Source organism: Microcystis sp. LE19-8.1F, assembly GCF_027531715.1.
GTDB lineage: Bacteria > Cyanobacteriota > Cyanobacteriia > Cyanobacteriales > Microcystaceae > Microcystis > Microcystis wesenbergii_A.
This window is the reverse complement of sequence record NZ_JAPZSO010000027.1, coordinates 1-40,706: the sequence shown is the minus strand read 5'-3', so window position 1 is coordinate 40,706 and position 40,706 is coordinate 1. Positions and strand designations below refer to the sequence as shown.

The following is a 40,706-nucleotide window of genomic DNA, read 5'->3' as shown; positions in this document are numbered from 1 at the left end:
ATCAGAAAATTAGAGGTAAAAACTGTCCCCGATCATGATATACTATGCGGCGGGTTTCCCTGTCAAGCCTTTAGTATCGCCGGCAGAAAACACGGTTTTGAAGATGCACGCGGAACCTTATTTTTTGAAGTTGCCCGGATCTTACACGAAAAGAAACCGAAAGCTTTTATCTTAGAAAATGTCCAGGGTTTAGTTCACCACGATCGAGGGAAAACTTTAAAAACTATTTTAGATATACTAGAAAAGGATTTCCATTATTTTGTCCCTAGTCCCCAGATTTTAAATGCCAGATATTTTGGGGTTCCTCAAAACCGTCCCCGAATTTTTATCGTCGGTTTTCGAGAGGATTTAAATATTTACCATTTTTCCTATCCCCAACCAACCCATCAAGAAACTTGTCTCAAAGATATCCTAGAAGAAAAGGAAGTCAGCGTTAAATATTATCTCTCTAATCAGTATTTAGAAACCTTGTTTAAACACAGGGCCAGAAACGAAAATAAAGGTAATGGGTTCGGTTATGAGATTATTTCTCCCGATGGTATCGCTAATGCTATTGTAGTGGGAGGTATGGGAAAAGAAAGAAATTTAGTTATCGATCAAAGACTGACTAATTTTACTTCGGTTACTCGCATTAAGGGAGAGGTAAATAAATTATTCGTCCGCAGAATGACCCCCAGAGAATGGGCAAGATTACAGGGATTTCCCGATAGTTTTCGGATTGTTGTTAGCGATGTCCAAGCTTATAAACAGTTCGGTAATTCTGTGGCTATTCCCGTGGTAAAAGCAGTGGCAAAAGAGGTGATTAAAGCTTTAGATTTATCGAAGGAATCAAATGTAAATGTTAAATTTACAGACTGGCAAGGAAAACAATTAGAGTTATTCACATAATTGAAAAAACACCATGAATTATCGCAGCTATAATAAGAGAGAATGGACTGAAGTTTATGTATTATTTTACTTGTTGGGGCAAAAAAACTTTATAAAGGTGATGCGGGTTTTCAAAAACTTTCAGATTTCTTTTATATAAGCAGAATTTTTCACTATGAGAACCTAGAAAAAGTAGAATTTCAATTAGAAAAAAATCTCTCTGAAATCGTCATTAAAAGAAGTAATTGCATCGATCAAAGAATTTCTGTTCAGGATTTCATTGATAAAGCAAATGACATATTTAAAGCTATTATAAATAGTCAAGGAAGGAGTTTTTCTATTCCAGCCATCGAAGATTTCCTCAAAAGTATCAATTGTCAAACTATTAAACAAGATTCAATAAATGTTAAAGATATATAAATTGGAATTATTGATACAAAAAGAGATCAGCATGACAATTTCAGTTTCTCAATCAAATCTAAATTAGGTCAACCACCAACAATTTTTAATGCTGGTAGAAGAACGGTTTTCATTTATAGGATTGAAAGCAATAATAATCTTGATATTCTAAAGTTGAAAGAGTTGAAATCAGCAACAAAAATTTTAATAACAATTAGAGGCCAGTGTCAAATAGTATTTGACGAGTTAAAAACCAGAGAGTTTACTAACACTTTTTATAGAAATCTCATCCTGATAGATGATAGTATGCCAATTATTGTGGCGAACTTACTGCTAAATGCTTATAGTGGTGAAAATAATAAAAGTATAATAAAATTGCACGAAAAAATGACAATGGATAATCCCTGTGGCTATGAACTGCAAAATGTCGGAGAAATTTATGAGAGAAAGATAAAAAACTTTTTAACTGATATAACCTTAGGATTAAAAGCTTCGGAAGATTGGAAAAAAGATAATACACCTAATGGATTTTTAGTGGTCACAAAAAATGGTGAAGTTCTTTCCTATTATTTGTTAGATAGGAAAACTTTTGAAGATTGTCTTTTTACTCAAACTAAGCTGGATGTACCTAGTAGAACAAGACATGATTATGGAACTATATATCAGGAAGAAGGAAATTATTATATTAAGTTATGCCTTCAGGTAAGATTCAGATAGCAATCACGTTTCAGAGTTAAGCAATGTTTTTTCTAGCAGCAAAATAGGATTCTGACTAGATGCGGTTTCTCCTTAGAGGTAACAATAAAAGAGCAGCAGAGGTCACGGTTTCGCCGGTTGTGCTTGTTAAAGGTATCTTTCTTATACTACACTTGTAACACCAATAGGTTTAGTATTCGGGAGAGAAAAATTATGCGGACAATCACACGCACCACCACCACCGATATGGAAGTCACCAGCATTCGTCTGGAAAGAGTCCTCAAGGACAAGCTGAAAGAGATTTCCGGCAATCAAGGTTATCAAGCACTCATTCGCGATGTCTTATGGAATTTCGTTCAGCAAAAATCAGGAGATTATCGACCTCAGTTTTGTGCTGGTGATATAAGGGCAGTATTTAACGCTACAGCTAGAAAAAATGAGATTTGCGCTCTTACAGGTAATTTAATCCCCGCTAATGAAACAATGTTGTTAGGTTTGACTATCCATGGCGATTTAGTCCCGTTGAGTATGGATAGTTATGCCAATTTAAAATAAGTTTGACTGGGGTGGGGCAGAATCCAGTATAGTTAGTCCTCACCCAAGGGAGATGGGAAGTGGGAATTATAAATTATAAATTATGAATTATAAATTGAGAGGTGGGGAGTTTTTTGCTGTAAACAGTGGACTGATCACTCGACCGAATCTAAGACCTAATTGGTTAAGCTAAAAGCTTTGATGTGCTTAGTTTCTAACCTTCTTTTTAGGTAGGAGAATTGTCAGATTCTGTCTTTTGCCTCTTGCCTGTTGCCTCTTGCCTTCAGAAGCTGATAACTGATGACTGATGACTGATAAATGATGACTGAACCGATTTTACGAGTGGTTTTAATCAATCCGCAAATTCCGCCAAATACGGGGAATATTGCCCGTACTTGCGCCGCAACGAGGACAGAATTGCATTTAGTTGGTCCCTTGGGTTTTGAAATTAGCGATCGCTATCTGAAGCGCGCCGGCTTAGATTATTGGCCTTATGTAAAACTCATGTACCACTTGACAATTGATAATTTCTGTGCATATCAACAAAAGAGCGGGGGACGGACGATCGGGTTTACTGTGCGCGGCAGCAGCAGTTATGTGGAATACAGCTATCAAAGCGGAGATTGGCTACTTTTTGGCAGTGAAACCGACGGTATTCCGGCAGATTTATTAAATAAGTGCGATGACACGGTTTATATTCCCATGGCAGAACCGGGGGTGAGAAGTTTAAATCTTTCCGTTAGTGTGGCGATCGGATTATTTGAGGCCAGACGACAATTGGGATTTATTCGTTAGCGGGAAATTTTGCCATATAAACAGGGCAAATAAACTGAATTAACCAAAAAAACTGGTAAATTACTTTTATTTAGCTCATTTTTACCTAAAAATAACTTTTTTGCCAGTATCAGAAAAAAATAGCGATCACCGTCAATTTTGTCCGTAATAACAGCAAGAAATTATGTGGATTATCCTAGAGCAAATTAATTGTTGCTCCTTGTTAATTACATAATTTATTGAAAATAAAAAGGCAAGATGAGGCTCATGAATGTCTTCGACCTTTCTTCCAATACTTTTCGCAATTTACAGCTTTTTGATCGGCAAAAATCCACCTCTGGCTTAACTCAAGTAGAGATGTTAGTTACCATAATTTTATTAGGAATTCTCTTAACCATTGCCCTTTCTGTTTATCAGCGTTTAATGGCTTGGATTCGCTTAAATATCGCCACCTTTGAAATATCACAACAGTGGAAAAATACCCGTTATCAAGCCATGGGAGAAGGTTCTTATCCCCTATCTTTGTGCATGGCAGAAAGTGAAACCGAACAGATTAAAGTGGCAAAAGTGCAGGGGGACGAGTGTGAAAATGTCACCGATTGGACTCCCATCACTCGCGGCGTTAGCATCGATACTAATAATTCTACCCTACGCCGAGTTAGTGGACCGGCGGGTAATCAAGGTACAATTTATCGCGCTAGTTGGGCCGATACAAGGGGGGGTTTAGGCGGTTCTTGGGGACAGTTAGGCAGAATTACTTTAGTTGCTCCCGGTACACCCGACAAACGCTGTTTATTTTTATTCCGTGTTGATGGTAGTTGGGATATTCGCCAAGATAATAGATGTGTGCGTTAAAGCTGATTTAAAACTAGGGAATCAGGCGATCGATTTGTTGAGCTAAATCAAAATCTAAGTTACTTAAACCTCCCAGGTCATGGGTAGTTAGGGAAAGGGTGACGCGATTGTAATTGATGGTAATATCAGGATGATGGCCTAGGGATTCAGCCGGAGTAACTAAACGATTAACAAAAGCGATCGCTTCGATAAAATTGTTAAATTTAAAAGTTTTTTCAATCCGTTGATCTCGTAACTGCCAGCCCGGGATAGTCTGTAATTGTTGGGAGATTTCTCGATCGGATAAACGAGTAGCGGGTAAAGAGAGGACTAATTCCCCAGTTAACCCAATCATGAAAGCGATCGCTATTGCTAAGAATTGGTTCAACATTGAAGACTCTCCCGTACTTTTGGTGAGCGGAAAAAGTGATCGCTCGGGAGGGCATCGGCCCAAAATCTAACATTAAGAAACACTTTACACCATAATTTCGAGAGAGCCACGCTCAAAAATCAAGAATCCCGACAGATAGCCTTTCTGGGGGGAAACTTAGACGGTTTTCAGTCCGTCTGGGAGTACACTAGAAAATACTCACTTATTCGATCGAGCCGTTCATGATTATTTCCGTCGTAGCACTGAAGGGAGGGGTCGGGAAAACCACCACATCGATTCATCTGGCCGCCTATTTTCAAGAAAAAGCGCCCACCTTATTGATCGATGCGGATAAAAATCGTTCGGCTCTCCATTGGTCCCGGGAAGATACCCTTCCTTTTATGGTAGCGTCCCAAGCTGGAGCGACGGGACTGGTGAAACAATACACTCATATTATCGTCGATACCCAGGCCCGGCCAGAGCCAGACGAGTTAAAAGATTTAGCTCAGGGCAGCGATTTATTAATCCTACCCACCACTCCCAATCATCTCGATATCGATGTCGCGATTAAAGCGGTAGAATTGCTGTCCACGATGACCGATAATTATCGAGTTCTTTTAACCCAAGTGGATTCACGGACAAAAACAGGACGAGAAGCGCGGAAAGCTCTAGAAGAAGCAAAATTACCCGTATTTAAGCGAGAAATTCCCCGTTTAGTTGCTTTTGAACGAGCGGCCGAAAAAGGAGTCATCGTCAAAGATTATCCCGACTCCCGGGCCAATTTCGGTTGGCTTTGTTACCAAGCGGTCGGTAAAGAAATTTTGTCCCTAATGACATAAATTGTTAAAAAAGTTAATATTAATATTTGTGTCATTTTTCCCCAAAAAGATACTTAATCTGCATGGGGACTTTTTGTAATCTTCCGTTAAGCGTTCACTCCTAAATCCGTAAAGTCTGAGACAATCAAAAAAGTCTGACTGTAGGAGAACCCTCTATGAAATTGGCCTATTGGATGTATGCGGGTCCCGCTCATATTGGCACTTTAAGGATCGCCAGTTCCTTTAAAAATGTTCATGCTATCATGCACGCTCCTCTGGGAGACGATTATTTTAACGTCATGCGCTCGATGTTGGAAAGGGAGCGTAATTTTACCCCCGTCACTGCTAGTATTGTCGATCGTAATGTTTTAGCCCGGGGTTCCCAAGAAAAAGTCGTCGATAATATTGTTCGCAAAGATCGCGAAGAAAGTCCCGATTTAATCGTTTTAACCCCCACCTGTACCTCCAGTATTCTCCAAGAGGATTTACAAAACTTTGTCGAAAGAGCGCGACAGGATGCCCAAGGAGATGTGCTGCTGGCCGATGTCAACCACTATCGCTATAATGAACTACAAGCGGCCGATAAAACCCTCTATCAAATTATCAAGTATTATCTCGATAAGGCCCAGAGAAAAGGGGAAATTATCTCCCAGAAAACTCCTAAACCTTCGGTTAATATTATTGGTATTACCACCCTCGGTTTCCATAACCAACATGATCGCACAGAATTAAAGCGGTTAATGGCAGATTTGGACATTGAAGTTAATGAAATTCTCCCCGAAGCAGCCTCGGTGGACAACTTAAAAAATCTGCCCCGCGCTTGGTTTAATCTGGTTCCCTATCGAGAAGTGGGATTAATGACAGCCAAATATCTCGAAAACGAATTCGCTATGCCCTACGTTGATATTACCCCCATGGGAGTGGTGGAAACAGCGCGCTGTATTCGCAAAATCCAAGAGGTAATTAATCCCCAAGGTGCAGCAGTAGATTACGAAGATTTTATCAATGAACAAACTCTGCATATCTCCCAAGCTGCTTGGTTTTCTCGTTCCATTGACTGTCAGAATTTAACCGGGAAAAAAGCGGTGGTTTTTGGTGATAATACCCACGCAGCCGCTATGACAAAAATTCTCGCCAGAGAGATGGGAATCCATGTGGTTTTAGCGGGGACTTATTGCAAGTATGATGCGGATTGGTTCCGGGAACAAGTGAGTGAATATTGCGATGAAGTGTTAATTAGTGATGATAATGGGGCGATAGGAGATGCTATTGCCCGGTTGGAACCGGCGGCGATATTTGGTACTCAAATGGAACGTCATGTGGGCAAACGTTTAGATATTCCCTGTGGAGTAATTGCCGCACCTATTCATATCCAAAATTTCCCCCTCGGTTATAAACCTTTCTTAGGTTACGAAGGCACTAATCAGATCGCCGATTTGGTCTATAATTCCTTTACTTTGGGTATGGAAGATCACCTATTGGAGATATTCGGTGGTCATGATACCAAAGAGGTAATTACTAAAGGTATCTCGGCAGATTCTGACCTAAATTGGAATAAGGAAGCGACGGCAGAATTACAGAAAATACCCGGTTTTGTGCGGGGTAAAGTCAAACGAAATACCGAAAAATTTGCCCGGGAGCGAGGTATTGGTGAAATAACTTTAGAGGTAATGTATGCGGCTAAAGAATCCGTAGGAGCTTAATTATTTCTTGGGGCTGAAAGTTAACAGCATTCAGCCCTATTTTTTTTAGTTATTTGCTTAATCCCTGAAGTATTCTTTCCTCTACTCCTTTCCCCTGAATTAACACTCCAAATCCTCCTAAACCGGTGGGATTGATTAATTGATGTAAGGCATCTCGACGCTGAAATATAGTTAATATATCGATTTTTCCTTGAGAAAGTTCATTTAATCTATCCCCTAATCCCAAAGCCATTAAAAATAATCCTTGCTGAGTAAAACCGAGATTTTTTAAGCCTAATTTCTCCCCTTGACGTTGTAAAGCAGTAAAATCCACATGAGTAGTAATATCTTGTTCCCCCACCCACAAATAAGGATGATCATGACGCTGATGTTGTCGATAACATTGTAGGGTTCCTTGACTTCTTTGGGGATGATAATATTTTTCAGCAGTGTAACCGTAATCTATGGTTAAGATATAACCTCGATCGAGTTTCCGATTAACCGTTTCTAACCAGTCTAAAGCTAATAAGTTTACCTCGGTTTGATAACCCTCCGGATAAAGTGGGGAAGGAATATGTATCCCCACTAAATCAAAATAATCTTTGATTCTGTCAGTAGATAAATCTGCGATAATCTCCTGAAAAGGTTCCCCCAATCCTAGATAAATTTCTCGCAATTCCCCTGACTCGATCACAACTCGATGGACAGGAAAAGCATCGATTAACTCATTACTAAACACACAACCCACAAGGGAATTATCGGCTAAATCCTGCCAACTTTGCCAAGATACCGGGGAATATCCCGCTAAAGTTGCCCGTTGTCTTTCCCTGAGTTTCTGAGATTGTTCGACAATTATATAACTGAGATTTTGATAAAAATCAGCATAGCTATCACTTAAATAATCAAGGATATCTTTCGCTAAAATTCCCGAACCTGCTCCCACTTCCACTAAAGTAAATCCAGGCGAATTGCCTAAAAATTCCGCCATCTCGACAAATTGCTCTGCCAACAATTGGCCAAAATCTGCCCCTAGGGACGAGGAAGTAAAAAAATCTCCTTTTGAGCCAATTTCTACTTTTCCAGAGGTGTAATAGCCATAATCGGGGTGATAGAGAGCTAAATCCATCCAGCGCTCGAAGCTAATTCGACCTGCTACTGATTGTTTAATTTCCTCTAGGATGATTGCTTCTAAATTCATCTTGATCAGGGAAGTGGGTAAGATTTTTCAGTGATCAGTAAACAGTAATCGGTAAACAGGTATAAAGATAAAGATAATGATAACTAACTAATTAACTTAAAACTTACATCTGATAACTGATAACTGATAACTGATAACTGATCACTGATAACTGATTTACTCTCCCGCATGATAGGAACTGCGGACTAGGGGTCCGGATCTAACCTGAGAAAAACCCATTTTTTGGGCAATTTCTCCTAACTCGCTAAATTCTGAGGGAGTCCAATATTTCTGTACGAGCAAATGTTCCAGAGAAGGACGCATATATTGACCAATAGTAACTCGATCGCAGTTGATTGCGCGTAAATCTGCCAAAGTCTCGATAATTTCCTCTTTTGTCTCACCGTGACCGACCATTAGGCCAGATTTCGTCGGAATTGAGCGATCGATTTCCTTAACATAACGCAAAACCGCCAAAGAGCGATCGTATTTAGCCCCGCGTCTAACCGGTCCTTGCAAACGGCGCACCGTCTCGATATTGTGATTGTAACAGGCAGGTTTTGCCCCTACCACCGTCGCCACCCGTTCCTGTTGACTTCCCTTACCTCCAGCAAAATCCGGGGTTAACACTTCAATTAAAGTGTGGGGATTGAGTTCGCGAATGGCTGTCATCGTCCGCACAAACCAACCGGCCCCGCCGTCTTCGATATCATCTCTGGCTACAGAAGTCAAGACAACGTAACTTAAATTTAACAATTGCACCGCTTCCGCTACTTTTTGCGGTTCCTCCACATCGAGAGGCATGGGTGCATGACCCTTATCCACTTGACAAAAACCACAGGACCGGGTACAGGTGGGACCCATCAACAAAAAAGTCGCCGTACCTTGGGCATAACATTCGCCGCGATTGGGACAGCGACCCTCCTCGCAGATAGTATGAATGTTCCTTTGTTTGATAATGCGCTGAACCGTGGAAATTTCGCTAGATTTGCCGAGTGAACGCCGTAACCAAGGGGGTAAAGAGGTTATTTCCTCGCGCCACTGTGGGGGTATATTGGACATGAGAAGTTAACTAATGTTGGGGGTTGGGGATTGCAGTTATCAGTAATCAGTGGGGAGAGGGGAGAAGGGAGAGGGACGACGACTCCCCAAAACGAAAACTTTTGATCTCACCCTTAAGATAACTGTCATAAGCTGAGAAAGCGACTCAAGATCATTGTTAATCAAAAAGGAAACTTGGGCAATGGGACGACGGCAACGGGGAAAAATTTTCAATCTGGTCATTCAAGGATTGGCGGGTTGCCTCTTGGTTAGTATTTTTGTTCTTAATTCTCCGCCATCCCTAGGCCAAAATTTTCTGGTTCCATTTGTATCTCCCACGGGAACAAGGATTTTTGTAGCCGGGGATATAGAATATGCTTCCGTGAATCTAGATGGATTTGCCTTATTTCAGATTGCCTCCCAAGATTTTACCGCTTCTGAGTCCCGGGAACTCTCCCCGGTAGAAAGACGGGCTAGGAGCATTGAAAGAGGTTTAAATAATATTATCAATCGGGGTTTCGATCCGACAACCCTGCAAGTAAGTACGGCGACTCTCAATAATTTAACCGTGATTGTGGCCAAGGATAACCAGAAGTTACCGCAACAGGTAATTCTGACAGTGACAGAAGTTGATGCCCTGATCGATTCTTCTTCGGTTGGCGATTTAGCGGACAGATGGGTTAAAATCATCCAAACAGCTTTGATCCAAGCTTGGCAAGAACGTCAGCCCGCCCCTCGTCGGCAACAGGTAATGACTGCCACTATAATTATTTTGGGGCTAATTTTCTTAAGCTGGGTATCAATTTGGTGGCAGAAACGTTTAAGAAATCGCTTCAATCTCCTCAAAAAACAGGCTAAAAGTCAATCCGATCGAAATTTACCTATAAATTCCCCCCCCAGAAAAGATCGCTCCCAAGAACCGATTTTAGCCTCTCTAGAAGATTCCTCTAAATTCCGTCAACAGGCCGATATTCAGCGACAACTAACGCTAAATATTCTCTGGAAAAGACTGGCTCTTATTGGACTGATACTGCTTTGGTTTGCCGGAATAGCGGCGATTTTGTATGTATTTCCCGAAACTAGGCTAGAAGGACGCGGAATAATCCGTATTCCTTTACAGATTTTTATCATCTGGTTGCTGCTGACATCAGTGAGCAATATGGTTAATCTCTACGTTAATTCCAGACTACGGGAGTGGGTAGAGGAAGGAGCGGTTTTTTCGGAAAATTTGGAAAGGAGGATTCTGCGCGCTCCAACTTTATTAGAAGTTTGGCGAGAAATTATCACATTTATCGCTATTTTTCTAGGAATTTTGATTTTTTTAGCTTGGATGGGTCTTTCTTTCGCCTTTTTACTCACGGGAGCCGGTTTAGTGGGAGCATTGCTCACCTTTGCCTTTCAGGATCTTTTAAAAGATTGGATGAACGGTTTTCTGATTGTCTTTGAAGATCAGTACACTGTCGGTGATATAATCCAGTTTCAGGAGTTTATCGGTTTGGTGGAAAATATGAGTTTGCGAGCGACTCAATTGCGGGCCGACGATGGACGTTTAATCACTATTGCCCATAACCAAATTATTATCGCACACAACCTCAGTAAAGATTGGGCGCGGGTCGATTTTACCATCGAAGTCGCCTATCAGACCGAGCCAGATGTGGCGATCGCTTTAATGGCAGCCATCGCTGAAAATATGGCTGTGGATCCACAATGGCAAGAAGATATCATCAATCCCGTGGAGGTTGCTGGTGTTAGTCGGGTTTCTCACACGGGGATGGAAATTATGCTCAGAATTGTCGTCAAAAGATTACGACAATGGGATATAGAAAGAGAGTATCGTCGTCGTCTAAAAATTGCTTTTGAGGAGAAGGGAATTCACATCGGTATCCCCCAACAAAGTGTCCTCGTAGCAAAAGATAGAGAACAATTCAAGGGACAGTTTTAAAGGGGAGTGATACTAAATCCTGTTTAAAAGGTATAGGAGAGTGGGGTGTAGGGTGTAGGGTGTGGGGAGAAGGGAGAAACAATTCATAACTTGAGAGTTAATCACACTATTAAAAACGGATTTGTTATCAGTTATCAGTTATCAGTTATCACTCCGCATCCTGTAGGGGCGAAGCATTCGGATAGAAAATCTACGGTTTCACCGATAGGTTATTGCCCGAATGCTTCGCCCGTACTTTTTGCCGCAAACCCTAAGTAGAAAATTGCCGTCTTTTCACTGATTACTGATTACTGATCACTGATTACTGTTTGGTAGGTTTAAACTAGGTTAGGATAGCTAACCTAACCTAGAAAATTTTTAGGAAGCTAAGGCTACCTCGACTATTTGTTGTAGTTCCCCATTTTGATAGAGTTCGATCATAATGTCGGATCCGCCAATAAATTCACCGTTGATATAGACTTGGGGAATAGTCGGCCAATTGGAATACTCCTTAACTCCTTGTCTTAACTCCTGATCTTGCAGAATATCGACAGTTTCGTAGGAAACCCCCAGAATATTGAGAATTTGTATGACGTTATTCGAGAAACCACACTGAGGCATTAATTTATTGCCCTTCATGAACACAAGAACTTTGTTATTCTGGACTAATTGATCGATTCTGGCCTTAGTTTCGGGTGTCATAGGTCTAGTAGCTAGAATTTGAGCAAGAATAGCCAATCCTGAGACGTGGCATATCCTATCAGTTTAGCACAAGCCGTTGAGATAGCTTTAAAAAGGCAGGTCTTCGTCCTCCTCCAAACTGTCTAAAATTTCGTTAACATCAGGTCTCCCGCGCACGATAGTCATATTTTCCACAGACTTATTAACTTTAGTTTCTGCGGCCGAATTTTCCGGCAGTGAATAACCCATATTGACCACTTCACCATCAAAAGATTTCGCTAACTTTTGAGCGGCCGCCAAAATTTCGCTAACATCTACATCTTGATCTAATGTCTCTAAAGATGAATCAAAATTTAAGATTTTTTGTGGCAGTTCTGTGCTAGGAGTTTTTGGGTTTCTGGCTTCGGTGATCTTTGCTTCTTTTTTCTCGATAATTGCTTCTTTGACCGGGGGAATATCCACCACAGTCATAACTTTATTTTCGGGAGTTATTGGTGGGTTTGGTGCGGTTTCCGGTGATGCTTGCATCTTGGCCGCTGGGGATTGGGAAACTTCCGCAGCCATGGCAGCAGTGGCGGAACCTACCTGTAAATGAACTTTAATCCGGCGCTGAAAAACTGCCTCGAAAGCTGACTCAATATTAGTCAATCGTAGCCGGGCCATTTTTAATAATTGTTCCGAAGATATGCTTAAATAAGCGCTCGATTCTTCCATATTAAAAAGACTGCCGTGCTGACGCAAGAGAGTGCGAGTAGTGGGGGGTTCCATTACTTCTAAAACCTGCTGCCAAATTTGTTCATGATTGTCATCACTGGTAACAGTTTTAACCTCAGTTTTCGGCACTGCGACGTTAGTTGTCGGGGTGATAACCGCCGGTTTGATCGGTTCATTAACCGGCGCCGGCGCTGTGATCACTTCCGGGGGCCTCTCGACGCTGGTTTGGGGACGGGAAGGCGCTACCGTGGCAACTAGAGGAATCACCTGTGCTTGCGGTAACAGTCCTAATAGAGTGACTTCTAACCAGAGACGGGGTTGAGTGGTGTTTTTTAGTTGCGTTTCGCTGTCTTTAAGCAGTTGTTGACCGCGGAGAATTTCCTCTAAAGACCAAGTACGCGCTTCCGTACATAATTCCTGCCAAGTGAGAGCAGTGACAGCGACCATTTCTGGACGATTAGGGGCGGTTTTGGCTAAAAGTAGGTTTAAATAGAATCCCGCTAGATTTTGCAAGACGATTAAAGGTTCCTTACCGCGATTCATCAGATGGCGACATTGTTCGATAACTTGATCGGGAATATTGCCATGAATGACTTTAAGTAGGGTTAAGAGGTCTCTTTCGGGGACTGCACCGACCAAATCCCAGACTCGCTCGGCCGTAATCGTTCCTGCGAGTAAACTTAATTGATCGAGGAGACTTTCGGCATCGCGTAAACCACCGTTAGCGATCTGAGCCACAAGGGTTAATGCTTCTAGGTTAATATCGATCGCTTCTATTTGGGCGATTTTTTGCAGGTGTGCCACCATCGCATCGAGAGCAATACGGCGATAATCAAAGCGTTGACAACGGGAGATGATGGTAGGCAAGACACGCTGAGGATCGGTGGTAGCAAGCACAAAAATCACTCGATCCGGCGGTTCTTCCAGAGTTTTCAGCAAAGCATTAAAGGCCGCCGTACTGAGCATATGGCATTCATCGATGACATAGACTTTATAACGACATTGGACGGGGGCAAATTGCGATCGCTCGATAATTTCCCGAATGTTATCCACACCGGTATTACTAGCGGCATCAATTTCGATCACGTCTAAAGCGGAACCATTGGCGATCGCTTGACAGACGGAACACTTACCGCAGGGAATCGGTGTCGGATGGTCACTAGACAGACAGTTAAGGGATTTGGCTAAAATTCGCGCCGAGGAGGTTTTCCCCGTGCCTCTGGGTCCAGTAAATAGGTATGCAGGAGCGATTCGCTCACTGATTAAGGCATTACTCAGGGTCGTGGCGATCGCTGATTGTCCCACCAAATCGGCAAAGGTTTGGGGACGATACTTATGATGTAGAGGTTCGTAGGTCATGACTGGCTGAAAACTTTTTCCGCACCCTAGAGACTACTATTATCCTATCCCGATTCTTTTTCAACACGAGAACAAGTGTATGCTTTTTAAGCTGTTAAGTATTGAAATTGCTTGTTGAGATCAGGCAAGAGGCAAAAGGCAACAGGCAACAGGCAACAGGCAACAGGCAACAGGCAACAGTATAAAACCCTACACCCTACACCCCACACCCTGCACCCATCAGCAAATTTTATCTAGCCAGTTTTAATGCGCGATTTGCATCACAAGAATGGCAATTTAGCTAAGGCTTCTAATAAATTGTATTAATAACTACAATTTGGCCGAGAAAATCTGCCGACTATCTTAGTATGCCTAAAGACAGCGCCACTAATCAGACCAACCGCTTATGACTGAATCTACAAAAACCCAATGTCCTTACTGTGGAGTAGGTTGTGGTTTGACAGTCACCCCCCCCGCGTCGGCCGGACAAGCATGGAAAGTCTTCGGGGACAAGTCCCACCCCTCCAGTCAAGGTATGGTCTGTGTTAAAGGGGCCACCGTAGCGGAATCAATCGATAAAAATCGCCTCAAAACCCCGATGATCCGCGATTCTCTCCAAGAGCAATTCCGTCTTTGTACTTGGGAAGAAGCCCTCGATCGCATCGTTAACCGCATCCAAACTCTAATCGCTCAGGGGGAAAAGGAAAGTATCTGTTTATACGGTTCGGGACAATTTCACACCGAAGATTACTACATCGCCCAAAAACTGGTCAAAGGCTGTCTGGGAGTCAATAACTTTGATGCTAATTCCCGTCTCTGTATGTCTTCGGCCGTGGCCGCTTATCTGGACAGTTTCGGATCCGACGGTCCCCCCTGCTGTTACGATGACCTAGAATTAACCGATTGTGCCTTTTTGGTGGGGACAAATACGGCCGAATGTCACCCCATCATCTTTAACCGTCTGCACAAGTATCTCAAACGCAACCAACAAGCGAAATTAATCGTCGTTGATCCCCGCAGCACCAAAACTGCCGAGGCCGCTAATCTCCACCTAGCCATTAACCCCGGGACCGATATTGACCTATTTAACGGGATTGCTCACCTGTTACTGAATTGGGGGGCGATCGATACCTATTTTATCGATAAATGCACCAGGGATTTCCGCAAATACGCCGAAATTATCCGCCATTATCCCCCGGAAATCGTCGCGCATAAATGCGGTATCCCCATCGACGATTTAGAACAGGCTGCCCGCTATTGGGCCGAATCGAAAAGAGTGCTTTCCCTCTGGTCGATGGGTATCAATCAATCTAGGGAAGGCACGGCCAAAGCCCGCACTTTAATCAATTTACACCTAATGACGGCTAATATCGGTAGGCCGGGGGCCGGTCCTTTTTCCCTAACGGGACAACCCAACGCCATGGGGGGACGGGAAGCCGGCGGCCTCTGCCATCTTCTCCCCGGTTATCGTTCTGTCAAAAATCCCCAACACCGGGCCGAAGTGGAACAAGCTTGGGGTTTACCTGCCGGCCGGATTTCTCCGGTCCCCGGTCGCGATGCTTGGAGTATGATTACTGGTTTGGAGACGGGAGAGGTGAAATTGCTTTGGATTGCCGCTACTAATCCGGCTGTTAGTATGCCTGATCTAAAACGCACCCAGGCGGCCCTGTTAAAATCACCTTTTACTGTTTATCAGGATGCCTACTATCCCACGGAAACCAGCGCCTACGCCCATTTATTACTGCCGGCGGCCCAATGGGGTGAAAAAACGGGAACAATGACCAATTCTGAGCGCGTGGTGACGTTAAATAAGGCTTTTCGCCCTCCCGTCGGTCAAGCTAGGGCCGACTGGCAAATTTTTGCCGAAGTTGGTCGCCGTTTGGGGTTTCAGGCACAATTTAATTTTCAGGATTCGGCCGAGGTACATTCTGAGTTTATTGGCTTGACATATAAACGTCCTTGTGATATGACGGCGATTAATTATGAGCGCCTGGCCGAGACTCCCCTCCAGTGGCCCGATTCCATCGATGAAATTTCCGCCCCTAAAACCGCTAATTCTGGGGAATTACTGGGTAATTTAGTTAAAGATGACCATAAAAGCCAAAAAACAGCCGCAAAACGCCTTTATACCGATGGTAAATTTAATACTGCCGATGGTCGTGCTGTTTTCGCCGCCTACCACAGTAAAGGTCTAGCGGAACCCCCCGACGATGATTATCCCCTAGTGTTGACCGTGGGGCGTTTGTACGGTCACTGGCACACCCAAACTCGCACCGGCCGCATCGAGAAAATTGTCAAAATGCACCCCGCACCTTTTCTGGAAATTCATCCCCAAGATGCGGCAAAATTGGGCATAGAAGCTGGGGAATGGGTGGAGGTGCGTTCTCGTCGCGGTTTTGCCCGTTTTCCCGCTTTAATTACCAAAGCAATTGCTCCTAATTGTGTCTTTGTGCCGATGCACTGGGGGGCTTTATGGGCAGAAAATGCTGAGGCTAATAGTCTCACCCATCCGGCCGCTTGTCCGATTTCCCTGCAACCAGAATTAAAAGCTTGTGCTGTCAAATTAATCCCGATCAAGTCTTTAGTTAATGCCGAATTATCTCCCGGTCAATTTCTGGCAATTCCCCGATAAAATTTGACTTTTTTTCTATCTATAAGTGGCCTTTGGGGGTTCTACTCCCCGAAAGCTGGGATTGAGTGATAAAATTGGCAGTAACACCCAATTTTAGCCGATATTTTCCCTTGAAAAATACCAACTTAGTAGATTTACGCCAGTGAGATGCACCCTATTTAATTCTCAGGAAAAAGCCTGTATAATGATAGCTATAGTTCGATTCTTACCGCAGGATTATACCTATGGCTAAGTCCAAAAAACACAATCTGCAATGGATCAAAGAAACCCTCGATTTAAATCCAGATCATAACTGGAAATCTAGTCCGGGTAACAGTATTTTTGTAGCTGGTCGCGGTGCAGTTCGCTTTGAAGTTCCTCAAGATTGGCATTTTGAACCCGATGATAATTCCTTTCGTTTTTTAGATAGAAAACCCCCCGATGATGATTGTCGTTTAGAGGTTTCCTATAATTTACTTCCCCCCGGAGATTGGAAAGAATTACCCCTAAAAGGAATGGTCAAAAAATTAGCTCGTGAAGATAGCCGTAATCCTCACGAAATCGGCGAAGTTATCCAAGAAAAACGCCAAACTGCGCGCATTGTTTGGGTGCAAATTCAATTCATCGACCCTCAAGAAAATCGGCCAGCTTATTCGCGTATTGCCGTGGGTATTGGTTCCGGTGTTCAATGTTTAATTACTATGGATTATTGGGTCGATGATGCGGAAAAATTCACCCCCGTCTGGGATACGGTTATCTCCTCGCTGGTGTTAGGTTTATACATTCGCGATCCCCGCAGCGGTTTAGCTTTCCCCGACTAAAGGTAATAGCAATTTTGCAGGAAAATTTCCTTGACAAAAAACCTTAATTGTGATAATGGAAAAATCGATCGCTCGACTCTGGTGGGGATAGCTGCCCGTCCCCGCATTGACGGGATGTGCAGGAAAGCAAGAGGCACTCAGACTTAAACGCAAGCTATGACCTTGAGGAATAGTGATAAAAGTGGCCTGTAGGGCAATATTTAGGGGCGATTCGGGATTATTTACCCGTTTATAACCCTGAGTGATATTAAAAACTCGACCATCGGGGGTAACTTGAGAAACCACCGCGCAGATATCGAAACTAACCGCATCTGCTTGACAATAACAATCCAGACGGGGACTACCCAAAATCGTTAAATCCTTCTCTAGGGGGAGAGAAGTGTAGGTAATCACATCACTGCGACAGTCTAGCATGGTGCGGTCGAATATTCCCCCCGGTAGGGCGCTATGACCTCCTAAAGATGGGACCGGTCGCCAAGGATCGTGAACGATGGTATCCTCGATCGCAGGTTCTAACAAAATCGCGCTTAATTTCCCCTCATCCTCGCGCAGATTGGCTAAACCTTGACTAGCAAGATAATAAATTTGCTGATTTGCTGTGGGAAACTTCTCCAGATATCGCCATTGATTAGACCCCATTTGAAATAGATACACGGGAGGATTTTTTAATAACTCCGTTTCCTGACCTTTTAAGAAATAATCAAACCATTGCAGCTGCATTTTATCCACAGGACTAATTGCCTGTTGACCATAATCTATCTCTCCTACTTTTCTCCCCCAGGGTAGATGAGTCCAAGCACCAATAATTAGCCGTTGGGGATAGATAGAACGCGCTTGCATTTCTTGGTATAAACTCAAAGTTCCCCGGAGATGAGGGTCGAACCACCCCCCGATATGTAACATCGGTAAATCGATATTTTTTAAAAGGTGTTGCGGTGATAAATTTTGCCAATAGTCATCGGGAAGATAACGAGTAATCCAATCGTGATAAAAAGAATCGGCGGCTAAATCTTGCAGAATCTGAGGAGAGGCAGCAATAGGATCAAAAAGGGGTAAATTTCGAGAAGCTACCCAGAGTTTTTGATAGGCAGTTTCCTCCCCTTTTAATCTAGCTGTTTCCGCTGCTAATTGTATTGCCCAAGCGAGATTATATTGTAAATTAAAGGCTTCATTTTCATAGCCCCAATCTCGATATAAATCGTGAGCAATCATCGCTGGGCAAATAGTTTTTAAAGCACCATGACCATTGACAGCCGTGTATAATTGGGTCATTCCCTGATAGGAAAAACCATACATTCCCACCACACCCGTATTATTAGGAATAGTTAAAACCCATTCAATGGTTTCTAATCCGTCGCTAATTTCATGGGCAAATAAATTAAAATTTCCCGTCGAGTTTCCCCGTCCCCGGACATCCTGAATTACCACAATATAACCCTGACGTGCATACCAGCTAGGATGGGCATAAACCACCGTAGAAGCGATCGCTTTTCCGTAGGGTTGTCGCATTAGTAAAATGGGAAAAGATTCCCGACTATCGGGACGATAAATATCGGCAGCTAAACTAATTCCATCTCTGGTGATTAAACTAGCCGTTTCTTTTTTTATGGGATAGGGATTAAGCATTATTGTCTCTTTTAGATAAAAAATAGGGCTAGGTCACTCAATTTAAGATTACTTTCAGTCTAGTATATAGCGTTTGTTGCAATCATGAGCTACATTCACATCCTCACCGCAGATAAGGATGGGGATTATTCAGTTCAATAAAATTAACCGTAACTGCCGAGAGTGAACTCTTATCGGATGTCTTTCGCTGTTAGATGAGTAATAAAACCATAGCCAACATCAATTAGGATCTAGCCCATCAAAGTATGGACTCTGAATATTTTTATAACCACTACAATCAGGAAATATTGTCAGAGGATGCTAGTGATTCCTATTTCGATTTCTCAACGTTTGTTTCTTGCACTTTTTTTGCCCCAAAAGTCCCCAAAACCTTTTCTAGAAAGGCTGACACTGATATTCAGCCAACCCTATTTATATCAAATCCGGTTATTAAAAACTGATTATTTATTCTCCCTACCCCCCCTTGCCCCCCGACCCCCCCGATGTCGGGGGGTCGGGGGGGGTTGCCTTTTGCCTGTCCTGATATGTAGCCCATACTCAACGGATTTGGTATGAGTACGCCGTTAAGTCATTCGTCGTTTTACTTACCGAAGGCTGCATCTAATTTTTGTCAATCTACTAAGTTGGGATTTTTAAGAGGAAACTCTCGGCTAAAATTGGGCATTACTTGCGATTTTATCACTCAATCCATGCTTTTGGCGGGTTCTACCCCCCCAAACCCCAGCGCGCATTAGATTAACTGTCAGATGCTTACACGCGATTGTGCAGATTTTTTGTACCAATTTAAGAGTCACTGATAATTGCTGATTGTCGGTATTTCTGCAAATGGGGGATGCAGCCCTTACAATAGAAAACTCCCTGGATTATTTTTGCGGGAGGCAATCGGTGATTCTCAATTTTTCCTTAAGGATTGTAGCGGCAAAAGGCAGACTATTCTGTAAGTTTTCACTCTACAAAACCTATCGGGTGGTCAGTAGCGCCCCCGTCGATGTCCTCTGGCAAAAATTAATCAATGTGGCCGATGTCTCTTGGCATCCTTTGATTGCCAAGGCTGATGTTCCCTTGGGTTTAATCGCTAAACCGGGGTTAATCTATCAAGCTGTCACCCGTCTGACTCCCATTCCTATCCGGGTTTTCGTGGAAAATGTCCGTCCCGGGGAACTCCTCAGCCTCAGAGTTCTCGCTATCCCCGGCATGGAACAGAAAATGACCTACCAAGTGGAATCAACCCTCTGTGGTACTTATATTTCCTATTCTGTCACCCTGCGGGGTTGGCTGTCCCCCTTTATCTGGTGGTTAAGTCGTCCCTATTTAGCCAAAGTCGCCGCCCAACTAGCCCACGCCGCCGAAGAATTAACGGCCTAAAAAAAATTCCCCCCAATTGTGCTAATAAATAATCTGCCAAAGGTCAAGATCTAAGTCACAATGATATATGGATAGACTTAAACAAAATTTTATTCAGCTGCATTGGTACATATAGTCTACTGATATCATCCCGACGAGTTGAGCGCAACAACCTCAATCCGCCGGGATGAACTATCTCTAGAGACTTGACTGATGAAGTAAGCTCTACAGGAGGGAATTATGGGGGAATTAAACACAGCCGAACTTCTAGTTAAATGTCTAGAGAATGAAGGGGTCGAGTATATTTTTGGGCTACCCGGGGAAGAAAACCTCGATGTTTTGGAAGCCCTAAAAAACTCCTCGATCAAATTTATCACCACCCGTCACGAACAGGGCGCGGCTTTTATGGCCGATGTCTATGGACGCTTGACGGGAAAAGCGGGGGTTTGTCTCTCCACTTTAGGACCGGGGGCGACTAACCTGATGACAGGGGTAGCCGATGCTAACCTCGATGGGGCGCCCTTGGTGGCCATCACCGGCCAGGTGGGAACCGATCGGATGCACATTGAATCTCATCAATACCTGGATCTGGTGGCCATGTTCGCCCCGGTGACGAAATGGAATAAACAGATCGTCCGGCCGGGTATCACCCCAGAAGTGGTACGGAGAGCCTTTAAAACCGCCCAAAGTGAGAAACCGGGGGCAGTTCATATCGATCTTCCCGAAAATATCGCCGCTATGGCTGCCGATGGTCATCCCTTGCCCCTCGATAGTCAGGAAAAAGTTTACGCTTCCTATCGGACTTTGAATATGGCGGCGGCGGTGATTTCTAAAGCCAAAAATCCCTTGATTTTGGCGGGAAATGGGGCAATTCGCGCTAATGCTAGTGAGGCTTTAACGGAATTCGCCACGGCCTTGAATATCCCTGTGGCTAACACTTTTATGGGTAAGGGGGTGATTCCCTATACCCATCCTCTGGCTCTTTGGGCGGTAGGATTACAGCAACGGGATTTGATTAGTTGTGCCTTCGATCGCAGTGATTTAATTATCGCTGTCGGTTACGATTTAATCGAGTATTCCCCGAAAAAATGGAATCCAGACGGGAAATTACCGATTATTCACATCGGCATGACTCCGGCGGAAATTGACAGCAGTTATGCCCCGGTAGTGGAAGTGGTGGGTGATATCACCGATTCTCTCATCGATATCCTCAAACGGGCCGATCGCCAGAATAAACCAACTCCTGTCACCGCAGCATTAAAGACGGAAATTCGGGCCGATTACGAAACCTATGCCAATGATACGGGTTTTCCGATCAAGCCACAAAAATTGATCTACGATCTGCGTCAGGTAATGGGACCGGAAGATATCGCTATTTGTGACGTGGGCGCTCATAAAATGTGGATGGCCCGCCATTATCACTCCGATTGTCCTAATACTTGCATTATTTCTAACGGTTTCGCCGCTATGGGTATTGCTATCCCTGGTGCGATCGCCGCTAAGTTAGTTCATCCCGATAAGCGCATTGTGGCGGTGACGGGGGACGGCGGTTTTATGATGAATTGTCAGGAATTGGAGACAGCTTTGCGGGTGGGAACTCCCTTCGTCACTCTCATCTTTAATGATGGCGGTTACGGTTTAATCGAATGGAAGCAGTTAAACTATTTTGGGACATCTTCTTTTATTAAGTTTGGTAATCCCGATTTTGTTAAATTTGCTGAAAGTATGGGATTAAAAGGCTATCGGGTGGAATCTGCCCAGGATTTGATCCCGATCCTAGAGGAGGCTTTCCGGCAAGATGTCCCTACGGTGATCGATGTTCCCGTCGATTACGGTGAAAATCTGCGTCTTTCCCAAAAATCGGGCGATTTAAGCTGTCAGATTTGGGAATAGAAGTTGATAGCGTTGACAATCCCCAAAAAATCCCCTAACTGAGATTTAGTTAGGGGGAAGTAATTGGTTTGGCTTTGGTAACGTTAGAAAACCCGATCTAGAATAACCATTCTAGAACCGCCTCATCTTTAGTGTTGGTATTGCGAGAGGGGGTTTCCCGGGTGAATTTCATGTGGATAGAACGATTTTGTTCACCATCGGCGGCCACGGCCATAATCGGATAATCGATTAAACCATCTTGGAAGGACATCTGATAGCGGAAAGTGCCATCGGGATTGAGTTTAATCGGACGACCACCGATAGTTACGGTGGCATCGGGTTCGGTAGCACCATAGACGATTAATTCTGCATCGGCTACTAACCAGAATTTGCGCGGACGTTGTAGGGTTTCCGAAGCACCCATACCGATACCAGAAGCAGTCATCCCGATACCGGAAGCGGTTAGTCCCGATACCGTGGGAACTGCCCACATACCAACCCCAGAGGGGAATACATAAGAACTGATCACTTCCGACATCGGTACGGAACCAGCGACGTGCTGCATGGAACCAAACAAGGAACCGGCCACCCGTAGGGCCTCGATGTCGCCGACACTCTCGAAAATTTGGTCGTAGATGGGGCTAGTTCCCGTGCTTCCGGCACTGCTGCCGTAGCGTTTGCTGGGGGGAACGAGTTCGTAAACAGTTTTGCCCACCAGTTCTTCTTCCCAGTTAACGGTGACAAAAATATCTTCAATCCAGTCGGAAGGATAGACGGGAGGAATCCGCACTAAAGGAGAACGGGCCAAAACTAACCAACGACCATCAGCACAACGATAACCGATATCGATAACATAATCTCGATCGCTGACCGGAATCGGTAAATACCATTCCCGGGCCAATTCATCACAGAGATATTCTTGGACGCCATGCGCGCCTTGGCTATTGATATCGATATCGGTGACATCATAAAGACGCAGGGCTAACTGTTGTCCCCCTTGACGACGTAGATCTTCTTTTGATTCGTTGGGGATATCCCAGTAAGCATAAGCCCACTGAGGATCGCGAGGTAGGAGGGTAATGCGATTTTCACCGTAGCCACCGGGCAGATCTCCTAAACCATCATCCACCGAACCTAGGATATCTTCGATCGGGTTAGCTTGACCTAATTCAAATTTTGCTGCTTCCACTGGTTTTTCCTCTTTAATAATAGATTTAAAATTGCCGCTGACTCCCATAGCTTGGGTAATTGCCTCGATTAATTGCATTTTCCGCATCCGGCTGTAACGAGAGACGCTGTATTGACTGGCAACTCGTCGCAGCTGCCGCAAGGTCATCTCATCTAAGGGTGGGTATTCTGGAACCATGAGTTGACACTCTCCGATTAGTTACGACGGCAAATGTTTTTGAGCATTTGCAAAAGTAGTGATCTGGTTAACCCTTCTAACTACTCATCGATTGCTGTGTGAACGAGAGATCCACTCGATGGGGATCAAGGGGATCGCTTGTTATAAATACCTATTAAACAGTAAGATTCCGATTTTGGCCAAGTACATTGTCATGATTTCTTGATAAAACCGCCAAACCCTTGATCCCAAAAAGATTGTAATATCAGGAAGTTTTGATACGCTGTGCTGCATTGAAACTGCATCAGGAAATTTTAGTACAAATGCTCGCCGCTCCCCACTGTTTACTTAACACTCTCCACTCGACCGAATCTAAAACCTAATTGGTTAAGCTAAAAGCTTTGATGTACTTAGTTTCTAACCTTCTTTTTAGGTAGGAGAATTGCTAGATTCTTTCTTTTGCCTGTTGCCCCTTGCCTGTTGCCTGTTGCCTTTTGCCTTCAGAAGCTGATCACCGATCACTGATTTGTACTCCGATCCCGATCGCCTGTAATCTGATATTGAGACTTTTAGTTAAGGAGACTGAACCGCTTGGCTACCCGTGTGATTATTGTTCGTCATGGACAAAGCAGTTATAACGCACAGCAGAAAATACAAGGTCGCAGTGATGGCTCGGTTTTGACGGAAAAAGGGCATCTGGACGCGGAAAAAGTGGGAAATGCCCTCAGTCAAATCGATATCGCCGCTTTTTACTGTAGTCCTCTCCAAAGAGCTAAATCTACTGCTGAGGTGATTCAGTCTCGTTTAAATAACTCTCCCGTCATTCAACCCACTTCGCAGTTACTAGAAATCGATCTGCCTATCTGGGAAAATATGGTCAAAGAGGAGGTAAAAGCTCAATACCCGCAAGAATATCGGGATTGGCACCAAAAACCTCACGAATTTAAGATGATACTGCCCGATGGTCAAGAACATTATCCCGTTCTCTCTCTCTATCAACAAGCCCAAGATTTTTGGCGAGAAATTATTCCCCAACACCAGGGACAAACTATCCTCATTGTTGCCCATAACGGCATTAATCGCTGTTTAATCCTCAGTGCCATCGGTATTCCGGTTTCCTTATACCATTCCCTACAACAATCTAACTGTTGCGTTAATGTTCTCAATTTTACGCGTAATTTTGGTGATCCTGTCCAGGTGGAATCCCTCAATCAAACGGCACACTTAGGGATAGCTTTACCCCCACCGCGTCCTCCTTTCCAAGGTTCTAGGCTGCTGCTGGTGCGTCACGGAGAAACCCAATGGAATCGGGATAAACGTTTTCAAGGGGTGCGCGATATTCCTCTCAATGATAATGGCAAAGCTCAAGCTGAGAAAGCCGCCGAATTTCTGCGAGAAACGGCGATCGATCACGCTGTCACCAGTCCTTTATCCCGTCCCAAGGAAACTGCCCAAATTATCCTGCAATATCACCCCAATGTCACCTTAGACACCCAAGTGGATCTGACAGAAATCTGTCACGGACTTTGGGAAGGTAAATTAGAGGAGGAAATTGAAGCGAGTTTCCCCGGGATGTTAGAAGACTGGAAAAATGCCCCAGAAACCGTGCAAATGCCGGAAGGGGAGAATTTACAGGAAGTTTGGGATCGAGCGATCGCTTGTTGGCAGCAAATCGTTAAAACCTATAGTAATAGTGATAGTCCTAAGACAATTATGGTAGTAGCTCACGATGCCATTAATAAGGTGATTCTTTGTTATTTATTGGGTTTAAAACCCGCTAATTTCTGGAATATTAAACAGGGAAATGGCGCGGTTAGTGTTATCGATTATCCCAAAGGAGTTGAATCTCAACCGGTCCTGCAAGCAATTAATATTACCTCTCATCTAGGAGCGGGCATACTCGATCGCACGGCAGCCGGTGCTTTATAACAGTTATCAGTTATCAGTTATCAGTTATCAGTGGGTAAGTTATCAGTTATCAGATTTGAGTTTTAAGTGAGCAGTATGTGGTAAGTGTGCAGTATTAAATAGCAGTTTCTTGCCATCTTTTCACTGATTACTGATCAGTAATCAGTGATCACTGATTACTCATTATCAGCTGGTTAGCTGCCCTTGGCTTTCTTAATTAACAACAGACTGCCCCCAAGTATGGCGAAAGCAACAACCGCATTGGGTTCAGGAACTTTGGTGGCAAAGGAAGCATTGTCAATACTAAAACTATCGACAGCTGTTGTATTATTGGCAAAGATAACAGAACTAAATTCTGCTGTCCCGATAATACCGAGAAACCCATTCTCTCCACCAATTGTAGGATTGATAGAAATAGTTTGGTCTCCTGTGCCATCGAAATTGCCAGTAAGAGTTAACTCATCAATGCGGGAAAAGTCAGCACCAAAAGCCAACACGGTAGCAGGAAACTGCCAGGTTATGGTATCAGAAGCACCCGTAAGTGTACCGGAAGCATTATCGTAAACACCAGAATTGACGATGCTGACACTGTTGTTATTAAACGGAGGATTAGGCAGTGTGGGAGGAGCGGAATTAGTGGAAACAATCCCTGAATCTAGGGTAATTGACTGTGCCGAAGAAATGGGATTGCTAAAGGTATCAGTGGTAATCTTGTACGAGGGGTTAGTGGCGAGTGCCGCTTCCCAGGCAGTCCGATTTGTATAAATGGTATAAGCACTAACAGAAGACACGCTACTTAACAGTAGAGTTACTGTCCCTGTGGCGAAAGCTAAAGAATTAAGGGCATTGAGCTTCACTAGGTTATTTCCTCTCATTAAAGGTGAATAAAAACCAGAGTATCAGAGCAGGTACGAAAAATCCTCTCATCTTTGTACAGAATAATTACAACCCACTTTCCGCACTTCTTAACATTCAATTGATAATTTTTACTAACATATTGCTGACAACCCATTGCCAGTAAGGATTATAGCTAGAATGATGGATTTTCATCAAGGTGAAGAATTGTAATTTGTTTTCTCAGAAAAAATCAATTATTGAAAATGTTCTCAATAGTAGTTTCTACAATGAAGCTTTTTCGTCAAAACATCTTGGGGAATGTAAAAAGATATAAAGGTATATGAAGATGTGCGGAATGTCGGATTTAATTCCACCCACCCACTTAACTAGAAGCTAATAATTGATTCTCAATCTGTCTAACTACCGTTAGTGCCGAATAGCTGACTCCGGCAGTGCCTTCTCCCGGATGGGTGGAATCTCCCACTAACCAAAGATGGGGGATCGGAGTGCGCGTCGCTACTCCAAAAGGGCCAAAAGTGGACAGTCTTTGACCAATACCGCCGACAATGCCCTGATTTCGCCCCGTAAACCGCTCAAAAGTGCGAGGTGTAGCTGATTCGATATGAACGATGTGATCAGGACTAAGATGGAAATAATTACCGAGACGCTCGATCGCCTCTTGGGTGTATGCTGCTTTTAATTGCTGATAATTATCTTCTCCTTTTCGCCACCAAAGACTGGTATCGGTGAAGGAAGAAGCAATAATCGTCGCTTTTCCCGCTGGGGCGCGGCCATCCCCTTCTTTACTCACGGAAACAAACAAAGAGTTATTTTCGCCGATTATGCCATCGTCATCGTAGAGGAATTGCAAATGGGGAGGACAATCGGGGGGAATAGCAGCGCGATCAACTCCTAAGTAAACCACAAAAGCGCCGGATGCGGGGGGAAGTTTTTCAATTCTCCGGTGATAAAGACTGGGAATGGCTTCGCGATCGATTAATTGTGGTAAATTTTGGATCGGGATATTAGCCACAATCTCATCGGCCATTTCTGGATATATTTGACCATTTTTTTGATTTCTGACGATAATTCCCGTGGCTTTTCCCTTTTCTGTCAGTATTTTTTCTACTGTGTGGCGCATTTGCAATTTACCGCCGTATTTTTCCAAAGCTGTTACTAGGCGATCGCTTAATACTTGCATACTACCCTGAAGGTGGGATAAACCTTGGGGAGACTGAGAAACTGCTAAAGCGGTGGCGGCATAAAGTAAAGCAGTTTCATCGGCATTAACTTGGGAATAAAGCTTTAACTGGAGATCAAGAAAGGTTTTTAGGCGTTTATCCCTCTCTAAGCCGTATAATCGCAGAGCATCGCCCACAGTCATCAAAGTAAAAGGGAAGGTAATGGCAGTATCTAAACGCAAAGCGGCGATTAATTGCCCTAAATCCCACCAGTTGCGCGGGGGTAAAACTGGATCGCGACTTTGAAAACGCCAACTTGCTTGAAAGAGTTTTTGTAATAATTGCCAAAAAGGTTCGCTGCCCGGAAATTGTTTTTGTCTTTCCTCTTGCCACTTTTGCCGATCGCGCCAGACATTAATCGGAGTGGTTTCCCCCGGCAGAAAAACGGCACAGGCGGGATCGCAGGGGACAGAATCGGGTAAATCTATCCCTAATTCGGCAAAAATGCGCTGATGAATGCCCCCTACTTCTAATCCTGCCACTTGAGTTGCCCCCACATCAAAAGTAAAACCCCGACGGGAAAAAGTCGAGGCACAACCTCCAGGTACAAGCGCCTGATCATATACTGTGACTTGATAACCTCGACGCGCCAATAATGCCGCCGCCGTTAGTCCGCCAATCCCTGCACCAATAACGGTAATTTGCGTCATTTTCTTAATAATTAGGGTTTGCTGAAAAAGTTTGTTGGTGGGGTTAGGAGTCAGGAGTCAGGAGTCAGGAGATAGGAGTCAGGAGATAGGAGTCAGGAGTCAGGAGTCAGGAGTTAGGAGTCAGGAGTCAGGATTCAGGAGATTATTTTTATTTATTCTTCCCACACCCTACACCCCACACCCCACACCCTACACCCTACACCCCACACCCTACACCCTACACCCCACACCCTACACCCATCTGCCAGGGACTCTTAACAGTTTACTTGCGCCCCTAGGGTATCTAAAGCTAAAATTTTCACCTCAGAGTTAATCCCCACTTCCTCCCAAGCATTTGTCATCTCTGTGGCTGTTTTTTGGGCATTGTCGGGGTTAGTTAACGCCAATAGGGTCGGACCTGCGCCACTAATTACCATCCCGTAAGCACCCCCATTAATGGCGGCTTTTTTCACCTTTTCGTAACCCGGTATTAAAGATTGGCGATAGGGTTGATGCAGTTTATCCTCTAGGGCAATTCTCAGCCAATCGCCGTTACCCGTCTCTAATCCCCGCAATAATAAACCCAAGCGGGAAATATTGAAAATTGCCTCCTGACGGCTAATTTTTTCCGGTAAAACCGCCCTAGCTTTTTCCGTAGCCAGTTCAAAATCGGGAATCCCTAGGACGGGAATGAGATTTTTTTGCCAAAATACTTGACAAATAGCCCAATTTGTGCTATCTCCTGCCGATAGCTGACAGTTGCCCCGCAAAGCCGGCACCACATTATCCGGATGGCCCTCCAATGCGATCGCTAATGCTTCGATTTCCCCCATAGATAAAGGATTTCCGGCGCATTGATTAGCAGCCACTAACCCACCGATAATAGCAGTGGCAGAACTACCTAAACCTCTAGCCAGGGGAACCCCTAAACCGATCTCGATGGCGATAGGGGGCGGATTCTGTCCTATTTTTTGATAAACTTGCAAAAAAGAAGTATAGATTAAATTATCAGCACCTTGGCTAACTTTAGCTGATTCAGTTCCCTTGACACTAATGCTGACAGGGTTAGCTGTCGTTGCCGGCAGCAGGGTAAAAGTAAACTGATTATATAGGGTTAAGGCCGCTCCGAGACAATCGAAGCCGGGCCCAATATTAGCAGTGGTAGCGGGAACTGTTACCGTAAAAGTTGACATGGTTAAGCTTTTGCCTGAAGATAGCGGCGATTTACCTCCTCCCAGTTAACCACATTCCACCACTGTTTTAAATACTCAGCCCGTTGATTACGATATTTTAAGTAATAGGCGTGTTCCCAGACATCATTGCCCATAATTGGCTGTAATCCCTTCATTAGGGGGCTATCTTGGTTAGCAGTGCTGATAATTTCCAGTTCTCCTGACTTATTTAAAACCAACCATGTCCAACCACTACCAAAAAGTTTAGTACCTGCTTGGTTGAAAGCGTTTTTAAATTCCTCGAAACTGCCAAATTTAGCGATTATTGCCGCTCCTATTTCTCCTGTTGCTTCGCCACCGCCATCGGGGGACATAATCTGCCAAAACATTGTATGATTAAGATCGCCGCCGCCATTATTGCGGACAGTGGTGCGAATATCGGCGGGTAAAGAGTCAAGATTTTTAATTAATTCTACTACTGTTTTTTTCTGCAATTCTGGATATTTTGCCACTGCCGTGTTGAGATTATTAACGTAGGCAGCATGGTGTTTATCGTGATGAAATTGCATCGTTTCCTTATCAATATAAGGTTCTAGGGCATCATAGCTATAGGGTAGGGGAATAAGACTATAGGGACCGGTAGCGGCAAAAGCGGCAGAGTTAAAACCAGCAAGAGTGGCTGTGCCAAGGGTAGCACCTAAAAGATAAAGAAATTGACGGCGATCGAGAGACATATTCTCAGAGCAGATGTTCCGATTATCAATTATCCTATCGATCGGTGCCTTGGCAGACAAAAGTTTTTAAGTACCTAGGCAAAATTAATTACACATATCTAACCCCGCTCTTGCCTCTTGCCTCTTGCCTCTTGCCTATCTTCACTAGGAAATTAATTTTGCACGACTACTTATTTTTACCTGTCCGCTATAAGATGTCAAATTTTTTGAGTAATTGCCGGGGAATTTAAAAAAAATTGTTTACCTAAAATTAAGAGTTAAATTTGGAAGGTTTCTAGAGTGCGTTTTTTCTCAAGTGGAGATGGAAAAAATCCCATCCCCACACTTGTCAATTTATTTTCGCTGCTTGTTAAATACTGAACCCATCCCCAGTAAACCCAATGCCAATAACCCCAGAATCGAGGAAGGCTCTGGAACCGCTGGAAATGGATCTGGACCGACACTGGGCGATAAAAATCCTTTGGAAGGATCACCCACGGCTCCAAAACCAACAAGATCGAGGGAATTGAACTGAGTTATGACTTCTACGTCGGTATCTTCTCCTTCTAGTACCCTGAAACTACCGCGATCGGGGAAATCCGTAAAATAAATGAAATCTGCACTAGCGATAGGATCGGCAACATTTGGGGTGTTCACAATCGTGATTTTTAATGGCAATGTTTGAGTGAAATCTGGGTCGGAGGAAGTAGTGTTGATTATCAGATCAACCCCATCAATCCGAGTGCCTAGAAAAATAGTGCCATTACGGTAATACAAGCGCCCTGCAACAAAGTCTTGACCCTTGGGCTGATCGGTAAAGTCAGAAGGAATAAAGGACAATTGATTGGTAAATGAACCATCTACAGGCGTTCCCCATTCGATGGTGTCGGTTCCGTTGCCCGTGTATACTGAGCCAGGGAGCGTGATGGCGTTGTCAAAATGGCCTGTCACTGTCCCTGTACCTACATTTACAGTTACAGCTTGGGCGGCTTGGAAAGGGGCTAGGATGGCTAGAGTTGCCCCCGCTACCAATAAGCAAGGCTTACCCCCCCCCGCATTTTTGATTACTTTTGTTAATGTTTTGTCCATGTAAAACTCTTCCTTGGTAAGTTTCCTTCGATTGTATAATTGTATTTTTCAAAAGACTGGTATTGCCTGCTACCAATAAGCAATGCTTACCCCCCCCGCATTTTTGATAATTTTTGTTAATGTTTTGGCCATGGAAACCTCTTCTTTGGTAGAGTTTCTTCGATTGTATAATTGTATTTGCCTCTCTTGGATATTGGCTGAAAAATGTTCACAATCTCACATTATGGGCTTAACGCCTGCGCCCCTACATTGCACAATGACCTAAAATACTTTTTCAGCAAGCCTTTATTTTATTACCATAAACGATAAAAATTTTTCAACAAATGCGGCGGAATTTTTAGATAATAACCAATAATTATTAATTGATTAACTAAGGTGGTTTTGCCAACTCCTAATTTTTGCCAACGTCTTGCCGAGGTAATTACCGCAGCAGCAACTATGGCTATTTTACCCCTTTTTTTCAATCTTTGTATTAATTCAAAATCTTCCATAATTGGCAACTCAGGAAAACCGCCCAAATCGGCAAAGATTGAGGCTTTTAAAAATATTCCTTGATCTCCGTAGGGAAGGGAAAGCCAGCGAGAACGCCAATTAACTAATTTTTCCACTAAACGCAGGGGTTTTTCCTCTCCATCAATTTTTAATTCAAAGGCCCCCGCTACTATCCCAGATTGGGATAAAGTATTGATAATTTGTTCTTGAAATTCATGGGGAAGTAAAGTATCTCCGTGCAGAAATAACAAAATATCTCCTTTGGCTATTTTGGCTCCTAAATTCATCTGGAAGGCGCGACCTTTACTGGGTGAAATAATTACTTTCGCTCCCAATTGTTCGGCTATTTCTCTAGTTTTATCGGTACTTCCCCCATCGACAACAATAATTTCTACTCCCGCACCTATCTGTTTTAATGTTGCTGCAATCCTTAACTCTTCGTTCAGGGTCGGAATGATAATACTAAGATAATTCATCAGGTTTTATGGTAACTAAAGTCACAGGATTTAGGGGCGACCATCGGGTAAATTTTCCTACAGATACCGAGGGATTGACTGGGATTGGTAATAACTGTTTTTCCGGTAGAAAAGTTAAACATTCCTACCAGTTCTTCAGAGTGGCTAAAGCTGGAGTCAAAAGTCGATGCCAAATTAGGTTAAACTTCATCTTTATGGGAAACGAAACTCTGTTCTAAGATAGGTGGGACAATGCCGAATATTAAAGGAGACGATGGTGCGCTCAAAACCATCTTCAGCAATAGTAAAATTATCGCAGTGGTCGGGCATTCCGAGAAATCGAGCCGCGCCAGCTATCAGGTGGCCAAATTCCTGCAAGCGGTGGGTTATCGAGTCTATCCGGTCAATCCGATGGTCAAGCAAATTGACGGTCAAAGCTGCTATCCTTCTCTAGAAGCTATCCCCGAACCTGTGGATATTGTTAACGTTTTTCGTCATCCTGATTATCTACCCGAAATTGTCGAGTCAGCTATTGCTATTCGGGCCGCTACCCTTTGGACACAATTGAGAATTTATCACCCAGTTGCCGAAAAAAAAGCGATCGAGGCGGGTTTAAATGTGATTATGGATGCTTGTATCCAGATAGAATATCAGCGTTTATTTCCCTAAAACAAAACCCCACCATGGGTGGGGTTTCGGGTTTAATTTAGGAAATCCTAGAAGGTAAAGGTTCCGCGGAGAGTGCCAATCCACTCATTACCAGTGCCTTTGAACTGTTCAGGTGCAGAAATCCAGATGACACCGGGGGTGATAGAAATATTGTCGGTGACTTGGTACTTGTAGAACAATTCAACGTGGTAGGGAACGATGTTAGATACTTTTAGCCCCATGTCTCGGAAGCTTAAGTGACCGATGTAGGGCTGCGCACCAGCAAACAGACCTAAGATATTTCCTTCTTTACCTAAGTCGGGGAAGGCAATACCAGCACCGTAGGTCCACACTTCCGCATCACCTAAACCGAGTAAGCGCACGGTGGAGTAGGAACCGAAGGCACTCAAGCTGGCAAAACCAAGATTCACTGCACCGGTTAAACCGTAGCTATTGGACACTTTGGCTCCAAAGTTGAAGAAACCGACTTCATCCTGTAGGGTGACGCTATCAGGATCGTTGCCGTTGACGTTGAGCAGGGTATTTAACTGAGTTTGGGAAAGGTTAGCGGCGGAAGTCCCCGTTACACCGAAGGAACCACCGTTACCGAAGATGGCGGTATCGGCACCTTGGTAAGCGTTAACGTAGGTGAAGCCGACGTTGAGGAAGTTAAAGAGGTTAGCGTTAATCTGTGCTAAAGCGGCGTAATCTCCGTTAAAGAGGCCATTACCCGGGTTAGGATTGGCCGCAGAACTGGAGCCACCACCACCGGCTAAGTAACCCAAGGATAGGGAGGTCGGACCGACAATGCTTTGGAGGAAGCCTAACTGTAGGCTAACACCAGCCCCAGAACCACCACCGATACGGTAGATGGGGTTTTCGGAAGCGAAGGTCGAAAGCGCACCATTACCACCGTCGAAGTCTTCAAAGAAGGGATTAGTGGTGGGAACGAAGTCATTCCAAATACCGCCCCAAGCGGCGACGTAGGTATTGAAGCGACCAAAATAACCTAAGTCAATCGGGGTATAGTAGGCCAACCAGTCGAGAACCACATCGCTACCGTTACCGGCGGCAGTCCAAGTTTGGAATAGGGAAGGGCTTTGCAGGTTATCGAATCTGACGGAAGCGGGATCACCATTTTGTAGTGTGGTGGTCGATTTGTAATCAAATCCGAAGGGAGTGGCACTACCCGCCGCTAAACGGGTTTTCAAAACGTCCTGACCGGTGAAGCTCGTGTTTAAAACTAAACGAGCGCGGTATTGCATGGCGGCCTGGGAGGCGGGGCTACCGGCACCAACCGTATCGGTGACAGCGAAGATAACTTCCCCAGCTAATTTGGTGGTGGTGGAGAATTGGTTATTTTCGAGGAAAGACACCCGGCTTTCTAAGTTATCAACTCTAGCTCCCAAGGCCGCTAACTCAGCTTGGAACTCATCCATCAAGCGCTTGAGGGCATCTAAGTCTTCCTTGAGGACGTTGACACCATCTTGAATTAAACGCTCCATCACGTTTAAGCAAGCGTTTAAACCAGCCGCAAATTCCCAACGGGTTAAAGCTCGGTCGCCGCGGAAGGTGCGATCGGGATAACCAACAATACAACCATAGCGTTCAACTAAACTTCTTAAAGCCTCGAAAGCCCAAGCGGTGGGGGAAACATCCCGCAGTTGGTTAACGCTGGTGACTTGATCGATGGTGTTCCCCTGTACGGGTGCAACTTGACCTTCGTTACCGTAGCGCTCGATCTGATTGAGTAATTCGCCAGTTCCTGCAGCGTTGTCCTGAACTTGAGCGATTTCTAGATTGTTAAATTCGGTAGAAACACTGGTAGATTTGGCGGGATCGAAGCTACTAGCATTAGCGGAAGCTACTAGGGTAGCCCCTAAAATCGCTGGGCTAACCAGCAATGATTTCCAGAACATTCTTAACATGATGGTTTTTTCCTCACACCTTATAGGTTGACTACACAGTTTGACGACGCATATAGCCTTTCTATTCTTTTGCCATTATACACAATTTAATTACTTAGGGAAAGATGCGATCTCATTTTTTTTCCCTTGACCAGTTGACAAAGTGGCCACCCTGTCGCTCCTAACGGCACTTAAACAAAAACTAAAGTAGGTTAGGGTTTGCGGCAAAAAGTTTGTTGGTGGGGTTAGGAGTCAGTAGCCGGTCGTCAGGAGTCAGTAGCTGGTCGTTTCAGGCTTTGTTGCCCTCTTTTTTGTACAATTTTTCTACTAAAAGAAGGATAATGCCAGGTTTTTGAAGGTTCCAATCCTATTTTCGCAGCATGAACATCGGATTTTAACAAGTCAAAAGCCTTATTTTAAAAGGGTTTTACCATTATTCAGCAAACCCTAGGTTAGAATCCTTGCAGAGAGAAAACTTAATCTCAAATAACAGGCTCGTCTAGACGAGTCGGGCAAGGTTCTGTGATTTTGATAACGACGACTGGACTGGGTTGTTGTAAAGTTAATTGATGATTCCTATAGTGGCACTCTTAAATATGGAGTGATGCCTAATGGGCAAAACTTAGCGCCCACAAAAACAGGGACAAGACCATGAAAAAAAGAAAGATAGCCAATACACTGCGTAAAGCCTTGCTAGAAGATGGCAAGATGGAACGCGCTCTCTATGAATACGAATTAGAAGAACACATAGACTACTGGTACGAAGGTCTCAAGTCCGACCGGGATCAGCTTGTCTTTGCCGTCACGGAAAACTCCGGTCACGTGGCAATGGTATTGATTACGCCAGATAAAACTATCTACGTCAATGAGGAGGCGAGAGAGAAACTAGCTAAATTCTGGATAAAAGCTTATGAGAATAATATAAATCAACTCATTCCCATGATGGCAGAGAATTTGGCCAATGATATTATCTCGGTGACAGGCGTTAAAATGGTGTCCCCAAACCAGAAGCGACGCTGGGTTAGTTTGCGCCCGTAGAGTTAAAGTCAAGAAAGGCTCACTTAGGAAAAAATTGGTATTAGTTCTGGTTCTGGGGTTCCCAGATGACGGGAAACCCTCAAAAACTATCCGCCCTTACCAATTACTCGGTAAGGGCGGTGTAGCGGGTCATCAGAATCGACACCAGACTGCCGGAAGGAACTCCAGCTAGTCTAAATCTTGTTTAGACGTGGGGGTCTAGAGAACAGCCCCGGCGCACAGCCGGCTATTGTCGATTAGGAGACCCATGCTTTTACTACTTTCTACCATCGACATCACCTCCTGTATCCCTTAACGGATTGATTATCAAATTTATCTGTAATTAGCTTAACGCAGCTGTGCGGAAAAAATCAAGGCCGGCAGCTAAAAATTTTTTCGGCAGGCCCAGATTAGCCCCAAAATGTAGGTGGAGATAGGAAGCGTGCAGATTCTTACCTTGCCACCCTTCGGCATTGATAGCACTTTTTGGGAATGCTTGCAGTTGATAAATCGGTGCGTCGCTCACCCCGCTTAATTGGGAGCGATGGAATTCATGGCCGCGCACTGGTTGACCTGCTTTGAGCAGGATCGTCTCCTGTTTGGCGATGGCTTGCCGATAACCTAGGGTTAATTTCGGTGACATTATAGCAGATTGGGGGATTATTTGCAACATAGAATGGTTTTTTTGCTCAAAATCAATTATTTTTTCACATAAATACATTAATCCCCCACATTCGGCGTAGGTGGGCATTCCAGAGGCGATCGCTTTTCTCACCTGAGTTAAGATAGGGGTGTTAGCGGCTAATTCTGGGGCAAAGATTTCGGGAAAACCGCCACCAAAGTACAATCCTTGTAGGTTTTCGGGCAAATTTGCCCCTTGCAAGGGACTCCAAAAGATTAATTCTGCGCCTAAATTGGCTAAAATATCGAGATTATCGGGATAATAAAAGTTAAAAGCCTTATCTCTGGCAATACCGATACGGATAGGGGGAAAAAGCTTATTTGCTCCTGTGGGATTTTTCGGGTTCTCTGGGGGAGAAATGGTCAGTAAAGGCAAGAGAATGTCCCAATTAAAGCAGTTTTGGGCAATAGAAGCCAGTTGATCTTGCAGTTGCCTGATTTCTCCTAGTTCATCCCTGGGAACTAATCCTAGATGGCGATCGGGAATTGTCAGGGAATCTTGACGACGCAGAACCCCGACAATCGGCATATTGATCGATTCTAGGGCGGTTTGCAGTAATTGCTGGTGGCGATCGCTACCAACCCGATTGAGGATAACTCCGGCTAGATGGAGATTTTTGTCTAAAGATTGATAACCGCGGACAATAGCGGCGACAGAGGTAGATAAACGACTGCAATCGATAACTAACAGCAGAGGAAGCCCTAAAATACGGGCAATATGGGCGGTACTGGCATAATCGGGAAATTGAGTATCGCTTAATTGAATACCATCAAATAGCCCCATTACCCCTTCAATCAGAGCATAATCGACATTTTGACAATGTTGGGCAAAACAGGTTTTTACATAGTCTTCAGAAGTTAAAACCGGATCGAGATTGCGACAGGGGCGACCGGTAAAATGAGTATGGAACATGGGATCGATATAATCTGGCCCAACTTTAAAAGATTGCACTCGATCGCCACGACTGATTAAATAGGCCAAGATTGCCAGAGTAATCGTAGTTTTACCGACTCCGCTTCTTTCTCCCGCGATGATCATTATTAGTTGTTTTTTTTCGAGATCGAGCTAGACTTAATTAACCTGTTAAGTAGTTGGACAAAAGTAAAGTTAACTGTGGGGTAAGGAGTCAGTAGCCGGTCGTCGGTCGTCAGTAAGAATTGCGGCAATTTACATTTCTTAAGATAGACAACAGAATTTATGTCCGACTACTTACACAATCAATTCTAAAGCTTGCCAACGGCTAATAGAGTTAATTTTGGCCGCTAACTGGTCCCTGTGTCAATCGACTTTTTTGATTAGGGGTGAAATCGATTTGACCACGTTTAGGATCCTTGGCATCATCTCCGGACGACCAGCTATTGTTCTGACGTTGCCCAAAACCAGAGACTTCCTACGCCACCATGAAGATAGGCTAAGACGCATTTTAACCGCCTATCCTTGAGATTGGCTAAATCTACCCAAATCCCTTTACTGTTGCCTGTTGCCTGTTGCCTCATCTCAACAAGCAATTTAAATTCGCGGGCAGCTTAACTGCTAGATTAGCTGACCAATTTTGTTTAGCTGTTAATTTTTGTAAAAAAAACATCGTCTGTATCCTATTGTACAGATAGACTAAAAATATCTAGAAAAAGCAGTTAGATCGGCAAGAGGGAAAAGGTAAAAACCCTGACTGGGAGATGAGGGGTAAATACGCAAATAATCCTGAATTACCGCTCTAAGATTGGCTTTACCGACAGCGAAAGACCAGATTAATCAGGCAAATATCGTCAAATAAACTAATTAATATAGCTCCTTAGGTGTCTGGGAGTGAAAAGGACAGAGAACGGAGTTTTTCTAGTTTCTATAACTGCACTAATCAGAGACCTGGAACTTAGCTCTAAACCGACAACTAAATTATCAGGAGAATTGGGGTTATGCCGACTCTACACACGCTGACCAATGATAGTATCTCTTGTCCCCTGCCCGATCGCATGGAGAATGTCAATTTCTACTACGAATTAGAAAATCAAATTCATCCCACCTACGGCCTCGAAAACCTAGGCATGAAAAATCTCGGTCGCGTTTATCGCAATCTTTCCGTACCGCAATTAGTCGAACAGGCGATCGAACATCATGAGGGCGTTTTAGCCGATAATGGGGCTTTAGTGGTGGAAACGGGTAAATATACCGGTCGTTCCCCCAAAGATAAATTCATTGTCAAAGAAGCCAATAGCGAAAAGGAAATCGACTGGAATCAGCATAACGCCCCGATTAGCGAGGAAAAATTCCAGCAGTTATACCGAAAAGTCCTCGCCTATGTGCAGGGAAAAGACCTATATATCTTCGATGGTTACGTCGGGTCCGATCCTAATTGTCGCTTTGGCGTGCGCGTTGTCACCGAAATCGCCTATCATAACCTCTTTGCCCATCAGTTATTCCTCCGGCCCAGTGCGATCGAACTAGCTGCCCATCAAACTGATTTTACCGTGATTGCCCTGCCGGGGTTACAGGGAGATCCCGAGGATGACGACCTGAACAGCGAAGCCTTTATCGTCCTCAACCTGGCCAAAAAAATCGTTCTCATCGGTGGCACTCGCTACGCTGGCGAAATCAAAAAATCCGTCTTCTCGATGATGAACTACCTGATGACCAAACAAGGGGTTTTACCGATGCACGGTGCCGCTAACATCGATAAACACGGTCATACAGCCCTCTTTTTCGGTCTCTCCGGTACGGGTAAAACCACCCTTTCCGCCGATCCTAAACGCAGCCTCATCGGTGACGATGAACACGGTTGGTCAGAAGACGGCATTTTTAACTTTGAAGGCGGTTGTTACGCTAAAACCATCCGTTTAAGTGCCGAATACGAACCCCAAATCTGGGCGGCGATTCAATTTGGCACTATTCTCGAAAACGTGATCCTTTCCCCCGATAATCGCCTTCCCGACTACGATGATGGACGTTTGACCGAAAACACCCGCGCCGCCTATCCCCTGCGTTATATCCCTAATTGTGCCGTGTCCGGCATGGGAACCCACCCGAAAACTATTATCTTCTTAACTGCCGATGCTTTTGGGGTACTGCCACCAATCGCCAAATTAACCACGAACCAGGCGATGTATCATTTCCTCTCCGGCTATACTAGCAAATTAGCGGGAACGGAACGGGGAATCACCGCCCCACAGGTGACTTTTTCCAGTTGTTTCGGTCAATGTTTCTTCCCTCTGTCACCCCTTGTCTATGCCCAAATGTTAGGGGAACGTTTAGAACAACACCCCGAAACCTCCGTTTATCTGATTAATACCGGTTGGTCCGGCGGTCCCTACGGAGTCGGCGATCGCATTTCGATCAAACACACCCGCGCTATGGTTTCCGCCGCTTTAAATGGCGATTTAGAGGAAGTCTTTTTCCATCCTCATCCCATCTTTCAAGTTCTCGTCCCCGAAATTGTCCCCGGAGTTCCCAAAAAAATCCTCGACCCGCGACAAGCATGGCAAGATGGCGAATCCTACGACCTACAGGCGCGAGAATTGGCCCATCGTTTCGTGGAAAATTTCCGTCAATTTACCACTGCCTCCCAAGAAATAATTGCAGCCGGTCCAATTTGGGAATAACAGCATCAAGGAATCGGTTATCAACTATCAGTTAAAGTGAGATTTTCTCGGAGTTTGATTTTCAGGTGGCGTATGTTGGTAAGCTGCCCGCGCATTTAAATTGCTTGTTGAGACGAGGCAAGAGGCACTCTTGCAAGAGGCAACAGTAAAGGGATTGGGGGAGATTCGGCTAATCTTAAGAATAAGCGCTTTAAATGCGTCTTAGCTTATCCCACTTAATCCACAAAAATGTACGGAGATTCGGGAATTTTTGTCCAATCAATTAAGGTTCTTCGTTACTTGGTATGGTTCGCTCAGGTGCGACTAAATCCTTATTTGGCAGGAGACTTAATTGATTAGTTCGTTCTAGATCGAAAACAATTGACAAAAATCGCCGAATACCTTTCTACGTAAGGGTTTCACTCCTTCTAAATCCGTCTATTGCATAACACAAACCGAAGAACCTCAATTAATCGGTGAACTTCAGGAAAAAAGAAGCATAAAAACGCTTAAAAATATTCGCTTAATGCTTCTTCCCAGGGTTGATCATAATTAGCGGTTGTTTGATTAATTTTTAATCATTATGCTAACCGAATCACAGAAGGAGAGCTTAGATAAGCTGCCCGCGCATTTAAATTGCTTGTTGAGACGAGGCAAGAGGCACTCTTGCAAGAGGCAACAGTAAAGGGATTGGGGGAGATTCGGCTAATCTTAAGAATAAGCGCTTTAAATGCGTCTTAGCTTACCGAAATTTTGGGTTAAAGCCCCGTCCTTTTAGGACGGCTTTTTAAACTATATCTTGTTAACTTAACTTTTATTGTGCTATACTGATTTTGTCTAAGTCCCCCCTGCGTAAAATGTTTGTCTTAGAGTTTAAAG

At 44.1% G+C, this 40,706-nt stretch carries 31 protein-coding genes and 1 pseudogene; 16 read left to right on the top strand and 16 right to left on the bottom strand.

Translation table 11 applies throughout. The features are described 5' to 3' along the window. The 5 genes and pseudogenes from O9334_RS03530 to O9334_RS03510 form a co-directional block, all read left to right on the top strand. Positions 1-888 (top strand): DNA cytosine methyltransferase (locus tag O9334_RS03530; protein ID WP_287999399.1); only part of this gene is annotated, 888 nt, incomplete at its 5' end. A 60-nt stretch (positions 889-948) separates the two neighbouring features. Further along, positions 949-1,983 (top strand): annotated as a pseudogene (locus O9334_RS03525) (HpaII family restriction endonuclease). Between the two features lie 192 nt (positions 1,984-2,175). Continuing rightward, positions 2,176-2,517, top strand: coding sequence for a hypothetical protein (locus O9334_RS03520; protein WP_045359060.1), 342 nt, complete (start codon positions 2,176-2,178; stop codon positions 2,515-2,517). Between the two features lie 300 nt (positions 2,518-2,817). Continuing rightward, the gene (locus tag O9334_RS03515; protein ID WP_287999395.1) at positions 2,818-3,291 is read left to right on the top strand and encodes a tRNA (cytidine(34)-2'-O)-methyltransferase; all 474 of its coding nucleotides are present in this window, start codon (positions 2,818-2,820) and stop codon (positions 3,289-3,291) included. A gap of 246 nt (positions 3,292-3,537) precedes the next feature. Continuing rightward, positions 3,538-4,125: a prepilin-type cleavage/methylation domain-containing protein gene (locus O9334_RS03510; protein ID WP_287999392.1), complete on the top strand. Its 588-nt coding sequence runs from the start codon at positions 3,538-3,540 to the stop codon at positions 4,123-4,125. Positions 4,126-4,138: 13 nt separating this feature from the next. Here the strand turns inward: O9334_RS03510 and O9334_RS03505 are convergent, their stop codons facing one another. Continuing rightward, complete coding sequence (locus O9334_RS03505; protein ID WP_045359062.1) at positions 4,139-4,495, bottom strand: 4a-hydroxytetrahydrobiopterin dehydratase; 357 nt, start codon at positions 4,493-4,495, stop codon at positions 4,139-4,141. A gap of 221 nt (positions 4,496-4,716) precedes the next feature. Between O9334_RS03505 and O9334_RS03500 the strand changes: the two genes are divergently transcribed. Both O9334_RS03500 and bchB read left to right on the top strand, forming a co-directional pair. Continuing rightward, a complete protein-coding gene (locus O9334_RS03500) occupies positions 4,717-5,313 on the top strand; it encodes a nucleotide-binding protein (protein WP_045359064.1) in 597 nt (198 codons plus the stop codon). A 155-nt stretch (positions 5,314-5,468) separates the two neighbouring features. Further along, positions 5,469-6,995 (top strand): ferredoxin:protochlorophyllide reductase (ATP-dependent) subunit B, encoded by a 1,527-nt coding sequence (bchB, locus tag O9334_RS03495; RefSeq protein ID WP_287999389.1) that lies wholly within the window; start codon positions 5,469-5,471, stop codon positions 6,993-6,995. 49 nt (positions 6,996-7,044) lie between these two features. Here bchB and O9334_RS03490 read toward each other — a convergent pair whose 3' ends face one another. Then, the gene (locus O9334_RS03490; RefSeq protein ID WP_045359069.1) at positions 7,045-8,172 is read right to left on the bottom strand and encodes a class I SAM-dependent methyltransferase; all 1,128 of its coding nucleotides are present in this window, start codon (positions 8,170-8,172) and stop codon (positions 7,045-7,047) included. A gap of 156 nt (positions 8,173-8,328) precedes the next feature. Continuing rightward, positions 8,329-9,213 (bottom strand): lipoyl synthase, encoded by an 885-nt coding sequence (lipA, locus tag O9334_RS03485; protein ID WP_045359071.1) that lies wholly within the window; start codon positions 9,211-9,213, stop codon positions 8,329-8,331. 181 nt (positions 9,214-9,394) lie between these two features. Here lipA and O9334_RS03480 point away from each other — a divergent pair, with 181 nt between their 5' ends. Beyond that, entirely contained in the window at positions 9,395-11,134 is a 1,740-nt protein-coding gene (locus O9334_RS03480) for a mechanosensitive ion channel family protein (protein WP_045359109.1), read from the top strand. Between the two features lie 357 nt (positions 11,135-11,491). Here the strand turns inward: O9334_RS03480 and grxD are convergent, their stop codons facing one another. Beyond that, the gene (gene grxD / locus O9334_RS03475) at positions 11,492-11,815 is read right to left on the bottom strand and encodes a Grx4 family monothiol glutaredoxin (protein ID WP_002780647.1); all 324 of its coding nucleotides are present in this window, start codon (positions 11,813-11,815) and stop codon (positions 11,492-11,494) included. An 87-nt stretch (positions 11,816-11,902) separates the two neighbouring features. Further along, positions 11,903-13,867 carry a DNA polymerase III subunit gamma/tau gene (locus O9334_RS03470; RefSeq protein WP_045359074.1) on the bottom strand — a complete coding sequence of 655 codons (1,965 nt, stop codon included), beginning with the start codon at positions 13,865-13,867 and terminating at the stop codon, positions 11,903-11,905. Between the two features lie 385 nt (positions 13,868-14,252). On the opposite strand from O9334_RS03470, the gene O9334_RS03465 reads away from it, so the two are divergent. Both O9334_RS03465 and O9334_RS03460 read left to right on the top strand, forming a co-directional pair. After that, positions 14,253-16,478 carry a molybdopterin oxidoreductase family protein gene (locus O9334_RS03465; protein ID WP_287999383.1) on the top strand — a complete coding sequence of 742 codons (2,226 nt, stop codon included), beginning with the start codon at positions 14,253-14,255 and terminating at the stop codon, positions 16,476-16,478. A 224-nt stretch (positions 16,479-16,702) separates the two neighbouring features. Continuing rightward, positions 16,703-17,278, top strand: coding sequence for an Alr1449 family protein (locus O9334_RS03460; RefSeq protein ID WP_012266834.1), 576 nt, complete (start codon positions 16,703-16,705; stop codon positions 17,276-17,278). Here the strand turns inward: O9334_RS03460 and O9334_RS03455 are convergent. After that, the gene (locus tag O9334_RS03455) at positions 17,261-18,904 is read right to left on the bottom strand and encodes a CocE/NonD family hydrolase (protein ID WP_045359076.1); all 1,644 of its coding nucleotides are present in this window, start codon (positions 18,902-18,904) and stop codon (positions 17,261-17,263) included. The genes O9334_RS03460 and O9334_RS03455 overlap by 18 nt on opposite strands. An 885-nt stretch (positions 18,905-19,789) precedes the next feature. Here O9334_RS03455 and O9334_RS03450 point away from each other — a divergent pair. Together O9334_RS03450 and O9334_RS03445 are read left to right on the top strand one after the other, a co-directional pair. Continuing rightward, positions 19,790-20,269: a hypothetical protein gene (locus O9334_RS03450; RefSeq protein WP_002735718.1), complete on the top strand. Its 480-nt coding sequence runs from the start codon at positions 19,790-19,792 to the stop codon at positions 20,267-20,269. Positions 20,270-20,488: 219 nt separating this feature from the next. Then, positions 20,489-22,141, top strand: a complete 1,653-nt coding sequence (locus tag O9334_RS03445; RefSeq protein WP_287999367.1) for an acetolactate synthase large subunit — start codon at positions 20,489-20,491, stop codon at positions 22,139-22,141. 97 nt (positions 22,142-22,238) lie between these two features. Here the strand turns inward: O9334_RS03445 and O9334_RS03440 are convergent, their stop codons facing one another. Further along, positions 22,239-23,486, bottom strand: a complete 1,248-nt coding sequence (locus O9334_RS03440; protein ID WP_287999365.1) for a DUF4912 domain-containing protein — start codon at positions 23,484-23,486, stop codon at positions 22,239-22,241. A 570-nt stretch (positions 23,487-24,056) separates the two neighbouring features. Here O9334_RS03440 and O9334_RS03435 point away from each other — a divergent pair. Next, on the top strand, positions 24,057-25,394 hold the full coding sequence (locus O9334_RS03435) for a histidine phosphatase family protein (protein ID WP_190381413.1): 1,338 nt from the start codon (positions 24,057-24,059) through the stop codon (positions 25,392-25,394). 173 nt (positions 25,395-25,567) lie between these two features. Here the strand turns inward: O9334_RS03435 and O9334_RS03430 are convergent, their stop codons facing one another. The 6 genes from O9334_RS03430 to O9334_RS03405 form a co-directional block, all read right to left on the bottom strand. After that, the gene (locus tag O9334_RS03430; RefSeq protein WP_045359081.1) at positions 25,568-26,248 is read right to left on the bottom strand and encodes a hypothetical protein; all 681 of its coding nucleotides are present in this window, start codon (positions 26,246-26,248) and stop codon (positions 25,568-25,570) included. Between the two features lie 344 nt (positions 26,249-26,592). Then, positions 26,593-28,101 (bottom strand): C-3',4' desaturase CrtD, encoded by a 1,509-nt coding sequence (gene crtD, locus O9334_RS03425; RefSeq protein ID WP_287999359.1) that lies wholly within the window; start codon positions 28,099-28,101, stop codon positions 26,593-26,595. Positions 28,102-28,355: 254 nt separating this feature from the next. Then, positions 28,356-29,273, bottom strand: a complete 918-nt coding sequence (gene thrB, locus O9334_RS03420) for a homoserine kinase (protein ID WP_287999357.1) — start codon at positions 29,271-29,273, stop codon at positions 28,356-28,358. Positions 29,274-29,275: 2 nt separating this feature from the next. After that, the gene (locus tag O9334_RS03415) at positions 29,276-29,986 is read right to left on the bottom strand and encodes a superoxide dismutase (RefSeq protein WP_287999354.1); all 711 of its coding nucleotides are present in this window, start codon (positions 29,984-29,986) and stop codon (positions 29,276-29,278) included. 333 nt (positions 29,987-30,319) lie between these two features. Continuing rightward, positions 30,320-31,054 carry a choice-of-anchor K domain-containing protein gene (locus tag O9334_RS03410; RefSeq protein ID WP_287999352.1) on the bottom strand — a complete coding sequence of 245 codons (735 nt, stop codon included), beginning with the start codon at positions 31,052-31,054 and terminating at the stop codon, positions 30,320-30,322. 293 nt (positions 31,055-31,347) lie between these two features. After that, positions 31,348-32,022: a TIGR04283 family arsenosugar biosynthesis glycosyltransferase gene (locus tag O9334_RS03405; RefSeq protein ID WP_045359091.1), complete on the bottom strand. Its 675-nt coding sequence runs from the start codon at positions 32,020-32,022 to the stop codon at positions 31,348-31,350. 231 nt (positions 32,023-32,253) lie between these two features. On the opposite strand from O9334_RS03405, the gene O9334_RS03400 reads away from it, so the two are divergent. Continuing rightward, positions 32,254-32,670 (top strand): CoA-binding protein, encoded by a 417-nt coding sequence (locus O9334_RS03400; RefSeq protein ID WP_272082302.1) that lies wholly within the window; start codon positions 32,254-32,256, stop codon positions 32,668-32,670. Between the two features lie 47 nt (positions 32,671-32,717). Here the strand turns inward: O9334_RS03400 and O9334_RS03395 are convergent, their stop codons facing one another. Further along, positions 32,718-34,577, bottom strand: a complete 1,860-nt coding sequence (locus O9334_RS03395; protein WP_045359095.1) for an iron uptake porin — start codon at positions 34,575-34,577, stop codon at positions 32,718-32,720. A gap of 630 nt (positions 34,578-35,207) precedes the next feature. On the opposite strand from O9334_RS03395, the gene O9334_RS03390 reads away from it, so the two are divergent. Beyond that, positions 35,208-35,594: a hypothetical protein gene (locus O9334_RS03390; protein WP_045359098.1), complete on the top strand. Its 387-nt coding sequence runs from the start codon at positions 35,208-35,210 to the stop codon at positions 35,592-35,594. Between the two features lie 322 nt (positions 35,595-35,916). Here the strand turns inward: O9334_RS03390 and O9334_RS03385 are convergent, their stop codons facing one another. Together O9334_RS03385 and O9334_RS03380 are read right to left on the bottom strand one after the other, a co-directional pair. Continuing rightward, positions 35,917-37,293 carry a cobyrinic acid a,c-diamide synthase CobB gene (locus O9334_RS03385; RefSeq protein ID WP_045359101.1) on the bottom strand — a complete coding sequence of 459 codons (1,377 nt, stop codon included), beginning with the start codon at positions 37,291-37,293 and terminating at the stop codon, positions 35,917-35,919. Positions 37,294-37,610: 317 nt separating this feature from the next. Continuing rightward, positions 37,611-37,751, bottom strand: a complete 141-nt coding sequence (locus O9334_RS03380) for a hypothetical protein (protein WP_002759867.1) — start codon at positions 37,749-37,751, stop codon at positions 37,611-37,613. Positions 37,752-38,168: 417 nt separating this feature from the next. On the opposite strand from O9334_RS03380, the gene pckA reads away from it, so the two are divergent. After that, positions 38,169-39,848 carry a phosphoenolpyruvate carboxykinase (ATP) gene (gene pckA, locus O9334_RS03375; RefSeq protein WP_287999344.1) on the top strand — a complete coding sequence of 560 codons (1,680 nt, stop codon included), beginning with the start codon at positions 38,169-38,171 and terminating at the stop codon, positions 39,846-39,848. The last annotated feature ends 858 nt before the right edge of the window (positions 39,849-40,706 follow it).

What these genes read in the sequence shown, in the direction of transcription:
- bchB (WP_287999389.1), top strand. Translation starts at nt 5,469, where the DNA reads ATGAAATTGGCCTATTGGATGTATGCGGGTCCCGCTCATATTGGCACT.
- O9334_RS03400 (WP_272082302.1), top strand. Translation starts at nt 32,254, where the DNA reads ATGCCGAATATTAAAGGAGACGATGGTGCGCTCAAAACCATCTTCAGC.
- O9334_RS03500 (WP_045359064.1), top strand. Translation starts at nt 4,717, where the DNA reads ATGATTATTTCCGTCGTAGCACTGAAGGGAGGGGTCGGGAAAACCACC.
- O9334_RS03505 (WP_045359062.1), bottom strand. Translation starts at nt 4,495, where the DNA reads ATGTTGAACCAATTCTTAGCAATAGCGATCGCTTTCATGATTGGGTTA.
- O9334_RS03390 (WP_045359098.1), top strand. Translation starts at nt 35,208, where the DNA reads ATGAAAAAAAGAAAGATAGCCAATACACTGCGTAAAGCCTTGCTAGAA.
- O9334_RS03490 (WP_045359069.1), bottom strand. Translation starts at nt 8,172, where the DNA reads ATGAATTTAGAAGCAATCATCCTAGAGGAAATTAAACAATCAGTAGCA.
- O9334_RS03440 (WP_287999365.1), bottom strand. Translation starts at nt 23,486, where the DNA reads ATGGTTCCAGAATACCCACCCTTAGATGAGATGACCTTGCGGCAGCTG.
- pckA (WP_287999344.1), top strand. Translation starts at nt 38,169, where the DNA reads ATGCCGACTCTACACACGCTGACCAATGATAGTATCTCTTGTCCCCTG.
- O9334_RS03520 (WP_045359060.1), top strand. Translation starts at nt 2,176, where the DNA reads ATGCGGACAATCACACGCACCACCACCACCGATATGGAAGTCACCAGC.
- O9334_RS03410 (WP_287999352.1), bottom strand. Translation starts at nt 31,054, where the DNA reads ATGGACAAAACATTAACAAAAGTAATCAAAAATGCGGGGGGGGGTAAG.
- lipA (WP_045359071.1), bottom strand. Translation starts at nt 9,213, where the DNA reads ATGTCCAATATACCCCCACAGTGGCGCGAGGAAATAACCTCTTTACCC.
- O9334_RS03480 (WP_045359109.1), top strand. Translation starts at nt 9,395, where the DNA reads ATGGGACGACGGCAACGGGGAAAAATTTTCAATCTGGTCATTCAAGGA.
- O9334_RS03460 (WP_012266834.1), top strand. Translation starts at nt 16,703, where the DNA reads ATGGCTAAGTCCAAAAAACACAATCTGCAATGGATCAAAGAAACCCTC.
- O9334_RS03455 (WP_045359076.1), bottom strand. Translation starts at nt 18,904, where the DNA reads ATGCTTAATCCCTATCCCATAAAAAAAGAAACGGCTAGTTTAATCACC.
- O9334_RS03515 (WP_287999395.1), top strand. Translation starts at nt 2,818, where the DNA reads ATGACTGAACCGATTTTACGAGTGGTTTTAATCAATCCGCAAATTCCG.
- O9334_RS03470 (WP_045359074.1), bottom strand. Translation starts at nt 13,867, where the DNA reads ATGACCTACGAACCTCTACATCATAAGTATCGTCCCCAAACCTTTGCC.
- O9334_RS03405 (WP_045359091.1), bottom strand. Translation starts at nt 32,022, where the DNA reads ATGAATTATCTTAGTATTATCATTCCGACCCTGAACGAAGAGTTAAGG.
- O9334_RS03395 (WP_045359095.1), bottom strand. Translation starts at nt 34,577, where the DNA reads ATGTTAAGAATGTTCTGGAAATCATTGCTGGTTAGCCCAGCGATTTTA.
- O9334_RS03465 (WP_287999383.1), top strand. Translation starts at nt 14,253, where the DNA reads ATGACTGAATCTACAAAAACCCAATGTCCTTACTGTGGAGTAGGTTGT.
- O9334_RS03385 (WP_045359101.1), bottom strand. Translation starts at nt 37,293, where the DNA reads ATGATCATCGCGGGAGAAAGAAGCGGAGTCGGTAAAACTACGATTACT.
- O9334_RS03415 (WP_287999354.1), bottom strand. Translation starts at nt 29,986, where the DNA reads ATGTCTCTCGATCGCCGTCAATTTCTTTATCTTTTAGGTGCTACCCTT.
- crtD (WP_287999359.1), bottom strand. Translation starts at nt 28,101, where the DNA reads ATGACGCAAATTACCGTTATTGGTGCAGGGATTGGCGGACTAACGGCG.
- O9334_RS03380 (WP_002759867.1), bottom strand. Translation starts at nt 37,751, where the DNA reads ATGAGGCAACAGGCAACAGGCAACAGTAAAGGGATTTGGGTAGATTTA.
- O9334_RS03510 (WP_287999392.1), top strand. Translation starts at nt 3,538, where the DNA reads ATGAATGTCTTCGACCTTTCTTCCAATACTTTTCGCAATTTACAGCTT.
- grxD (WP_002780647.1), bottom strand. Translation starts at nt 11,815, where the DNA reads ATGACACCCGAAACTAAGGCCAGAATCGATCAATTAGTCCAGAATAAC.
- O9334_RS03445 (WP_287999367.1), top strand. Translation starts at nt 20,489, where the DNA reads ATGGGGGAATTAAACACAGCCGAACTTCTAGTTAAATGTCTAGAGAAT.
- O9334_RS03430 (WP_045359081.1), bottom strand. Translation starts at nt 26,248, where the DNA reads ATGAGAGGAAATAACCTAGTGAAGCTCAATGCCCTTAATTCTTTAGCT.
- thrB (WP_287999357.1), bottom strand. Translation starts at nt 29,273, where the DNA reads ATGTCAACTTTTACGGTAACAGTTCCCGCTACCACTGCTAATATTGGG.